Here is a 55,493-nt window from a genome sequence, read left to right as displayed (position 1 = left end):
GTTCCACTTTAGATATTTGTTTAAGATGAGATGTAACTCATTGAAATGTGTCATCATATTCGTCGTCAGAAAACAAGTATTATGCCATTATTTCAATGAGTTATCTTTTTTTGTCGTGTACAAAGAAAAAGATAAATAAAATTGAGCACTTAAGATTAAATTATGAATTATGAGCTAGATGCTTTTTTGACAATTGTCGTGGCGGTTTTGGTTTTATTTATCGGTTATTTCTTCGTACACAAAATTTCCATCCTGAAAAAATACAACATTCCTGAACCTGTAGCAGGCGGTTTGGTCGCTGCGATTATCACATTTATATTATTTAAAAACTTTAATATCACCGTAAATTTTGATGCCAAAATCCAGCAAATATTCATGCTGATGTTCTTTACATCGGTAGGCTTGAGCGCAAGTCTTGGAAAACTCAAAGAAGGCGGAAAGGCGCTGGTGCTGTTTTTAGGTTGTGTGATTGTATTTGTCATGCTGCAAAACATCGTTGGTATCAGTTTAGCCAAAATTTTAGGATTAGATCCGCTCATCGGTTTAATTACAGGTTCAGTCACATTAACTGGCGGTCACGGTACAGCAGGTGCATGGGGCACAGTCTTTGAACAAGATCATGGTATACAAGGCGCAGTCGTACTCGGTATGGCAAGTGCAACATTCGGCTTAGTCATTGGTGGCATGATGGGCGGGCCAGTGGCGAAATTCCTCATCCGCCGTTTTCAGTTGGCAGAAGAACTTGTACCGACAACAGGACGTAATGAAGCACCGCCTGCATCTGAAACGGCGCCTTTCGAATATCCTGAAAAAACTCGTTTAATTACCGCAGATGATGCCGTCAAAACGATGGGGATGTTTGCCATCTGTATCAGCTTTGCTTATTTCATGACAGAGTTTGCTCGTGGACAGTGGTTTGAATTACCTACCTTCGTTTGGGCTTTAGCGTGTGGTGTATTTTTAAGAAACACCCTTGAACTTGGCTTTAAAATTGAAATGTTTGATCGCTGTATCGATGTATTTGGTAACGCATCCTTGGCATTATTTTTATCCATGGCGCTGATGTCATTGCAGCTCTGGTTATTGGCAGATCTTGCAGGCCCGCTGGTGATTATTTTACTGGTACAAACCCTCGTTTTAGCACTGTATCTGTACTTTGTAACTTTTAAGATCATGGGAAAAAGCTATGACGCAGCCGTACTTTGTGCAGGGCAATGTGGTATAAATTTGGGTGCAACACCGACAGCGATTGCCAATATTCAGGCAGTGACTAATACCTATGGCTCATCACATAAAGCCTTTTTGATTATTCCTTTGACAGGGGCATTCTTTGTAGATATTGTCAATGCTGTGGTCATTCAGGCAACGATAGGCTTCTTTGGTTAATACTATATATAGCTTTAAAAAATGCTAAAGCATCTAGATAGAGTGCTTTAGCATTTCATTTTTCACCATCTTATTGATTAAGAATAATAAACAATGAAAGTTTTAAAATATCATTTACCTTACATCAAATTGTTCATGCTATTTGTATTAACAGCACTTCCATTTTCTATAACCTTTTCAGCCGAAATTGATGTCCAAAAGACCATCATTCAAGCGAAAAATAACGATAAACAGGCGCTGTATGATTTGGCTGTACTGAAACATATGGGGCTAGAAGGTGTGGAGATTAATCTGCCCGAAGCCATAGCGTTGTATAAAAGTGCTTCTGCCTTAGGGCACCGCTCTGCAAATCAAAATTTGGGATTGATATATTACAAAGGTGTCGGTGTAAAAGTAGATTATGTAGAAGCTGCAAAATGGTTTGAGATTGGTGCTGAAAGAAATTTAGAAGATTCAAAGCGTATGCTTTTGATCATGAATAAATATGAACTCATTCCAAGGAATGAGAAAAAATTGGAAAGTCTTTTAATTGAATTTGCAAATAAAGGCAAGCAAGAAGATATCGAACAATTGGCCGACTATTATTACTATACGAAGCAAAATATGCAGCTTGCTGAAAAGCCAACGATGTTGTTGGCTGAACAAGGCTTGGCTCAATATCAGTCCCGTTTGGGTATGATTTATTATCAAGGTATTGATGCAAAGCCTGATTATAAAAAGGCTTATCCGTGGTTTTTAAAGGCTGCGGAAGCAAATGATTTGAACGGAAAAATTAGCGTAGCAAGTTTTTATTTGGGTGGGCTAGGCGTGCAGCAAGATTTTGAAAAAGCTGCTGCATGGTTTAATTCGGCTTATCAGCAAGACCCTGTGAAAACATGTGAAATTCACAGTCTTGTTTTGTCAAAATTGAACAATGAAATACAACAATGTGAGCTAAGTAGAAAACAATAAAAAGCCCCATGGTTAGGGGTTAGTCGTATCACTCGCGTGATACTCATATAAGGCTCATCTCATACTGTGTATATTAAAGCATAAAATTGAAAAAAATGCTGAGTAAATTGACATTTCAAACTTGGTTGTTTTAGGAAAAAGCGATCGCTATACTTTGCCATGAACATTTGTTCAATTCACTATAACCATAAAGAACTATATTGATGAAAGAATATAAAGTTGTTATCTATCAAGAAGGCATGCTGGGATCTTTACTGCTTGGCTCTTCAAAAGTTGATCCTGTTAAATTCACCAATTTTTTAAATCAAAATGCGCAGCAAGGTTGGGCGGTGATTACGATGGAAAAAGATATCCGCCGTATGCTACTTTTTTGGAAGCGTGAAGCTTATGTAGTTGTTTTGGAGAGAGAAATATGAAATATGGTGTCTTTAGCGCACTTATTATTTCAGTTTTATGGGGGTTATTAGCCATCGCTCAGTTGTGGTTTGAGTTGCTCAGTGTCGAAGTATTTACCAAAATAACCGTCACTGTGGCGATTCTAGAAGCCATCATTATTATCGCAACATTGGTCATACGTGAGTATTTGACAGATAAAAAATTGAAAAAAGATGGCTTTATAGATTAGACCGCATAAATAGGGCGATTGAGTGCTGAACTCAATTGCCCTTAAATTTTAAAGTCATCTTATAGATTAAATCTATATTGGCTCATTACTCAATCATCATAAGGTCAGCACTGCTGGCAGATTTTAATTGTCGTAGCGCAAAAATGGAGCGGGTATGGCGTATACCTTTCATAGAATATAAATTTTTACGTAAAAAACGCTCATAGTGTTCAGCATTTTTAACCGCAACTTTCACTAAATAATCGTAATCGCCAGTGACTAAATGTGCCTCTACCACTTCTGGCATATTGGCTAAAGTTTCACTAAATTGATCTAAAATTTCATCATCGTGACGTTCTAATGTGATTTCAATAAAGAATAATTCATTGATCCCAATCGATTTTGGATTGATGTTGGCTGTATAACCATCGATAATTTTTAAATTTTCTAGACGTTTTAAGCGTGTCCAACATGGCGAAGAGGAGAGACCAACACGTTCAGAAAGCTGGGCTATGGTGAGTCGTCCATCTTCTCTTAATGCGGATAATATTAAGCGATCAATTCTGTCGAGGTTGTGTCGTGCTTCACTCATGCCAAAATAGAATATAATTGAGAAAAAATAGTTATATCATTTTTTGCAATGGTCGGCTGAAGAAAATAAGCACACTTGGACTTTCAGTGCAGATTTTAAAGATAGAAAAATAAAATATGTAAGGTGTTAGGTAGTGTGATTGAATCTAAAAGTAGAAAATCTTGTGCAGACCATAAAAAGACCACTCAGCCGGATTACTGACTGAGTGGCAAAAACTTAAGCGTGTAACTGTTGTTCAATGATCGGCCATAGGTTTTGATGTGACGATTTAAACATCAACATATGTCCGATGGCTTTATGACCTGTTTCTTTCGGTTTTAACTCAATCATTTGAGTCGAAGCATTCGGGTATAAGCGCAGCAAGTCTTTGACATTGGCTTCCGTGGCGATTTCGTCATCGGAGCTCCATACGGCAGTGATCGGACAGCTCACCTGTTGATGAAAATCATGCTGAACAGTTTTGCCTAAGGCATTGATGACATAACCGGGTTTGCTACAAAATTCAGCCCATTCACGAGCAACATCTTTTGGTAAATTTTCACCCATACCAATCGCATTGGTCGGACCATAGCCAATGGTATAGCGTGCAATCGGGAAGATCACATTAAACATCACCGGAGCTAAAAGCTTGGTGCGACCTTTAAGATCTTTGACATGTCCCGTAGAGCCAGAAACAGCAACCACTTTGGCAACTTTGTCATAATTTGGCACGATACCTAATAATTGTCCGCCTGCACTATGACCGAGTAATATGACTTTAGGCGCCTGCGTTTTACTGATCAAAGCGTCGATTGCTGCGGGGATATCAAGCTGCCCCCATTGCACAATACTTGCTGTCGATTGTTTTAAAGGGCTGTGTAGCGACTCACCAATACCACGAAAATCAAAAACTAAAACGTCATAGCCTTGTTGGCTCAACCATGTTGCATAACTATTATAAAATTGCTTGGTAATGCCTGTAGCTGGACAAATCAACACAGGTAAAGCCTGTTTGAGCTCTGTCTGGTGCGGATAAAAGCGCGCACTCAGTGAATAGCCGTCTTGGCAATGAATCGTGAGTTTTTCAGATGATGACATGATTCAAACTTCATGGGTGTGTTCCGATGTCACTAATTTACACAAGTTCCAAAAAGAAACCTGAAAAGAGTATGACTCTAAAGTCATGTCATAACAGGTTTGAAGTAAGTATTATTGGAGAAGAAATACAGATAAAAATAATGCGTGTAATTGAACAATGGATGTAAATTAAAAATGGACATGCTTCAACTTTCGAGTGCAGTAAAAATTGCGATAGTCTTTAGTGGGATTTATTTATGGGTAGGTATGCTCACGGGTGTGTGGAAATATGCACAAATAAGGCAGTCTGAACTGGCACGTGCGCATTATTATGTCGATATTGCACATCGGAGCAGTTTGTTATACGCCCCAGCAACGCTCATTTTGGCGGTATTAGCCTATTTTTCAGCACTTCCTCATGCGCTCAATTTACTCTTTGTAATCATCAATTTGTTCTTTTTTAGCTTTTCGATTTTAAGCTATGTACTGCATGGCTTTTTAGCTGATACCACCAATCAATTTAAAGTCCCGCACGTCTTAGGCAAATGGCATTTACCTAAATGGATGATGAGTATGGCAATGCTTGGATTGGTGATAGGCGAGTTAATTGCAACACTCGGATTGCTCTTCGGAGTCATCGTTAAATTTTGGTTTTAAACAAAGCAATATCAATCATAAATAGTACCAATTAGATTGGAGGCTAATCAGGAGATAAAAGCTTTTAAAGTGCAGGCGATTGTTCGGTAGAAGAATTTATATAAACAAAATTTTAAGTTAAATAGAATCGAAAATTCATGAGAAAAGGCTGATGATTTTCTGGTTATTTTAGGGATTATTTTTATTGTTATTTAAAATGGATTGAATGATCGAGAAGGTAGGGGTGGCATCTTTTCTTTTTTCAAGATGGATGATGCCTCATCCATCTTCTAACTTAAAATTCTGTTGATTTTTGCTTTCGATATTTGTGGTCAATGACTGCCCATAAATAAAAGGCTACAGAGACAATAAGCGCATAAGCAAAATATTCAGGTCTTAAATTTCCTTGTATTAAGCCTTGAATAAGTAGTGTCAGCATGAGAGCAATAGTGGTGCTTGTATAGGTCACCATGTTCTTATTTGCCTTCAGAGCGTTAATGAAGAATTGCTTTTTGAAATGTACTGATAACATCTCCACCCCTCCGTGTTGTTGTTTCGCCAAAACCCATGATTTTGGTCAGGTTTGAACTACTGTTGTACTTCGAAACTAGAAGTATTTCAATAGCAAATGTCATTATTTTGTCATAAAACTATGTTAGATCATCGTATAAGAATAATCATTTTATTCATATACTAAATATTATGAATCTAAAGGTGTTGACTGGTGAGTAAAATGGTCGATGCATAATATCTATGTATGAATAAGCAATATATATACCAACACGGGTATATCGGCTTTATGACACGAAACCGCCTAGCTTACAGTCTGAATCGGGCTTAATCATGGAGTTTGTGTACGGTGTATTTTGCAGAAAGTATTTGTATTTTAACTATTATTATATTTTGTAGCCAAAGGGCTGGCTTTTTTTCTCATCATGAAAATAAAACTTTATTTAAAAGTTCAATGACTTAGGATTATTGCGCTGTAGTAGGACAAATAAAAGTCAGTTTGGATAAAACTCGACAATTATTGGTCACAGGTAAAATCGTCATTCGGGTAAAACTCCGATTTTAGACAGGTCAAAAAAGGTTATTTTTTAACTTTGTCAATTACAGCAGCAATAATCAGCACAATCACAGAAGGGATCAGCCATGCTAAATTTTGTTGAGCAAGCGGTAGATTGGCAATAAAGCTTGGAAGCGCATCTTCGAAACCAGCTACTTTTAAACCATCAAAAATACCGAAAATAAACGCACATGCGGTAACAGGCGCAATAACTCTTGATGGTGAAATAAACCATTTAGAGCAGAAGCTAAGTAGGATAACTGCAATCGCAGGTGGATAAATCGCACTTAAAACAGGCACTGAAACAGCAATGAGTTTGGTTAAACCTAAGTTTGAAATAAGCAGTGAGAAGCCAACTAAAATGAACACAAAAACTTTATATGGAATTTTAGTCAATTCTGAGAAATATTCAGCACATGCGCAGGTCAAGCCTATCGCGGTCACCATACATGCAACAAAAATCATTGCAGATAGGAAATAAGCGCCCATATCACCAAAAGCATGTTGTACATATGCATGCAGGATCACTGCACCATTTGTTGCATTTGGAGCAATATCATGGCTGCCCATACCGAGTTTGAATAAGCTGATATAAACCAGTGTAAGTCCAATACCAGAAATAATACTGGCAATGACAGCATACTTGGTGACGAGCTTATTATCCGTTACGCCGCGTGAAGTAATGGCTTTTACGATCACGATACCAAAAACTAAAGCGCCTAAAGTATCCATGGTTAAATAACCATTGACCACACCTTCAGAAACTGGTGCAGTTACGTAGTTATCAATTGCAGGTGGAATCACACCGGCAGGGATAAAGAACGCAGAGATACCCAGTATAACGAGGCCTAAAATCTTGAGTGGTGAAAGGAAATAACCTACGGTATCTAAAATTTTATTTGGGTAAAGTGAAACAATCGTCACCAATGCAAAATAAATCACGCTATAAATCAGCAGACTGTTTGCACCGTTACCAAAATAAGAAGAGAAACCAATTTCATAAGAAACGGTAGCTGTACGAGGTGTTGCAAATAAAGGTCCAACAGCTAAGTAACACGCGACAGTAAGGATAATGCTGGCTGCTTTACCCAAAGGTGAACTTAAAACTTGAATAGAACCTTCAACACGCGACAAAGCAATAATCGTGATGACAGGTAGACCAACTGCGGTGATTAAGAAACCAAATGCAGCTAACCAAACATGTTCACCCGCTTGCTGTGCGACAATTGGTGGGAAAATAATGTTGCCTGCACCAATAAACAGTGCGAAGGTCATAAAACCTAAGGCAACAATATCCCGTGTACAAAGACTTGTCATAAAGGGGAGATGAACTGTGAAAAAAGGCAATTTTAGTGCAATTAAGCTCGTTTTTGGAGCAAAATTTATAAATCGTATAGATAGTTTTTATAATACGAATCATGAATATATTGACAGATAAAATAATGTTTTATTTATATTTATGATAAATAAAAGAAATTTATTGTATATAAATTTTTTATAGAAATATGTTTAGCGATTAAGATTTATCAGATATAAATCAATTGTTCTAATTTTCAGCACTAAATAGGATGCTATAAGCCGAATAAATGCAGAAATATTGGCTGAATAAAACAAAAAAAATCTAAAAGGTCTATAATTCGGTGTATTCAAATTTGAGGATATTCAGATGAAAGCTTCCAAAATCACGATTAAAACCGAGCAAGATATTGAAAAATTACGCATTTCAGGTCGTTTAGCTGCTCAGGTTTTAGAGATGATCGGGGAGTATGTCAAGCCGGGCGTGACCACTGAATATCTAGACGATATCTGTAATGATTTTATCGTCAACACACTTAAAGTGATTCCTGCCAACGTTGGCTACTATGGCTATACCAAAACCACCTGTATTTCACCGAATGAAGTGGTTTGTCATGGTATTCCTTCGAAAGAAACTGTATTGAAAGATGGTGACATTATCAATATTGATGTTGCCATCATTAAAGATGGTTATTTTGGTGATACCAGTCGTATGTACTATGTGGGTGAGGTTTCGCCTGCGGCTAAAAAGTTAGTGGAAACTACCTACGAAGCCATGGTTGCAGGAATTCATGCAGTTAAACCGGGAGCAACTTTGGGGGATGTAGGCTATGCCATTCAACAAGTTGCTCATCGTGAAGGCTACAGCATTGTACGTGAATACTGTGGTCACGGGATTGGTAAAGTTTATCATGAGCAACCAAGCGTTTTACACTATGGTCAACCGGGTCAAGGTGTCATTCTGAAAAAAGGCATGGTCTTTACCATTGAGCCGATGATCAACAGCGGTAAAGCGCGAACTAAAGAATTAAAAGACGGCTGGACAGTAATTACTGCAGACCGTTCTTTATCGGCACAGTGGGAACATATGGTGGTTGTGACCGATAGTGGTTTTGAGTTGCTATCTCCATGGCCAGAAGGTACAGGTACATATCCTGCAATCTAAGCTAAATCGCGAATTTAATCCTGAATCTGCTGTATCTAAAGGATTGAAGTTAAATTAAATTGTACAAGTGTATATTTTTTGACTTTAGTCTAATAAGTTGTAGTGTGTATGAGCGTTATAGGTTTTAAGACTAAGAGGTTTTCTCTATAGCTTAATTTATAAGGTTTTGCTTATAACTCTGAAAATCAGTTAGAGCTATTAACGATTTAATAAAGATGTATTTTATTTATATAATATGATTACAGATTCTGCTGTAGTTTCTGATTTTACTTAGTTTTTAAGTTTTCGCTTACCCATCACATGGGTAAGCTTTTTTTTGCCTAAAATTTAGCGTGTTCATGTTGGCTGAGTTTTTCAACTAAATAATCAATGAAAACACGTACAGCCGGTAATAAGCCACGACGAGATGGATATACAGCATGGAAAATACCATGTGCAGCTTTCCATTCAGGTAATACATGAACCAAAGCACCTGATTTCACATGATCGGACACAATACTGTCGGGTAATAACACCACGCCACAATCTTGGCAGGCTAGTGCAGCTAACATCGATAGGTCAGAGCCCATTACCGTTGGGTTGACTTTAATTTTTTTCTGATGCTGCTGTGCATCGGTCACAATAATATGTTGATCGAGATGCTCATCCGCCATACTTAAGATTTGATGTTGCGATAAATCTTCGGGCTGTTTGAGTTCACCAAATTTATTCAGATAGGCCTGACTGGCAAATAAGTGCTGCTCAATCGTTTCAAATTTACGAATAACTAAGTTCGGGTCATCGTCTAGATTTGAACGGACACGTAGCGCGAGATCGAAGCCTTCATTTATGATATCTACGCGGCGATTGGTCACCATCATTTGCACTTTAATTTCTGGATATTGCTTTAAAAATTCAGGCAATATTTTGGTCATTTCATTTTGCGCGATGGAAACAGGTAAGCTGACTTTAATTAAGCCGCGCGGCTGTGTACTTAGATGATCAACCAAATCGTGTGCGGCTTGAGCGGCATTCATCATGACTTGTGCGTGGCGGTAGATATTCATACCAATATCTGTAACAGCAAAATGTCGTGAACTACGTTGAATCAGGCGGACACCTAAACGTTCTTCTAAGTTATAGACCCGACGACTCAGTTTTGATTTTGGAATATCTGTTGCACGTTCTGCTGCACTAAAACCACCATGTTCGACCACTTGGGCAAAACAATAAAAATCATCTAGATCACTCAGCACTGTTCTTATTCCATATTTGCAACGATTTTGCTAATTAACTTGAATTGTTTCATGAAGTCAATCACGTTTTGTAGTTTTTCATGTGAGAAGTTTGAGCAAAATTGCCAAGACTAAAGTCGGGTTAACCTTGTAATCGTTTCACATTAGCATGACCAAACAATAAATGTGGTGTATACATCTTTTAAATAACCGAATTTGAAGGATGTGATTTGAGTGTCGTCCTGATATATTCAAATAAAAGACCATTATGAAAGAAATTCGACATTAAAGGACAATGTCATGGAATTAAGACATTTACGTTACTTTGTCGCCGTTGTAGAAGAACAGAGTTTTACGAAGGCTGCTGAAAAGCTATTTATTGCTCAACCTCCTCTAAGTCGTCAAATTCAAAATTTAGAAGAAGAGTTGGGTGCACAGCTTTTTGAGCGTGGCAGCCGTCCTTTAAGAACCACCACCATCGGCCGTTTCTTTTATCAGCAAGCCGTGAAATTACTTTCCAATGCAGAAGAAATTAAGCTCATTACGCAGCGGGCCAGTGCCACAGAACGGACTATTAATATTGGGTATGGCGGTTCGTTACTCTGTGGTTTGTTACCTCGCATTGTTTATTTGTTCCGCCAGCAATATCCACACTTAAATGTAAATTTAATTGAACTGAGTGCAGTTGATCAGATTCAGGCATTAAAAGAAGGTCGGGTTGATGCATGTTTTAGCCGAGTTCGTGTGTCGGATCAGGCGGTTAAACGTGTGCTATTGCGTGAAGAGCCGCTAATTGTTGCGGTGCATTCGAGCCATCCTTTATCTTCACAACAACAGATTGCATTAAATAATCTCAAAGATGAGCAGATTTTTATCTATCCAGCAACGGATGGTCAAAGTTATGCAACGCTGATCAAGTCTTTGTTTTTAGAATACGGTATGGAGCCGAAACGCTTTAACACTCAAGCTGATTTGCAGCAATCACTAGGCATGGTTGCCGCAGGTGAAGGCATTTGTATTGTTCCTGAATCTGTACAAATTATGCAGTTTAGGCATGTGAATTATGTGAAATTATCGGATAGTGCGGCCATTAGCCAAATTTACTTGATCGTGCGGAACGATGATGAAGGGGAATTGGCACGTCCTTTATTTGACTGTGTTTATCAAGTATATGATTTAGAAGCAATTGAATACGATCGTCGGGTTTTCTAGTGCTTATTTTAAAAAGTAATAATAACGTTAAATTTGAAATTCAATTTTGAAGCAAACGTTTAAGTAACACCTTTCTGCATAAAACATAGGCTCATTCTTGAAAGTATTGAGCCTATTTTTTTATTCAGTCTTATTAGACCGCTTGTTTTAAAAACTTGGTGACTTCACGGCTAAATTTGACCGGTTCACTGAGCAATGGCGTGTGCCCCGATTTCTTAAAAATGATTTGCTCTGCATTGGTTAGGCTGTCAGCAATAATTTTTTGACCTTGGGCAGGATAGAGGATCGATTTTGCACCTGTGAAAAAAGTTGTTGGTGCGGTGAGTGCTGCAATGGCTTCACGATAATCTTCAGTATGGTTCAAATAGTTTTGAATATACCAATATAAATAGGTCACACTTTGTGAGGGTAACATCAGCTTCTGTAAAGTTGGTTGTTGGTATGCAAAACGGAAAGCGGATAAAGCATAAGGATTGCTATTTTGTAAGTCTATGAATCTTAACCAAGCGTCGACCAGACCTTGACGGTCATGTTTATTCATCTGCTGTGCAAATGGCACGGAGAGGTTGGTTGAAAGTACCTTCGAGATGTCTTCTAAAATACTTAAAAACTCATTGTGGCGTTTGCCATATAAACCATATTGCCAATCTGCATCTACTCGTATTTTAGGGGTTTGATCGATGTGTAAATAGCGTTTAATTTTTTCAGCAAACTGACCGTATTTTAAACCGTGCATGGTGGTCGTTGCCCCCATGGAGTAGGCAATCACCGTGATTTTATCGTAACCAAGCTGGGAAACTAAGCTGTCAATATCTCGCCAATGGCTTGAAATGGTGTCCGTATTTGGAATTTGACAATGTTTAGAGCCGCCAAATCCACGCCAGTCTGGAATGATAAATTTAAAATGCTTTCGGTGTTGATATAGAAAAGGGTGCCATTGCCAACTTTGCATGCCCAGCCCTGATAAAACCAGGATGGGTTCTCCTTGACCATATTCACGAACATACAGTTGTTGTTGATCTAGCATTGTATAGTGTGGCATGCGGCTTCCTATTTATTTTTTGTTTTAGCGATTAAATTTATGCAACTGTGGAATGATGGTTTCAAGCCATTTGATCCAACCGATTTCCAAATCTATCCCAAGCTGTAAAATCATTTTATGAATGTACAAAGTACGGTCTTCATCATGCGCATGTGCAAAGTCTTTTGCAAAAATAGACTGGTACACTTTTAGTTTTTCTTTGTGAATTTCTAGGTGACGTTCTAATTCGGGTAATACGCCGTTTGTGCCCAGTTGAGCTTCAGCACGTAAACGAACCATTAACTCTTCACGTAACTGAGCCGGAGGGCTTTGCTCAACCATCCAATTGGCTAATTCAACACGTCCAAGCTGTTCAACTTGGTAGGTTTTTTTACGGGTTGTACTGTGGTCATCTTCAATGGTGCTGATCCAGCCTTTTTGCTGCATACCACTGAGTTCACGGTAGATTTGCTGATGTGTCGCATTCCAAAAAAAGCCCATAGAGCGGTCAAAACGGCGTGCAAGGTCAATTCCTGTACTAGGTTTTTCAAGTAAGCTCGTGAGTAAAACATGGGCTAAAGACATATATGGCTCAGTCAAAATAGTTTTGTACTTTTTATTATGCAACATGTTGCATAAAAATCAAATCTCGCATATAAATTAGTGCAACAAGTTGCAAAAATCTTGTATGCGTAGATGGAAATAGAAAGCTCGTATACAAGCGAAGATAAAAATAGCCAGCTTTTCAGCACGCTAAGGAGAAAAAATGTCAAATTATCCAAATTTATTGGCACCACTAGATTTAGGTTTTACAACGCTAAAGAACCGTGTATTGATGGGTTCTATGCATATCGGCCTTGAAGAAGCACCGGGTGGCTATGAACGCATGGCAGCTTTTTACGCTGAGCGTGCGAAAGGTGGTGTAGGTCTGATTGTAACTGGTGGTATTTCTCCCAATGATGATGGTGTGACATTTGCTGGTGGCTCAAAATTAGATTCTTTAGAAGAAGCAGAAAAACATAAAGTGATTACGCAGGCGGTACATGATGCTGGCGGTAAAATTGCGATGCAGATTTTGCATACAGGTCGCTACTCGTATCAAGCCAATAATGTTGCACCTTCATCAATTCAAGCACCAATTAACCCAGTAAAACCGCAAGCTTTAAGCACAGCAGACGTCGAACGCACGATCAATGATTTTGCCAAATGTGCTCAGTTAGCACAGACAGCGGGTTATGACGGTGTAGAAGTCATGGGGTCAGAAGGTTATTTAATTAATGAGTTTATTGCTGCACGTACCAACCACCGTGATGATGAATGGGGTGGCAGTTATGAAAACCGGATTCGTTTTCCAATCGAGATCGTGCGTCGTACGCGTGAATTAGTCGGTGAAAATTTTATTATTATTTACCGTCTTTCTATGCTGGATTTGGTTGAAGGTGGTTCGACTTTCGAAGAAGTTGTACAACTTGCAAAAGCCATTGAAAAAGCTGGTGCAACCATTATCAATACCGGTATTGGCTGGCACGAAGCACGTATTCCGACCATTGCAACCAAAGTGCCACGTGCTGCATTTACATGGGTGACCAAGAAATTAAAAGGTCTTGTGAATGTTCCTTTAATCACCTCAAACCGTATCAATACTCCTGAAATGGCTGAGCACGTACTTGCTTCGGGTGATGCAGATATGGTGTCCATGGCACGTCCAATGCTGGCTGACCCACGTTTTGTGGAAAAAGCAGAACAAGGTCGTAGTGATGAAATTAATACCTGTATCGGTTGTAACCAAGCCTGCCTAGATCATATTTTCTCGATGAAAATTGCAACATGTTTGGTTAACCCTCAAGCTTGCTATGAAACTGAACTGATTTTTAAAGAATCTGCACAGGTGAAAAATATTGCTGTGATTGGTGCGGGACCTGCAGGTTTAAGCTTTGCAACTTATGCTGCAGAGCGTGGTCATAACATAACTATTTTTGAAGCATCGAGCCAAATTGGTGGACAGTTTAATATTGCGAAAACGATTCCTGGTAAAGAAGAGTTTTATGAAACGCTGCGTTATTTCAAACGTAAAATAGAACTATTGCCTCAGATTAAATTGGTATTGAACCATACAGCAACGTATGAAGAATTAGCTCAGTCTGATTTTGATGACATCGTGGTGGCGACGGGTGTAACACCGCGTCAGTTAGATATAGATGGTATTGATCATCCAAAAGTATTGAGCTATTTACAGGTATTACGTGAACGTCAACCTGTTGGCAAACGTGTAGCAATCATTGGTGCAGGCGGTATTGGTTTCGATACGGCTGAATATTTAACGCATGAAGGTGAAAGCGGTAGCCTCAATCCTGAGAAATTTTATGATGAATGGGGTATTGATACCACTTATGCGCAAGTCGGTGGCTTGAAACATCCAGACGTCGAAGAATCGCCGCGTGAAGTGTATTTATTGCAACGTAAGGCTAAATCGGTCGGTGCTGGCTTAGGTAAAACCACGGGTTGGATTCACCGTACAGGTTTGAAACACCGCGATGTGAAAATGATTGCGGGTGCAAGCTACGATAAAATTGATGATCAAGGTTTGCATATTACCGTTGATGGTCAACCACGTATTTTAGATGTTGATCATGTGGTGATTTGTGCAGGTCAGGAATCCTATACCGCGATGTATGAACAGCTACAAGCAGATGGAAAAAATGTGCATCTGATTGGTGGTGCGAAAGAAGCAGGTGAGTTAGATGCTAAACGTGCCATTCGTCAAGGTGCAGATTTGGCTGCGGTGATTTAATCAGCCTCATACTTAACCACGACAACTACATTCAATTTAATATGCAGTTGTCGTGCTTCCTCTCCATTTTGAGAGGAGTTTGAGGATAGGGAAATGATTCATCAAAAAAAAGGACATAAACATGACTATTGAAATAACAAAAAAATCTGTTGCACGTTGGCACGAAATGCTCGACACACGGGATATGAATATTTTAAATGAACTCTTGGCAGAGGATGTGGTGTTTCGTTCACCTGTCGCGTTTAACCCATATCCAGGTAAGCCTGTAGTAACTTTTATTTTGACCAATGTGATTCAAATTTTTGAAAATTTTACCTATCACCGTGAGTTTTACTCAGAAGATGGTTTAAATGTGGTGCTTGAGTTTTCTGCCAATGTTGGCGAGAAAAAATTAAAAGGGATCGACATGATTCAGTTTAATGAACAAGGACAGATGATTGATTTTGAAGTCATGCTCCGTCCGAAAAGTGGCTTGGAAGCATTGGCGGCGAAAATGGGTGAGCGCATTATGCAATATCAGCCTTGAATCTGCTGTTTTTAAAATGCTCATCATAGAATGATAAAAAGCATGATGAATATTGTCATGCTTTTTGCTTATGAGGCTTAAACAAACAAATATTGCTAGTTAGATATGGTTTTGTAGATACGTTTTTTAATGGGCATTCTTAGTCAAAGTGAAAACATGGAAATGATTTGCTGTAGTGCGAAGCGAGGTGAAGGTAGGGTCAATGAATAATGTGATGCATAAAGGGCGTCAGGCTCTTTTAAATTTTGTAGATCATGCAATCGGTGCAGAATTACCACAGCTTTATTATCATCCTGAAGGGCAAATGAAACATGTGCTGCCGAAGTTAAAGCAACTACATGAAAAATATCGTCCTACGCCTTGGCTGTCGAATACTCATGCACATTTACTGTATTTTGATGTCATTAAAAAGCGCCAAGTGAAGCTTAAATACGACGCTATAGAGCAACTGACCATGGCTGATGGAGGGATTACAGCCATTGCATGGTTGGGCTTAGATTTACCTGCGGATGTGCCAACTGTGGTGCTCATGCATACGATTACGGGAACGCCTGAAAGTATGCGAGAAGTGGTTCGGGATCTTCATCTATATACAGGTTGGCGCATTGCACTGTGTTTAAGACGCGGTCATGCCAATTTGCCTATGCCAGTTGCCAAAATAAATTTATTTGGTTCAACCGATGACTTACGTGAACAGATTGCCTTTATTCAGCAGAAATTTCCCGCATCGAGTTTGTATGGCGTCGGTTCATCTGCAGGAACGGGGCTATTGGTCCGCTATTTAGGCGAGCAAGGTGAGGAAACACCACTTAAAGCGGCTTTTGCTTTATGTCCGGGTTATGATACTGAGCTTGGCTTTAAAAATGTACATCCTTTTTACAGTAAAATGATGACCAAGAAGCTCTTTCAGAAATTTGTAGAACCCTATTCTGCAACATGGTCAACAACACCATCTTTAATAGAAGTACTAAAAAGTAAAAATTTGGCGCAGTTTGAGCGTGCTTATTTCCAAATGGCTGGTTTTACTGATTATGAAAGTTATGCAAAATCTACCAATCCAATTTATGTATTTGAAAATCTTAAAATTCCATTGATGATTTTAAATGCCGAAGATGACCCTGTTTGCCACATTCAAAACTTTGAACCCTATAAAGAATTAATCCGTTCTTTGCCGAATGTTGTGGTGGTAACCACCAAAAAAGGCAGTCACTGTGGTTATTATGAAGGTTTAGTGGAAACCCATTCATGGGCAACCAAATTGATGGCAGATTTTTTAAAGTTATATGCGAACTAAAAAATAGCCTACTTTTAATAGGCTATTTTTTGTGAAATTATTCAGCTTGTGCGCAACATGCAGATGTTTGAGGTTTAATCTTCATTTGAATCAATACTAAAATCAACGCTATAGCGCTCAGTGTAGCGCCTGCATAAGACACCGCGGCATAGCTGAGGTTAAGATTTAGCACTGCGGCACCAGCAACAGCGCCCAAAGCATTTCCAAGATTAAATGCACCAATATTCACTGAAGAAGCGAGGCCTGGTGCATCGTGAGCGACTGTCATAACACGCATTTGTAAAGGTGGTACAACGGCAAAGGCTGCTGCTCCCCAGATGATTAATGCAATCGCCGCGCCAATGGTGGATGTTGCTAAAATTGGAAATAACAGCATCATCAGCATGAGTAAGACTAAAAAGCCAATCAAGGTTTTATCTAAGGATTGATCTGCAAACTTACCACCGAAATGGTTACCAATTGAAAATCCGATCCCGATTAAGACCAACATGAAAGTGATAAGCTCAGGGCTTGCATGGGTAAAGACTTTTAAGCTCGGTGCGATATAAGTATATAGCGCGAACATAGCTCCAGCACTCATGACTGTGGTCAGCAGTGCTAAAACAACAGGCATGCGTGTTAATACTTTTAACTCTGCTCGTACATCAGGTTTTTCGGTCTGTTGCTGATGGGGCAGTGCTTTCCATAATGCCAACATGGTGATAATGCCCAGTAAGGTAATGGCTGCAAAAGACATACGCCAACCGATATTTTGCCCCACCCATGTTGCGAGTGGCACGCCGCCAATATTGGCAATGGTCAAGCCCATAAACATCATAGCAACGGCACTGGCTTGTTTATCTTTTGGAACAACACTTGCTGCGACGACAGAGCCTAAGCCAAAAAAGGCGCCGTGGTTCAAACTCGTCACTAAACGCGCAGCCATTAAACCTAAATAATCTGGCGCAACTGTGGCAAGCAGATTGCCAAGGGTGAAAATTGTCATTAATAACATGAGTGATGTACGTTTTGGAAAACGTGCTAACCATAAGGTCATCAATGGGGCACCAATCATGACGCCAACGGCATAGGCACTAATCAGTAAGCCCGCTTGAGGAATGGACACCGATAAATCTGCTGCGATTTCAGGCAAAAAACCCATCGGTGAAAATTCTGTTGTGCCAATTGCAAAAGCACCTACGGCTAATGCAATTAATGGAAAATTGAATTTCATATTAAATATCCCACACTGGAGCAAGTTCAGGTGGGTTCACTTCGCGTGCATTTCTGTCTAGTGTGGCAATGGCCTGCATCTGTTCTGATGTTAAATGAATGTCTTGAGCTTTTAAGTTACTGGTTAAATGTTCACGTTGGGTTGACGATGGAATTACGGCATAACCCTTTTGCAGCGCCCAAGCGAGTGTCACTTGTGCAACTGAAGCTTGGTGTTGTGCTGCAATATCAGAAAGTATTGGGTCATTTAGCACTTTGCCATAAGCCAAGGTCATATAAGAGGTGACATCAATATTTTGCTGTTTTAAGTAAGTCGCAAGTCGTTCATTTTGAAGATAAGGACTCAGTTCAATTTGATTGGTTGCAATCTGCTCAGCACCTATACTGTCAATGGCTTGTTGAGTAAGCTCAATATTAAAATTAGATACACCAATATATTCAGTCAAACCTTGTTTTTTTGCCTCAAGTAAATGTCCCATTAATTCTGGAATATTGACTCCAAGTGCAGGTGCAGGCCAATGAATAAGTGTGAGGTTAACTGCATCCGTCCTCAATTTAATTAAACTGTCTTTTAGACTGGGTATCAGTTTGTCGGCAGCATAATTTTCAGTCCAAATTTTCGTGGTTAAAAAAATATCAGCTCGATTGACCTGACTTTCATGGAGTGCTTGGCCTACTTCTGCTTCATTAGCGTAAATTTGTGCGGTGTCTACAGCACGATATCCTACATCTAAGGCTGTTTTAACTGAATGAATGACAGTTTCACCTGCCAAACGGAAGGTACCGACACCAAATTGAGGAACAATCATCAGGAATTCTCTTTTTTGAATTGATGCTATTGTGCTGCTAATTTTAATGAAGAAAAATGCATGAGTTTGGAATATATTATTGATTAAAAATCACGAATTAGAATATGCAATGAAATCGACCATTGAGGAGCTGCAGGCTTTTACTGTTATTGTAGATAGCGGCTCTATTATTAAAGCAGCAGAAAGACTGGATCAAACAGCATCTGGTGTCAGCCGTGCATTACAGCGTCTGGAATCTAAATTAAATGTAACCCTGTTGGAACGAACTACCCGCAAAATTAAGCTGACGCAAGAGGGGCAATTATTTTTAGCTAAAACACGGCGGATATTGAATGATTTGAGTGAAGCGGAAGATTCTTTGCTGAAATTAGATGCAGATACTTCGGGGTTAGTGCGAGTCGATTCTGCGATTTCGTTTATTCTGCATATGATCGTTCCCTTGATTCCAGAATTTAATGCACGTTATCCACATATACAGATTGAATTGGTGAATCATGATCAAGTGATTGACTTATTAGAGCATAAAGCGGATGTCGCAATTCGCTTTGGAAAATTAAACGATTCAAGTTTGCATGCAAAACTCATCTATAAGAGTCGATTGTGTTTGGTGGCGAGTCCTGAATATCTTCAGCAGCATGGACGACCGCAAAATGCTGATGAGCTAACAGCACATGCTTTACTTGGATTTAGTCAAATTACCCATATGAATACTTGGCCGTTCCAAGTCGCAGGGAAGCCCCTGACGATCCGACCCAACATCAAGGCATCAAATGGTGAAACACTACGGGAGCTTGCGATTCATGGGATGGGCATCGCTTGTCTTTCGATTTTTATGTTAGAAAAAGATATTGCAGAAGGGCGATTGGTACAATTTTTAGACGATCAAATTGAACCGCATGAACAGCTTATTCATGCTGTCTATTATCAACAAGAGCATTTACCGAAACGTGTTCGTTTATTTATTGAATATTTAGCTGAAAAATTACAAGAATAGTTGTGAGAAAAAACAGTGCATCGTCGGGTACAGATTTTTATTTACATAGAAACAATAAAAAACCCGACTTTTGCCGGGTTTTTTTGATCATTTGTTTGATAAAACTTCGATCTTAGTTCTCTAAGGCTGGTGTTGCAGCAGCAATGGCAGCGGCAACGGCGTCATCTTCAGACTGTGCAGAACCAGAGTTTTGTTTAGGTTGAGCAGCTTGCGCAGGTTTTTCTGCTGCTTTAGGTGCTTCTGCTTTTGGAGCAGGAGCTTCTGCAGGAGGAGTAGGTTCACGACGAATTTCAGTTGTTGTATTCGGTGTTTCTTCACGAATCACTTCAACTTGCTGCTGAGTCGGTTCTTCAACAACTGGTTGTTCTTCAACTGGTTCTAATTGTGTAGGTACAGATACTGTTGGTTCAGATGCTGCAACTTCAACCTGTTCCTGTTCTTCTTCTTTTGGTGCTTCTTTTTTTACACATGCTGTAAGAAGTAGACCTGTTGCGATTGCACCGCAGATTAAAAGTTTCTTATTCATAATTACACAAAACAAAAAAGTGTGGATTGGATAACTGCATTATAACAGCAAATAAGAATATAGAAATGATAAGAACTTACTCTAAATTTTTATGATAATTGCTGTTACAATAGCCAATTGTTAATTGTTCTATGAATTGATGCGGAATGACTTTGCTTTCTTGGTACAGAGTAAAGTAAAATCGCACAACATTGTAGGCCAATTTAGGCTCCATTGTACGAGAAACTTAATGACCCATTTTATTTTCGTTACTGGTGGTGTTGTATCATCACTAGGTAAAGGTATTTCAGCTGCATCAGTGGCTGCGCTTTTAGAAGCCCGTGGTTTAAAAGTAACCATGGTAAAAATGGATCCATACATTAATGTCGATCCAGGGACTATGAGTCCATTCCAACACGGTGAAGTTTTTGTCACAGAGGATGGTGCTGAAACTGACTTAGACTTGGGTTATTACGAACGTTTCTTGCGTCGTGCGAAAATGACCAAACTGAACAACTTTACTTCAGGACGAGTGTACCAAGATGTCTTGAATAAAGAACGTCGTGGTGATTACCTCGGTGGTACAGTTCAAGTTATTCCACATATTACTGACAATATTAAAGAACGTGTTCTTCGCGCAGGTGAAGGCTATGACGTTGCGATCGTTGAGATCGGCGGTACAGTAGGTGACATTGAATCTCTCCCATTCATGGAATCTGTACGTCAACTTATGGTCGAACTAGGTCATAAGCGCACAATGTTAATGCACTTAACTTTACTCCCATATATTAAGTCAGCTGCTGAATTAAAAACTAAACCAACTCAACACTCTGTAAAAGAGCTTTTGTCGATTGGTATTCAACCAGACATCCTGATCTGCCGTACAGAGCATGATGTTGATGCTGACACTACACGTAAAATTGCGTTATTTACGAACGTTGAAGCACGTGCAGTTGTGGTATGTAAAGATGCGCGTTCGATTTACCAAATTCCACGTACTTTCTATGAACAAAACGTTGATGATTTAATCTGCGAACGTTTTGGTTATAACGATCTTCCAGAAGCTGATCTTACAGACTGGGATAACGTTGTAGATGCATTATTGAACCCTGAATACACAGTTCGTGTAGCGATGGTTGGTAAATACGTTGAACTTCCAGATGCATACAAATCTGTAAACGAAGCACTTTTACATGCGGGTATTCAAAACCGTGTGAAAGTTCAAATCGATTACGTCAATGCAGAAGAACTTGAAAGCCAAGATGTAAACGACGTATTAAAAGACGCGGATGCAATCTTAGTTCCAGGTGGTTTTGGTGAACGTGGTACAGAAGGCAAAATGAAAGCGATTCGTTTTGCACGTGAAAACGGTGTACCGTTCCTCGGCATCTGTTTAGGTATGCAGTTGGCTGTGATCGAATATGCGCGCAATGTTGCGGGTATTAGCGATGCAACTTCAACTGAATTTAACCGTTCTACAAAATCACCATTGATTGGTCTAATCACTGAATGGTTAGATGAGCGCGGCGAAGTTCAACAACGTAATGCAGATTCTGACTTAGGCGGCACAATGCGTCTGGGTGCTCAAAAATCTGAATTGGTTGCAGGAACAAAAACTGCACAAGTTTACGGTTCTGAAGAGATCGTTGAACGTCATCGTCATCGTTATGAAATGAACAACCGTTATATCCCAGTGCTTGAAGAAAAAGGCATGAAGATTTCAGGTTATTCTCCAGTACAGCGTCTTGTTGAAACTGTTGAAATTCCTGAACATCCTTGGTTTATTGCTGTACAATTCCATCCGGAATTTACAAGTTCACCACGTGATGGACACCCATTATTTGCTGGCTTTATTGATGCTGCTAAAAAACAGTATCAAAAAACCAAGTAATGGCATTGTAGGACTAAACTAGGAAGTTTAAATGTCACAATTAAAACCACAGGAAATTGTACGTTTAGGCGATATACAAATGGCAAATCATTTGCCATTTGTACTATTCGGCGGCATGAACGTACTTGAGTCAAAAGACCTTGCTTTTGAAATTGCTGAAACCTATGTGGATATCTGCAAACGCTTGGATATTCCATATGTGTTTAAAGCAAGTTTTGATAAAGCCAATCGTTCAAGCTTGAACTCTTTCCGTGGCCCAGGCCTGGAAAAAGGAATCGAGTGGTTAGCTGACATTAAAAAACACTTTAATGTGCCGATTATTACTGACGTACATGAACCATACCAAGCTGCGCCTGTTGCTGAAGTTGCGGATATTATCCAGCTTCCTGCATTTTTAAGCCGTCAGACTGACCTTGTTGAAGCGATGGCGAAAACTGATGCCATCATTAACATCAAAAAAGCACAGTTCCTCGCACCACACGAAATGCGTCATATTCTGCATAAGTGTTTGGAAGCAGGAAATGACAAACTGATTCTTTGTGAACGTGGTTCAGCATTTGGTTACAACAACTTAGTTGTCGATATGTTGGGCTTTGACATCATGAAAGAAATGAATGTCCCTGTGTTCTTTGATGTGACACATGCGCTTCAAACGCCGGGTGGTCGTGCGGATTCTGCGGGTGGTCGTCGTGCGCAAATCACGACACTGGCACGAGCAGGTATGGCGACTGGTTTAGCAGGTTTGTTCTTAGAAGCTCATCCAGATCCAGAAAATGCCAAATGTGACGGTCCATGTGCGCTACGCATGTCACAGTTGGAGCCTTTCTTGGCACAGTTAAAAGAACTCGATACCTTGGTTAAAGGTTTCGCAAAGTTAGACACACACTAATTCGATACACATTGATGCGTCACTTTTGACGCATCATTTTTATTAATCAACTGAGGAATTGTTCATGAGCCAAATCGTTGACATTCGTGCACGTGAAATTTTGGACTCTCGTGGTAACCCTACCATCGAAGCAGACGTAATCTTAGCCTCTGGCGTTGTAGGCCGTGCATGTGCACCATCTGGTGCTTCAACTGGTTCTCGTGAAGCTTTAGAACTTCGTGACGGCGACAAAGCTCGTTACTTAGGTAAAGGCGTTAAAACTGCGGTTAACAACGTTAACACAGTAATTCGTGATGCATTGTTGGGTAAATCAGTATTCGAACAAAAAGACATTGATAACACAATGATCGCGCTTGACGGTACTGAAAACAAAGAAAAATTAGGTGCGAACGCAACTTTAGCGGTATCGCTAGCTGCTGCACGCGCTGCTGCTGATGAAAAGAAAATCCCACTTTTCCAATACATCGCAGACCTTCGTAATAACAGCATTTTGACTATGCCTGTTCCAATGATGAACATCCTAAATGGTGGTTCACATGCAGACAACAACGTAGACATTCAAGAATTTATGATTGAGCCAGTTGGCTTCACTTCATTCTCTGAAGCTTTACGCGCTGGTGCTGAAATTTTCCATTCTTTAAAATCAGTTTTAAAGAAACAAGGTCTAAATACTGCAGTTGGTGATGAAGGTGGTTTTGCACCGAACCTTCGTTCTAACGAAGAAGCAATTACAGTAATTCTTGAAGCAATTGAAAAAACTGGCTACAAAGCAGGTTCTGACATTATGCTTGCGCTTGACTGTGCATCTTCAGAATTCTACAAAGATGGTCAATACATCCTTGCAGGTGAAGGCAATAAAGCATTCACTAGCAACCAATTTGCTGACTACCTTGCAGGTTTTGCAAAACAATACCCAATCATCTCAATTGAAGATGGTTTGGACGAGTCTGATTGGGAAGGCTGGTCTTACCTCACTTCAATCCTTGGCGACAAAATCCAATTGGTTGGTGATGACCTATTCGTTACGAATCCTAAGATTCTTCAACGTGGTATCAACGAAAAAGTGGGTAACTCGATCCTAATCAAGTACAACCAAATCGGTACGTTGACTGAAACTCTAGATGCAATCTACCTTGCGAAAGCAAATGGTTACACTACAGTAATTTCACACCGTTCTGGTGAAACTGAAGATTCAACTATTGCGGATCTTGCAGTAGGTACGGCAGCGGGTCAAATCAAAACTGGTTCACTTTGCCGTTCTGACCGTGTAGCGAAATATAACCAATTACTTCGTATTGAAGAATTGACTCAAGCTGCTTACCGCGGTAAAGCTGAGTTCAAAGGTTTGAACTAAGCAGATCATGCTATCTATGTTAAATGTATTTGACTCCAAAGCGAGTAAAGCATTGTTGGGCCTTGCGATCTTTTTGATCGCAGGGTTTCAATATTTATACTGGTTCGGTGAAGGTGGTTATCATCAACATCAACAACTGAGTCAGAAAATACAACAACAAGTCGAACTCAATGACGAATTAAAAGAACGAAATCGCGTGCTTGCCGCTGAAGTATACGATTTAAAAAATGGCGTTGAAGCTATTGAAGAGCATGCTCGTCTAGATTTAGGTTTAATTAAACCGCATGAAACTTTCGTACAGATGAGTACGATTAGTACTCAGTACAAACCAATTTATATTGATCCAAACGCAAAAGTAGACCTACGTACCAATGAGTCAGAACCAGCCGAACTTCCACCCGAACCTTAAATTGTGGGCTATTATTCCTGCTGCTGGTTCAGGAAGTCGATTTTCTAAAACTGAACTAAAACAATATCAAAACATTGCGGGTCTAACTGTGCTTGAACACACAGTTGCGCGTCTTAACCAATTACCTTTAACAGGCTATGTATTGGCTATAGGCGAGCTAGATAATGTTGCTCAGACTTTGGCACTCACTAATCAAGAGAAGGCACATTTTTGTTTAGGCGGTGCAGAGCGTGTGCATTCTGTACTCAATGCATTGCAATATCTTGCTAAGATTGCCAATGATGATGATTGGGTGTTTGTTCATGATGCAGCACGACCATGTGTCTCACAGTTGTGTTTAGAAAATTTAGTTCAATCGGCAGTAAATTCTGAGCAAAGTGCGATTCTCGCCATTCCCGTACGCGATACATTAAAACGAGTTGAAACGGCGCCACTTATATCAACAACGGTAGATCGTTCAACTTTATGGCAAGCGCAGACACCACAAATTGCCAAATTGGGTATGCTTAAAAATGCCATTGAACAAGCGCTTGCCGCTGGTGCGACCATCACAGATGAAGCTAGTGCCTTAGAATTTGTCGGTGAGCAAGTTAATGTCGTGCAAGGTCGTTCGGACAATATTAAAATTACCTATCCTGATGATTTAGAGTTGGCACGTTTAATTTTAGCGTCTCAAGTTAATAGATGATTATTTCAAGGAATATTTAAGGGACAGTGATTTTTACTGTCGCTTTAATCTATAATTCCCGCATCCTTTTTAGATCTGTTTCGCAATGATCCCTTCTCAACAGTATCGTTTTTTACGTCAGTCATTACGCGATGGCCGCAGTATAAAACACGATTCTTCTCGATGGGCTAAACTTCATTTAGACCCGTGGTTACTTTGCTTCTTGGTACTCAATGCAATATTGGGGCTGATGGTTGTCTATAGTGCGACCGCGGAAGATTCGGGAATGGTACTACGCCAAGCCACAAGTTTTGGTGTGGGCTTTATTGTGATGTTGATCTGCGCGCAAATTCCACCCAAAGTTTACCAATCTATGAGTCCGTACTTATATGCCATCGGTATATTTTTACTGTTGTTGGTTTTGGTCATTGGTGAAAAAAGGATGGGGGCGAAACGCTGGATTAGCTTGCCGGGTATCGGCAGTATGCAGCCGAGTGAGTTTATGAAATTTGCCATGCCACTCATGATGGCGTGGTATTTTGCGCGAAAACCTTTTCCACCGAAATTTTTACAAATTGTCGGTGCATTAATTTTATTATTGATTCCATTTGCATTGGTCGCTTTACAGCCTGATTTGAATATTGGTTTGATTATTCCAGGTATTTTTGTTTTATTTTTAAGTGGAATGTCTTGGCGTTTAATTGCAGCTGCTTTAACCGCCTTTGCTATTGCAGCACCTGTACTCTGGATGTTCTTTTTGCAGGAATATCAGAAAAAACGTGTACTGACCTTATTTGACCCTGAGTCTGACGCACTTGGTGCAGGTTGGAATATTATTCAGTCTAAAATTGCCATTGGTTCAGGCGGTTTAATGGGTAAGGGGTATACCGAAGGGACGCAGTCGCACTTGGGCTATCTGCCAGAGCATCATACTGACTTTATCATGTCGACCTATGCTGAAGAGTTTGGCTTTATTGGTGTATTTCTTTTATTTAGTTTATTTACAGCAATTATTGTTCGCTGTTTGATTATTGGACTAAATTGCTTCCATAATTTTGGACGACTCTATGCAGGAGCGATAGGATTAACTTTCTTCTTTTTTGTATTTTTAAACTCGGGTATGGTCAGTGGGATTTTACCGGTAACAGGTGATCCACTACCGTTGATGAGTTATGGTGGTACAGCCGTAATTGCGATGCTCGCAGGAATGGGAATTGTGATGTCGATTCATACGCATCGCTAAGCATTAATGTAAACGGAATAATCAAGCCGGACCAATGTCCGGCTTTTTTTATGCGCTGGACGTACGGGAAAATGCTGTAGCAGAATGTATTGAGCAGTCCGTCAGGCCGTAAATCAATGTTTCTGTGCAGATGATTGGCAGGTCGAATGCCTTGGTTGTAGTTGTTTAAGCTATGGCGGACTGGCCGGCCAGCGCTCATAAGCGCCCGCAAGTATAATCTGTCAGTATCTGGGCAGGCGCCGGCTAAGCGGATAAAAACAGCCGGCTTCATGCCGGCTTTGGGTTTAGTTGAATAGCTGATTGATTTTTCTGGCTATTTCTTTGTTGTAAATTCGATAGTCGCTGATGGCATAGGGGCTGAACAGGGCATATTTGCAGCTGGTGCTGGAACCGTTTTTGGCGGCAGCGGTGCGGCAGTTCAAGATGGAAAAGACCTTCGCGTCAGCCGATTTAAGCTCAAATGAGCTTAAGTAAATTTTTTCATTGGCAATATCCTGAGTAGTAACGGTATAGCCATTTTTTACTAGCACATTGCTGAGGCTGGAAATCGTGCGTTTGCTGCTGACTGTCAGCGCATCTTCATAGCCGAAGGTTTTAATCAGGGTTGCAGTGTTCAGCTGCTCGGCATTTTTAAATAATTCCGGCGCTGCGTTTTTGATAAAGAAGCCGAAGTCTTCTGTGCTGATATCGGCCGTAATAGGCTTGAAGGTCATGCGTACGCCATCACTCAGCCTGTCGTATGCGACGCGCATCTGTATATCTGCGCAGGAACTGGAGTCGTTGGCGCTGCGGCGGTGATCAGCGCTGACCGTATTGCAGACTTTTATTTTAACCCGGTCTTGCGCCAAGCGCCGGAATTGCGCGTCATAAATATGATGCACACTCCAGTAACGGTCTTGTTTTAACTGGTTAAAGAACGGGGCATTGCTGATCAGCCCTTTGTTTAAATCCAATTCATTATAAGCCGAGAGCGGTACTGTCAGGGAAAAACTGTTCAGTTCTGGATTGAGCTGGATATGCTGGGTTTTAGGCCCGAAGCCGCCTAGCACATTTTGATAGAGGCTGCCGCGTTCCCCTGTGACTTGGCAGCCGGATAGCCCGGCTGCTGCGGCAAGAAACAATAATGTTTTTTGCATATTTTGATTTTTTCTATAGATAACGATTATTCGAAATTGAAGCTGACGTCAGAAGCCGTGTTTGGAGACGGATGCTGGAAAATACGCTCGTTCTGATGGTCAAAGTAAACTTTCCAGCTGTTTTTGATATTTTTGCACTGGAATAAGCCGTAGTATTTTTGCAGATTCGGTGTAGACAGCACCTCAGAGCCTTTATAAGGAATCAGCGGTGATGGATGGCTTTTAATTTGTACAAATTCACCGCCGTCACGCGCACAATAGGTGTTTGCGCGTTCCCACATAATGGTGCCTGCACCGTAAGATACGTTATTCATGGTGATGGTGCGCGGATTTTTATACTTGGCTTGGAAAAATTCCTGCACCGTCGGATACTGTTCAAAATCCTTATCTGTCAGCTGCCCCAAGGTATTCCATTTATCAATAGCTTTTGACAGCCATCCTTTTTTTGCTTCTTCTGCAGATGTGTAAGTACTGGCAATAATGCATGCTGCAGCTAAAAAGGTTTTAGTTTTCATTATATAACTCCAATTCAGGTGCAGAGCATGCTAAAGGCCATGCAGCGGCGATGCAACTTTGCGGGCGCTAATATGTATAATCAAATGTTAGAAAATGTTTAATTTTTAATGAAAATTTATAATATTTTGTTTTATTAATCTGCATTGAAAAATCAGCGCTTTAAGGCAAACATAAAAAAAGCCCTCAATTGAGGGCTTTATTTAGATATTAATTAGTGTAGGAGCCATGTGTAGTAGCCCCACAACATAAGTGGCCAAGCGAGGACGGGGCTAAAAAGCCATTTCCAGAACCAATGGTGTGGTGTAAAACCCACACCATGCACAAAACCACCTGAAATACCTATCATGATGAACATCAGCGCTCGATGGCTATATCCACCATTGTCATCCAGCATGGCAGCGGGATGTACAAGTAACACGGCTGCCAAAGGAAAAGCTAACAGGCAGGAAATGACCATTGTAAATTTATTTGGCTTCTTTTCTACAAGTGATTTTTCTACAGCAGCATCAGTCATTTGTTATTCCTCATCTAGATCTTGATGATGTTCGATATAAAGCGCACTAAGTACACCTGCAAAACATGCCATCAAAATACCGAGAATCCAAGCAAAATACCACATCGTCTTTTCTCCTTAGACACAGCCTTAGTATAGGCTGTGTGAATTCTCTTCAATATGTTTGTTAGTAACCACGCCCCACATTTTGTAGTAACACCAAGTTGTGTAGCACAGGATAAGTGGGACAAAAATACATGCTGCAACTGTCATCACAGTTAGGGTATTTTTACTTGATACCGCATCCCACATAGTCAAACTTACAGTTGGGTTGATGCTCGATGGCATAAGGAAAGGGAACAATGCAAAACCAGCAGTTAAGATTGCACCAATGACTGCCAAGCTTGAACCAAGGAAGCTGAAACCTGCTTTACCTTTACCTGCGGCAAGGATGATGATCAGCGCACCTAAAATAGCCATGATTGGCGCAATCATAGTAATTGGATAAGTACTGTAATTGTTCATCCAACCTGGGTTGGCATTGGTGATCACTTCTTTAGCTAATGGGTTTGCAACGCCATTAGTGTCAAACGGTTGAGCTAATGTGTAGCCTTGGATATTACCGAAGTATAACCATGCGCCTGCCAGTAAGAAGCAAACTAAGAATACGATACCCATAAGCTGAGTTGCTTTTGCAGAGCGTGCGCGTAGATCGCCGTCTGTACGAAGCATGAGCCATGCACCACCGTGAGCGCAAAGCATAGATAAACTCACGATACCGCAAACTAAAGCGAATGGGTTAAGCAGTGCAAAGAAGCTCCCTGTATAAGTCGAGCGAACAGTTTCGTCCATAGTGAATGGAACACCAAGGAACATATTACCAAACGCAACACCAAATACGAGGGCAGGAACGGCACCACCAATTGCTAAACCCCAGTCCCAAGAATTACGCCACTTGGTATTTTCAAGTTTAGAACGGTAGTCAAAACCGACTGGACGTAAGAAGAGAGCGAAGAGTACCAGTAACAGCGCCCAATACATGCCTGAGAATGCAGTTGCATATACCATTGGCCATGCTGCAAACAGTGCACCACCGGCAGTAATAAACCATACTTGGTTACCGTCCCAGTGTGGGGCAATCGTATTGATTGCCGCACGACGTTCTTCGTCTTTTTTACCTACGAATGGCATGATCGCCATTGAGCCCATATCGAAGCCATCGGTGAGGGCGAAGCCGATCAGTAGGACACCGACTAAAACCCACCAAATGATTTTGAGTAATTCATATTCGATCATGCTTGAGCCTCCTCATTTGCCTTTTTTGCAGCTTCAAGTTTCTCGAAGTGGTATTTACCAGTATGTAGAGAACTTGGGCCAAGGCGTGAGAATTTAATCATTAAGTACATTTCAATGATCAGCAGTACAGTGTAGAACGCTGCCAATGCAAGGATAGAACCCCATACATCACCTGTACTTAAGCTAGAAGCTGAAAGATGTGTAGGTAGAACTTCACCGATAGTCCATGGTTGACGACCAACTTCGGCAACATACCAACCTGTTTGTGCAGCAATCCAAGGTAATGGCAGAGCAAACAAAGCAAATTTTAATAACCAAGGTTTGTTTTCTGCATTACGTTTACCGACAGCAAAGGTAGCAAGTACGAACAGAAGGAGCATTAAGAAACCAGAAGCAACCATTGCACGGAATGCCCAGAACAAGCTTGGAACATGTGGAATAGTGTCTTTTGCAGCTGCTTTGATTTGTTCGTCAGAAGCATCGACAACTTTGTCTGTGTATTTTTTCAGAAGCAGACCATAACCCAAGTCTTTTTGAGACTCAGCAAATGCTGCTTTAAGTTCAGGAGAAGTGTCGCCTGCACGAAGTTGTTCTAACTGTGAGTAAGCCACCATACCGTTACGAATACGCGCTTCGTGTTGTACGATCAGGTCTTTAATACCTGTCACTTCTTTGTCAGTTGAACGTGTTGCAATAATCCCCATGACATAAGGAATTTTGATCGCGTAGTCAGTAGACATGGTTTCTTTATTTGGAATACCAAACAAAGTAAATGGCGCTGGAGCTGGGTGAGTGTCCCATTCAGCTTCAATTGCAGCAAGTTTAGTTTTTTGTACATCACCAATTTCATAACCAGATTCATCACCTAGTAAGATCACTGAAAGTGTAGAAGCTAAACCAAAGATAGCAGCGATAGCGAATGAACGACGCGCAAATGGCAAGTCACGCTTTTTCAATAAGTAGTAACTTGAAATTGCCAGTACGAAAATAGCACCAGTCACATAACCTGCAGATACGGTATGTACGAATTTAACCTGAGCCACAGGGTTGAAAATCAATGCACCGAAGTCCACCATTTCCATACGCATAGTTTCATAGTTAAATGCGGAACCGACAGGGTTTTGCATCCAACCATTGGCCACTAAAATCCATAGTGCGGACATGTTCGAGCCAAGTGCAACCAACCAAGTGACAGCCAAATGCTGAACTTTAGATAGGCGATCCCAGCCGAAGAAGAATAAACCAATAAATGTTGATTCAAGGAAGAATGCCATCAGACCTTCAATGGCTAATGGTGCACCGAAAATATCACCGACATAGTGTGAGTAATACGCCCAGTTAGTACCGAACTGAAACTCCATGGTCAAACCAGTAGTAACACCTAAAGCGAAGTTAATACCGAAGAGTTTTCCCCAGAATTTAGTCATGTCTTTATAAATTTCTTTGCCAGAAATCACATAGGTGGTTTCCATAATGGCAAGAATAAAAGCCAGACCTAAAGTCAGTGGAACAAAAATAAAGTGATACATCGCGGTCATTGCAAATTGGAACCGCGAAAGATCGACCACGCTTTCAGAAATCATCAACGTGTCTCCTTGATTTGGGAAGGACTGCCAGCAATATGCTCGGCAACTTGATTGTCAAAGTTTTTAGGGATAGTAGGGGCGTCGAACCAGATGTTCTTAATGATCATTAAAATAATCACTTTAATTATTAGTATTGCGGTTATTTCTCTGACCACACGACGATTTAAATCTTTGAATTTTAAGCTCATGGGGATAAGCCTATTCTTTAAACTTGTACTATATTATTAACAAATATATACAAAAAGCAAATAGGTTGAACAGTTAAAATAAAAATATATTATTAAGTAATTTAAATACAATTACTTATATTGCTTATTAGTTAAAAAATAAACTAATTTTTTATTTTAAATACTTGACTAAAACACTTGTGTTTACATATTTTAAATCCGACTAAAACGCTTATATTTATATTTTAAATTCTGACTAATTTACTATATTTACTATATTTACTAAAAGTTACATTGTTAATAATGAGAATCTTTATTGAATGAATAAGATTTTTATTTGTTATGTTTAAGTTTTGCTAAAAAAATGGGCTATTGATGTAGTGCTGTTAAACGATCTCTATATGGTTAATGTTAAAGAGGCTGGACTAAGTTTTTTAAATACTTTTTAAATATTTGATACATGATGAACTTAGCTTATTTTAGTCCTGAAACATTTCTTTTGAGTAAAAAAGACATACCGGAGTATGTCTTTTGGGGGAGATATTGCAGCTTAGAAGTCGTAACGTAGACCAAGAGAAAGTGCAGTTGCATTTTCATCACCGATCCCTGAAATACCGTTACCGAAGCTACGACCTTCTTTCCAAGGGTTGAGTTTAGAGTTTTTGTCGTTAAGCACAGTTGCTAGGTTGCCATATACGCGTAAAGTGCTATCTAACTTATGTTCTACACCCACACCGATCAAGCTTGCATTGGCATCATCAGCATCGACGTCACGGTAGAAGTATTCACCGCGTACTGAGGTTTTAGGCGTTACTTTATATTCGCCAGCTACACCAAAAACTTGAGTATCTGGGTTGGCTGTATCGTTGTCGTGTTTCGCAATTTGGTATAAAGCACCCAAGTTAAATTCTTCAGTTAACTTATATGCACCAGCAATACGGAAGGCATCACGACTTGCGCCACCTGCTGCGTTTGCTGCATTTTCATCATACTTTTCGTAAGCTGCTGCAAAATCAATAGGACCTTCTTTATAAGTTAGAGCAAGGTCATAGGCTTTGTTATCATCTTTGCCTTCGCCATCTGCTTCACGGTCAATTTGTGTACCTGAATGCATCGACATTGCAGCTAATACATTGAAACCACCGCCAAATTTTGGCGATTTATATTCAATGGTGTTTTCATTACGTTCATCAAATTTTAAGTTGCCTACACGTGTTACGTTACGAACGTCACCAACCATGTCACCGAAGAAGTTCACAGGGCTACGTGCGACTTTAAACGGGCTGTCAAAACGACCTACACGTGCTTGTCCATAAGTCGAACTTTTTAAACCCACGAATGTGTCACGTGTTGAAAAATCTACGCCTTTGCTGTCTTGGCTACCGCTTGCAAAGTTTACTTCTTGCTCAATTTGAGCGAATACGTTGAGGTCATCATTAATTTTTTGATCTACTTTGAAGCCTAAGCGTGAAGCGTTAGAAGAAAGACCAACTTCGTTGTAATCTTTACCATCATCTAGATAGTCAAGAGAGACATGTGCACGGCCATAAATTTTTACATCAGCAGCAGATGCCATCATTGGTGTAAGAATTGTTGCCCCGATTGCTAATGCACATAGAGTTTTTTTCATTTGAAGCTCCAGAAGACTTTTCCAGTCATATCAATATGTTTTATCAGTAGCTTGGCTAGAAGTAATTTCGCTATCTAATGGCGCTAAGTATTCATTACAAATAAGACAGTTCTATTAAGGAAATATTTCAAAACGGTGAAAGGTGATTTTTGGTTTAAATTGTATTTTTATTTATAAAGATTGATATTTATTAAATACTTATGGTTATTTTTAAATATTAAATTTTGCAGTTAAAATGACTTGGCACAATATTCTAAACATAAAAAAATGGAGCCGAAGCTCCATTGATCATCACTTTAAACTCAATTGGACTTAAAGTGCTGCTTTGATTTTTTCGCCAATAGCTTTAATTTTTTCCATGTCGCCCATTTGTGCGGCATGTTTACCTAATTCATGGACTGAAGTCGGAATTAGGTGGAAATGCACGTGCGGAACAGTTTGACCCGCAGCAGCACCAGACAACTGCATCAATACGATACCTTTCACGTCTAAGGCTTTCTCCATTGCTTTCGCAACTTTTTGGACAATCTGAATGGTATAAGCAGCCGCTTCAGGATCTAAATCAAGTAGCGTAATAGCAGGGGTTTTAGGAATTACGAGCGTATGACCTTCGGCCTGTGGCATGACATCCATAAAAGCGAGTACTTGATCATCTTCATAGACTTTAAACGCGGGAAGTTCTCCACGTAAAATCCGAGCAAAAATATTTTGATCATCATAAGTCATTGCTAAATTCCTTGAGCGAATTGAATCGTAATTATTTACAGTTCAATTCTTTCTGACGATCTTTGATCGCGTCAAGTCGTTGTTGCTCTTTTTCTGAAAATTTAGGCTTAGTTGTGTAGCAATTGTCATTGCCAAACTTCGCTTTAGCGTCAGGATCTTTAAAGCAGAACCCTTTCGATGCATAAATCACGTCATGGTCATTTTTCAACTTTTGGCATTCTTGCTCAGATGCTAAAACAGCAGTAGAAGCCCCGATTAAAGTTACAGCACCTAGCAAAGTTGCGAGGGTAAATTTGTTCATGCGAGTTTCCTCTGTCATTTGTAACAATGTGTGTTATGACACTAGAGTACAATATGATGGTTATTTATCGTTATTCAATGGCGAGTTATTACTCAATTGTAATTTTACTCCATTTTTCATACATAATCATAGCGCTTGAAAAATCACTGTTTTCTTCAGCTTGATCGCTTGCTGCTTGGATTAAGTTTTGCGTCAAAGACAGCACAGGCGCTGAAAGTTTTGCTTGTCGCACCAGATCAACAGCAATTCCCGTATCTTTTGCAAGTAATGGAAGTGCAAAGGTTAATGGGAAGCTACGATTCAGTACGCGCTGCGGTAAAACCGTTTCGGTCACATTACTTTTACCACTCGACGCATTTATACAATCGAGTGCTTCATGTAAGTCTACGCCATGCGCTTTTAAGGTGGTGAATCCTTCAGCAACTGCACAAAGATTTACAGCCATTAACATGTTGTTTACAGCTTTGACGGCAAATCCCGCACCCGGTTCACCTACATGTTTAATCAGTTTGCCAAATGTTTTGATCGCAGGTAATGCACGTTCAAAGGCTGCTTTGTCACCACCAATCATGACAGTTAGTGTTCCAGTTTCAGCGCCAATGGTTTGTCCACTCACTGGGGCGTCTAAGAATGCAACATTTTGTTGCTTTAAGGCAGTAGCGAGTTTTTTTGCAGATTCTGGCACACCGCTGGTACAGTCGACCCAAATCGAGCCTGATTTCAGCGTTACACTCGCAATTAAATTTTCAACATCTTGGCTGATGGGTAGGCAAGAAAAAATAATGTCCGCTTGTACTGCTTGTTCTAAAGCAACCGCTTGCGTACCAAATTCAGCAGCATGTTGCTCTGCCTTGGTAAAGTTTCGATTCCAGACATAAACCGTGTCGAACTGTTTTGGTAGGTGCGCTGCCATACGGGAACCCATTGCGCCCAATCCAATAAATGCAACTGACTGAATCATCTTTACTTTACCCTCTAAATTTTTATTTCAATAAACTGGATCTTTGTGTAAGCCACTGGGTCAAAGTTGGCCAAAATTGATTGGCACTTTTTTGACTCGACATCAGGCCGAGGTGACCACCGGGAATGAGAGTAAACGTGACATCTTGACTACTTGTCAATTCGCCTAAAGGACTTGCTGCATCTGCCGTAACGATTTGATCGGTAGAACCCGCGCCAATTAACAATGAACAGTGGATATTTTTTAATTGAATAACTTTATCTTTCAATTGAATAATGCCGTTTTTAAGCGGATTTTGTAGCCAAACATTGAACACCATGTCTTGGTTAATGCCACCCGGATAGTCAATCATGTGATTGAGAAAATCGCCCATGGTTGCATGTTCATACAGGTCATGCAGATTATCTAAGTTAGATAAAAATTGTTTTTGGCTTTTGAACCAACCCATTGGATCAACGATTTTAAAACCAATTGCATTGAGTACGCCCGGTGTATGGATAAAATGTTTAGGAATTTTCCCTGTGTAGACCTTTTCTTGTAAATTCTTACTACGTGAAAGCAAGCGATTGGTTTTTTGAAATAACTTTCCGATACGACCTGAAGCATAGCTATCAATCGGTGCGCCCATCACCATGAGATTTTTAACATGTTCAGGTTGATGTAATGCGGTATACAGCGTGACAAAGACTCCAGCCATGCTCCAACCGTGTAGCGAGATGTATTGACTATCTGCATGCTCACAAATTTGATCAATACAATGTGGAATCACATCATCAATAAACGATAGAAAATTTAAGAATCGATCTTGATAGTTCAACTTTCCCCATTCCAACAAATAGACATCAAAGCCACTGTGTTGAAAATGTTTCACCAATGAGCGATATGGATACAAATCATAAATTGCCATATTGATGGCCAGTGGTGCAACAAACACTAAGGGTTCTTTGTATTTACGATCAGGCGAAGCGTAATACCGAACTTTTGCATGTTTATATTCAGTAATTACTTCATAGGGTGTTGATTGAGAAAGGACCAGCGATTTTGCATTAAACACACGTGTAGACAGGTGTTTAATTTTCTTTTGCTGCGCCAGAAATTTCTGTTTGAAAGGATGCATAACTGTCAATTGCCTAAGTCCTTGTAGGATTGGTCGAAGTCTAAGCGATAATTTCGTATTTTACCTTGACCTTAAATAGCTTAGACGCTCAAAATATTGGCAATTCTTCACAAAGGCAGTTCTTCGCGACTGAGTAATACAGATGAGCCAACAAGACGACATCGAATACCAATTAGAGACTTTAGCGATTCGTACAGGTCATACTCGTACTTTTGAGGGTGAACATAGTGAGCCAATTTTCCTGACTTCATCATTTGTTTGTGAAAGTGCAGCAGATGCCGCAGCAAAATTTTCAGGTCAAATTGAAGGCAATACCTATTCACGTTATACCAATCCAACTGTACAAGCGTTCGAAAAACGTTTAGCTGTTTTGGATGGTGCTGAAGCCGCAGTTGCGACAAGTTCGGGTATGGCAGGCGTACACGCGATCACTTTGGCATATTTGAAAGCTGGCGATCATGTGGTGTGTTCACGTGCTGTCTTTGGTTCGATCATTTCTCTGTTTGAAAAATATGTCATCAAATTTGGTGTTGACGTTACTTTTGTTGATTTGGAAGATTTAGATGCTTGGAAACAAGCGATTCGCCCAACTACACGCCTCTTGTTTATTGAAACACCGTCAAACCCATTAGCTCAAGTAGGGGATTTACAAGCCATTGCTGATATTGCACATGCGCATGGGGCATTATTTGCAGTCGATAATACTTTCTGTACACCAGTGTTACAGCAACCGATTAAATTTGGTGCGGACCTCGTGATCTACTCATCAACAAAATATATTGATGGTCAAGGTCGTGCGCTCGGTGGTGCAGTTGTCGGTAGTGCAAAATTGATGGAAGAGATTACAGGTGTTATTCGTACACTGGGTAACTCGATGAGTCCATTCAATGCATGGATCTTCCTGAAAGGCCTAGAAACTTTAAGCTTACGTATGAAAGCTCACTGTGCAAGTGCTCAGACTTTAGCTGAATGGTTGGATGCACACCCGAAAGTTGAAAAAGTGTACTATGCTGGACTTCCAAATCACGAAGGTCATGAGTTGGCGAAAAAGCAACAAAAAGGCTTTGGCGGAGTTGTGTCGTTTGTTGCCAAAGGCGAACGTGAAGGTGCTTGGACCGTGATTGATAATACCAAGTTCCTTTCTATTACAAGTAACTTGGGTGATGTAAAATCAACAATTACCCATCCTGCAACGACTTCTCATGGCAGAATGTCTGCAGAAGCGAAAAAAGCAGCAGGGATTAGCGAAGGTTTAATTCGCGTATCTGTTGGTTTAGAAGATATTAATGATATTATTCGCGATCTTTCACGCGGTTTAGATCTTATCTAAAGTGAATTCATCAGTTTTGTTCGGAGATTTTTATGAACATTAATATGCTCATGCAGCAAGCTCAACGCATGCAAAAAGAAGTTGAGAGCAACATAAAAAAAGCCAAGGAAGAGCTTGCACAAGTTGAAGTTCACGCTGAAGCAGGTGGTGGTCTGGTTAAAGTTACTATGACTGCGCGTCATGTGGTGAAACGTATTGAAATCAATCCTGAACTACTTCAAGATGATGCAGATATGATTGAAGACTTAATTGCAGCGGCAATGAATGATGCTTCACGTCAAGCTGAAGTGATTTCAGAAGAAAAACTGAAATCTGCAAACTCGGGTATGGGGCTTCCACCAGGCCTTTCAGGTTTATTCTAAGGAATACGTTGAATGTTTAGTGATCGTTTTGATCAACTTGTACAGGCATTGCGTATTTTGCCAAGCGTTGGGCCAAAGTCGGCTCAACGTATGGCACTGCACTTAATCATGAAAAATAGGGAGGGTGCTGTTGGTTTGGCACATGCATTGACTGAAGCAACCAACTATATTCATGAATGTTCCATTTGCCATTCATTGACTGAAGATGAGGTATGCAACATATGCGTCTCGTCAGAGCGTGATGATCAACTGCTTTGTGTGGTTGAATCTCCTGCAGATGTCATGGCAATCGAGCAAAGTGGCAGTTTTAGAGGGAAATATCATGTATTGGGTGGGCATTTGTCGCCACTCGATGGTATTGGCCCCGACGAAATTGGTATCCCATATTTAATTCAACGATTAAGTGATGGTAAAGTGCAGGAAGTGATCTTGGCGACCAATGCAACGGTAGAAGGTCAAGCGACAGCACATTATTTGGTTGAAGCGACCAAGCATTTACCAATACAAATGACCCGTATTGCACAGGGTGTACCACAGGGTGGTGAGCTTGAATATGTGGATAGTCATACCTTAAGTCAGGCCGTGCATAACCGAATGCGAATGAAGTAACTATAGAGCGAAACTCGTTTCGCTTTGTATAATTTTCACTTAATTATTTATACTTAATAACGATTAAAGTTTTTGTTTACAATGAATAAAAAAGCCAATTAAAGGAAATAAGTCACTAAAATAACGTTTTCCTTATAGATAAATAATATATATCAGTTAATATAAGCTCATAGAGCATCTAAATTTAGACTCAGCAACTTATGTATCAATTCATTCAAAATCAGCCAGATTTAAATTCTGTTTTAAATCTTATGGACCAAAGCTCGATTTACGGACTCGACACCGAGTTTATAAAAGTAGATACCCTGTGGCCCAAACTTGGACTTTTCCAAATTAATGTACAAAATCAGGTGTATTTACTTGATGGTACAACCCTCGATTTAACCCAATTCTGGCAAAAATTATTTGCGGCTCAGCAAAACATTTTTCATGCTTGTAGTGAAGATATCGACCTGATTTATCACTATGCACAGCATAAGTCTTTAGAAAATGTCTTTGATACCCAAGTTGGGATGTCATTTTTAGGGCATGGCTTACAAGTCAGCTATCAAAATGCCTTAAAAACTATGCTCGATGTAGATATAGATAAAGATCAGACACGTTCAGATTGGTTGGCTCGTCCACTCAGTGCCGAGCAATTGAACTATGCAGCGAATGATGTACATTATTTAATGAATTTAAGCCATACGATTCAGAATGAATTGGCTGCGAAAAGTTTATTAAATTGTGTGCTTGAGGACTGCAAAAATTTAACTTATGAAATTGGCACTGAAACGCCGATCCATATGCTGTATCACGATATTGGTAATTATCGACATTCACGTCGTCAGCTCATGCAAATTCAGCAATTGGCCGTTTGGCGTGAGCAAATGGTGAAAGCCTTAAATCAGCCACGTAGCTTTATTCTTAAAAACTCAACCATCATTGATATGGTAGAAAAAAATCCAAAAAATAATTTTCAATTGAGTGCGGTGAAAGACATTCGTCCGAACATTGTGCGTGAGCATGGTAAAATTATTTTAGATTTGTTGAAGTTTTTACCAGAACAAGCTGAATGGCCGCTGCGTATGGCACGTCCAATTCGTCATTCGTCTCAGGATATTGGTTCGCGCGTCGATACAGTCATTCAGCGTGCAGTACAAGAAACCTCTGTGCTTAAAGAAGTTTTAATGCGTAAAAAATGGTTAAATGCTTTGTATCAGCATGTGGTTTTTCATAATGATGAACAAGATTTACCGAGCTATTTGTTGGGCTGGCGCTATGATTTGCTGACGAAGCCTTTAATTGAAGTACTGCATGCCGATGAAAGCTATCTTTCTGGTCAAATGAAAGTGATGGAATAAGTTCTGATTGATTAAAGAACTATCACTTATACAAATTCACGACTGATGCGTTAATAAACACTAATGTATCAGTCTTTTTTTTGATGTATCCTTTGCCTTGCGTTTAATGAGTATTGATTCAATTATGTACTGTTCTATCTACAAATCGAGCAAAAAAGATGAAATGTATCTTTATATTGCACGTCCTGAAGTTAATGAAAACGAAACTGAAGCGACAGATCCGCTTGCAGTAATGCCTGATGCTTTACGTACAGCATTTGGTCGTGCCACATTTGTCATGGATCTAGAACTTAGTGAATCACGCAAACTTGCACGTGTGAATGTATTGCATGTACTAGATTCAATTGAAACAAAAGGGTTCTTTATTCAAATGCCTCCAGAAGGTTTAATTGACCCAAATGCAGTTGAGCCAGAAGGCTTGCGCGGCGCTTAAGTTAATTCAGGAGTTGTGAAAATGAATGGTGTAGTATCGGTATTGGACTCAATTCCTGAAAGCAGTATTGCAATTACGGTTTACTTAGGTGGGGCTGTAATTGCTTTGTTGTGTTGGTATGGGCTGATGAAGCGCTTACCCAAAATGATCGGTGCCATTGGTTGGCTTATCGTATTTGCTATTTTATTAACACCAACCGTTTCTGAAGGTTCAAATGCAGCGATCGCACCTGCGATTTTTGGTTTGATTTTTGGTGTATTAACAAAAGATCAGCCATTGGTATGGTTGAATCTATCGCTGATTCTCTTTGTGGTGGGTATTGGTTTAGTCCTTGGATATTTTTGGACAAAATACAATGCAGCGAAACCACAGCACGTTGTAAACAAAAAAATTTCACCGCTTTAAATAAAAAAATAAGGTTATGTCATGTCTGTTGAAACTCAACAATTTACTGGTACAGATCAATATATTGCGACCGATAGCTTAAAACTTGCAGTAAAAGCTGCACGTTCATTGCAAAAGCCACTTTTGGTTAAAGGTGAGCCGGGGACAGGTAAAACACTTTTAGCCGAACAAGTGGCTGAAAGTTTAGGCCTTAAGCTCATTACGTGGCATATCAAATCGACGACCAAGGCTCAACAAGGTTTGTACGAGTACGACGCCGTATCTCGTCTGCGTGATAGTCAGTTGGGCGATGACCGTGTTTATGACATCAAAAACTATATTAAGCCGGGTAAACTTTGGGAAGCGTTTACCAGTGAAGAACGTTGTGTACTTCTAATTGACGAAATTGATAAAGCAGATATCGAATTCCCTAATGATTTGCTACACGAACTCGATAAAATGTCATTCTTTGTGTACGAGACAGGTGAAACGATTACGGCAACACAACGTCCAATCGTGATCATTACTTCAAATAATGAAAAAGAACTTCCAGATGCCTTTTTGCGTCGTTGTTTCTTCCATTATATTGAATTCCCTGATGAAGCAACCATGCGTGAAATCATCGATGTGCATTTTGAAAATATTTCAAATACCTTGGTTTCTGAAGCACTGCAAATTTTCTTTAAATTACGTCAAGTTCCGGGTTTAAAGAAACCGCCTTCAACTTCTGAGTTGATTGATTGGTTGAGTTTGCTGATGGCGGATGATATGCCAGAAGATATTTTACGCAATACAGATAAATCAAAATCAATTCCACCGCTTTATGGTGCCTTGATTAAGAACGAACAAGATGTGCAATTGCTTGAACGTCTAGCATTTATGTCACGTCGTTAATTGCTATTAATTTTATCAAAGATTTAAAAGCCGGTTATCCGGCTTTTATTTTGAGCATTAAAAAATATAAAGGTGAATTATGCAGACAAGCGCATACGTATCAGGTGTACATATAGCTGTACCTAGGAGATTTAAGTCAACTGTGCTCTTGTTGGCTGCGAGCTTGTATTTATCTAGTTATAGCTATGCGATGGATGATGCTCAGTTTGAACAGCAGCATCAACAGCTACTCCAAGATGCGTATTGGGCGCAAGTTGCAGAACATCAGCTTGAAGAAAAACTCATCGATCAATCAGGTCATCTTGTAGCTCAAACGACCATTCAACAAAAGGCCTGTGCTGCAACTGTACTCGAGCTGAAATACTATGATTTTGTGATCTTGAATCTAAATGACTTTAACCGCTATAGAAACCATCAAGATTTTCATAAAATCGTATCCATTGAAAAGTTGCAGCAGGATCGTCTCGATGTTCAGCGCAAATATGAAACTCTTAAAAAATCACTTAAAGAAAGAAATGCGACTTGCGAATAAATCATGCCGTTTGTGTTTCTTTGGGTAGGTAGGGCAACGTATATGAACACACAGTAAAAGCTTTTGGCTTTACTTGTAGGGATCAATTTTTCATAATGGTGGATGTAAAGGCAAGACTCAGTTGCAGATGAAATAACAAGATCACATGCATTCACACTGGATTTGACCTCCTGATATTTAATTTTTATTGGATTTTATTCGCCTATGTTTGTGCGATTGTTTTATACCCTTCGAAAATACGGTGTTCCTGTTTCAACTCGTGAATTGATTGACTTGAACCAAGCAGTGGCAGCAGGGCTGGTCTTTGCAGATCAAAATGAATTTTATCAGCTTGCAAAAACCGTCATGGTCAAAGATGAACGTTACTTTGATAAGTTCGACCGTGCAATGAAGGACTATTTTGACGGTATTGCTACCTTTGATTTAGACGAGCTATTAAATCAGGTACATAAACTGCCAAAGGATTGGTTTGACCTTGAGCTCATCGAAAAGCATCTAACACCAGAACAACGAGAAGAATTAAAAAAAGCTGGTTCCTTAGAAGAACTGATGAAAATGCTCGAAGAGCGTTTGCGCGAGCAGCATAAAAAGCATCAGGGTGGTAATCGGATGATTGGGACGGGTGGTACGTCCCCGTTTGGTGCCTATGGCGACCATCCTGAAGGCGTGCGTATTGGTGGGCCTGGTCGTAAACGATCTGCGGTGAAAGTGTGGGAACAACGTCAATACCGAAACCTAGATGATGAGCAGATTCTCGGCAGTCGTCAGATGCAGATGGCTTTGCGTCGTTTGCGTAAATTTGCCCGTCAAGGTGCAGCAGAAGAGCTGGATATCGACGGAACCATTCGTGAAACTGCCAAACAGGGTATTTTGGATGTGCAGTTGGTTCCAGAACGACGTAACCGTATTAAAGTCTTGATGCTTTTTGATGTTGGGGGCTCGATGGATTCACATATTGCCCAATGTGAGAAGCTCTTTACCGCTGCAAAAACTGAATTTAAAACCTTAGAGTATTTCTATTTTCATAACTGTTTATATGACTATGTGTGGAAAGACAATATTCGCCGTTCAAGCACGCGTATGAATACATGGGATCTATTCAACACCTATGGTCGAGATTACCGTGTCATCGTGGTCGGTGATGCGAGTATGGCACCGTATGAGTTGAACTCGGCAGGTGGTTCTGTGGAGTATATGAATGATGAAGCGGGTCAGGTGTGGTTACAGCGCTTACGCAATCATTTTGATAAAACAGCATGGTTAAACCCAGAAGAAGAAAGTTATTGGCATTACACCCAAACCATTGCTGCGATTAAACAAATTTTTGAAGAACATATGTTCCCGATGACCCTAAAAGGTGTGGAAGATATGACGAAATATTTAGCGCGCTAAAGCGTTAAAAACGATACTTTTTCTTATCAATGATGTTTATATTACTTACTCCAATTTTGCATTGTTTCTTATTTTCAAAATTGGATAGTATTTAAAAGTCTTTGTTTTGCATACAACATGAAGGAAATATGATGGATCATCAAATTAATGGTATCGCATTACCTAATGAAGAAGGTTTCTTCGGTGAATACGGTGGGCAGTTCATTCCACCAGATTTAAAACAGGCAATGGATGACATTAATGTTGCTTATGAGCAAATTCGTCATACAGAAGAATTTCAAAATGAATTGAAAGAGTTGTTTGCACACTATGTTGGACGTCCAAGCCCATTGTTTTATGCGAAGCGCTTGTCTGACAAATTAGGTGGTGCACAAATCTACCTCAAGCGTGAAGACCTCAACCATACTGGCGCGCATAAAATTAACCACTGCCTTGGCGAAGCCTTATTAGCAAAATACATGGGTAAAACCAAAGTGATTGCTGAAACCGGCGCAGGTCAGCATGGTGTAGCATTGGCAACGGCTTGTGCCTTAGTGGGCATTCCATGTGAAATTCACATGGGGCAAGTGGATATTGAAAAAGAACATCCAAACGTGGTGAAAATGAAGATTTTAGGTGCCAACCTTATCTCTGTTACACGTGGTACAGCTACGCTTAAAGATGCAGTAGATAGCGCTTTTGAAGAATATTTAAAAGATCCAACCAATTTTATTTATGCGATTGGTTCAGTGGTTGGCCCACATCCATTCCCGAAAATGGTTCGTGACTTCCAGTCAATTATTGGAGATGAAATTAAAGTTCAAGCCAATGATCGATTTGGTGCAAATCCTGACTATGTGGTTGCATGTGTGGGCGGTGGTTCAAATGCTGTCGGTGCATTTACAGCATTCCTCAATGACACCGATGTAAAACTTGTGGGTGTAGAACCTGCAGGTCATGGCTTAGATACCAATATGCACTCTGCGACGTTAACATTGGGTAAGCCAAGTCAAATTCATGGCATGGCATGTTATGTCCTTGAAGATGAACAGGGTGAGCCTTTGCCAGTGCATTCAATTGCATCAGGTTTGGACTATCCAGGAGTGGGGCCACAACATAGTTTGTTAAAAGACCTAGGCCGTGTTGAATATACAACAGCGACAGACCAAGAATGTTTAGATGCCTTCATGACGCTCTCACGTGTGGAAGGTATTGTTCCTGCACTAGAAAGTTCACATGCGGTTGCTTGGGCAATTCGTGAAGCGCCAAATCTTGCCAAAGATGTGAAGATTGTCGTTAACGTTTCAGGCCGTGGCGATAAAGACTCAGACTATGTGGCTGAAAAATTAGGTTTAAATTAATTACTGCCATTAAAAAAGACTAAGTTGCTCATCATCTGTTGATGATGCAAAAATCTTTTGCAGTTGTATAGCCCGATCTATATTCGAAGTATCCCAGTTTTTACTGGGATATTTTTTTTGACATAATTTTTATAAAAAGTGTGGTTAACGCTTGATGTAATTGGAATTAACTCAGGATGTAGTGCATAAATAATTGCTTTTGCATCTAAAATTTCAGCGATAGACGAAGCAATCTCCAAATTAATCGTACGTCGGTGGTATTCCAGCAGCTCATCATTCTTCATCGAAAACATTAAGCGTTATAGTTCTAAAATGATGGCATCTAGTTGGTCTAATTTATCTAAAGCGGGTTTCAACATAAGAAAGGAAATTGAGAAAAGTAATTAATTTGTAATGTGTATGTCATTACAAACTGTGAGTTATATAAAATTATTGATATTTAGAATTCCCCCTTAAAGTTTATCAAGGGGGATTTTTGAGTTTAGCCTGAAATATATTGTTGAAGTTGTTCGATCAGTTTTCGTTGATCATCCATTGCTGCTTTTACAAGGTCACCGATGGAGATTAAGCCAGTCAATTTCTGTTCCTCAACGACAGGTAAATGACGTAAATGGCGATCTGTCATGAGTTCTAAACATTCTTCGACAGTCGCTGCACTTGTGACAGTGATAACACTTCCCGTCATAATCTCGCTGACAGAGGTATCGAAAGAAGTTCTTTCCATCAGAGCGATTTTACGTGTGTAGTCACGCTCAGACAAAATACCAACGACTGTGCCTTCATGGGTCACAACGAGGGCACCAATGCCTTTTTGTGCCATCAGGGAAATGGCTTCGAGTACAGTCGCATCTGGAGTGATGGTGTAGATTTCTTGATAAGCTTTGTCTTTAAGTACTTGGGCAACTGTAGTCATATTTTCATTCCTTTATAGTAGTTTTTGTTTAATTTAAATTAGCGCGAAATTTGAAAAAAGCAAATACTTTTCAGTGCATGTTGGGGTCAAACATGCACTGAGGGTTTTATGCCATTTGAATCTTATTTTGGTTAAAAAAGAATAAACGCATTTGCGAGGTTGTGAGCTTGAGACGGATGTGGCTAGAGCTATGCAACGCAGGGATAACTTTAAGGCGTGTCAATGTCGGTAATAGCGATGCCTCAAAATCCTCTGGTGTAATGCGTCGTGGAGTGTAGTTGGGCCAATGCTTTTTGGCATATTTATGCGCTTGAATGCCATTTAGCCAAAACGGGAAGATAATATGATCTTGATCGCTGGTCATTGCCCAACCTTGTTGGTGGTAGAGACCCCAAAGGACTCCACAGTACATCATGGTTTTTAAAATACTAATTTTGAAAAATAAATCTTTTGGAATAGGTTTATATTGCTTTAATTTAGACATCATATGCAGCGTGTTGTTGATGTTGCTCCTATTGTAGGAAATTCTTATGAAAAAGCTGTGTAAGCTTTGAACTTGATTGTAAGAATTTATGTAGTTAAAAGTTGAAGGGTGTAAAAAACGCCACCTTAGTGACGTTTTGTTATGCTTGCAAAGTGGCCATGTTCTGCCAATATTGCGCTTTGAGTGAGTCACGTTCTACGCGGAAGCCTTGATAATAAAGTTCAGCCAAAAATAACGCTGCTTTACCATGTCCAGCACGAGCTGCATCTTCCAATTCGTGAACTGCATCGCTGAAGTTCATTTGAGACTGAATTGTGTTCACCGCATTTGCGTATACATGTTCGAGTTCATGTTGAGAGAATTGTTGAATCATATTTAACTCCTTATTCTAATTATGATCATTAAGGGCCCATTCTTTAGCCCTATTAACTAATATAACTAAGTATTGTTAAACTAATATTACAATTATCTTGAATTGTCAACTATTCACGTAAATATTTCTAATTTTCTATAGTTTACATGATTAAACAATGAACAATTGTTTTCATGAGTAAAATACTAACATAAGAAGTTGTAGATAATAAGGAGAAGTAAAATGACAAAAGTTTTAGACGGTTTAACTTTAGATTATCCTCCGACATTAGCGCAAATTGTGGAATTGGCACATCTACATCGTCGCAATCTTGATGACGCAATTTTTCATCAGGAGATTCATTTAGGGGATTTTGGTTTAGCACAGCGCAAACGTGTATATGATTTCACACGGGATTTAGATAAGGGACAGCGCTTAGAATTTTACAATGCATATAATGGCGAATTACTCAAAATCGCCGATGATGATGATTTACATCCTGCGCATGCAGAAGGTGGAATGAGTATTTTTGCAGTATTTATCGTTTTGGCGATTATTGCATTAATTCTTTATTTTGCGGTGATACGTACCATTATTCATTAAATTGTTTAGCTAACTCACAGACTGAAACGGTGGACTGATTCAGTTTTAAGCGCTGTGACTTGAACTTCTTGAACGTCAGCCATACACTACTTTGAACCTGAGGTAGTGTATGACTATTGATTTAGAAAAAATTATTCAATTCAAATCTAAAATACAGCTAGAGCAAATTTATAATATCTTTGTTTCAGTCATGATCGTGGTGATTTTGGTATTGGCTGTAATTGCCTTATATCGTCCTATTTCTGTACAGCAATACCAAAACGTGTCACGACTTGCGTTGCAGCAAAGTTATCCTGAAACACAGGAAATGGCGATGCTGCTGAGACAGCAAGATCGCATTCGTGTGGGTGCTTATCTTAAATTGATGCATGCTTATCAGATGGAGTCTGTGCGGGCACATCAACTTCCGGCTTTGGCAGAGGAACAGCTTTAGTTGCAGGGATTATCTTGGTTGGAGCTGCTTGTATATTCTTCTCCAATATCTGCTGTACTTCATTTTTATCTAAGGTTTTGCTCACCACAATCACAGTCATATTTTCAGGGTGCATGTAAGTACGAACCGCATTTTGTACATCAGTTACAGTTATTTTTTCCAATAATTTAGGGTACTGTGTCAAATAATCTGGGTCTTGATGATAAAAGCCCAATAGACCAAGCTGTGCATTGATCGTTGCATTACTGCTGTAATTATTTGGAAAAGCACGCAGCATGCCTGCTTTGGTTTCTTCCGTTTGTCTTTGATCAATAGGCATTTTGACAAAATCATTAAAAGCCTTATGTGCCACTTGAATACTATCTATCAGCTGATCTTGACGTGTTCCATAGCTAAAACTAAAGATACCGGGTGCTTGGCTAAAGCTAAATGCACTATAGGCACCATAAGTATAGCCACGTTTAACGCGAAGCTCTTGCATGAGGACCGAGTTAAAACCTCCACCACCAAACATTCGATTAGCTACTTCTAGGGCTAATCGATCTTTGTTATCACGTGTCGTTCCTAAATGTCCAAACATGACGTTGGCTTGGGTGGAATTGTAGGGAAGATGGATGATATCAAACCCTTGTTTTTCTTCTGGTTGTGCAAGTGCCTTAGCTTTTTCACCTTGGTTTAAGTTTCCGGAAATACGTTCTGCAAGGTTTTGTGCTTCTTTTTTGCTGAGTTTGCCTGTAATGGCAATATTCATGTTTTGAGCAACTAAAAATTGATTACGAAACTTCTTTAAAATGTCAGGGGTGATTTTTTTGATACTGCCATTGGTTCCAGTAATCGGTTCTGCATATGGGTGTGTGCCGTATACAGCCCGATAGAAACGAATATTCATTAAGCGACTTGGGCTTTCTTGGAGTTGTTTCTGACCAGTTTGGTTATTGCTGAGTGCTAAGTTGAGACTGGAGTTTTTAAAAGTCGCATTTTTAATCACATCCATCATCATACTTAAAGCAGGTTCTAATTTTTTAGGGTCTGACAATACGCGTAGCCGAACGACAAACATATCTCGATGTGCTTGTACGCTAAATTGAGCACCTGTTTGGTCAAAAACCGAGGCAATTTGCGTTGCATTGTATTTTTCTGTGCCTTCATCGATTAAACGTGCAGCCATGTTGGCAACACCATACAAGCCTTTTCCGACTTCTTCATCACGAGCAGAACCCGCATTAAAGGTCAGTTGAATATCCACCATAGGTAGATCTTGTGATTCAACAAATAGACTATTCACGCCATTTCGGTTTTTCAGCACTTGAACCAGCGGAGCACGGTAGTCTTTATCAATCTGTAAATTCTTTAAACTTTGCAGCATTGGGATAGATTGTAATTGGCTCGGATTATCGTTGAGGTCGGGAACATTTTCCGTATAAGTTTCTGCATGGAGGAGTGAGCCAAACGCAGTGAGTAAGCTTAGAGATAAAATTTTCGTAATAGTCATCACTAATCCTTACAAGACGCTTTCTGTGTTTTGGGTTGAGTTAGTCTGTTGCTCTGGAGTAACAACTTCCGTTTGAGCTGGTTTTGTAGTTTGATCTGCTTTATTTGAGGTTGTTGGAACCTCCGTCTGTTCTGGAAGCAGATACATGGTGCTTAAATTTTCTCGGACAAAATACGCATTTGCGACACGTTGAATATCTTGTGCGCTGACGTTTTCATATAGTTTTGGTAATTCGTCCATTAGCCTGAAACTGAGCCCATTGACTTCTAAGTTACCGATCGTCTTGGCTTGGCTGCTGATGTCATCTTGGTTATAGACTAAATTGGAGACAAAACGTGTGGTGATACGTTCAACTTCAGGTGTTTTGACTAATTCTGTTTTTAAAGTGTCGATTTCATCTTGTATCGCTTTTTGCGCTTGTTCCATTTTGACGCCATCGGCAGGGAGTGCTGAAATGGTAAACAAACTGTCTCCACGATTGTATGGATCATAAGAAACACTTACAGCAGTAAGTAATTTTCTATCGCGTACCAGTTTGTCTTGTAGGCGCGATGAAATACCACTATCTAAAATGTTGCGAATAATATTGAGAGCATATGCATCTTGTGGGTTTTTTGCAGTAGCCAGTGAGCGTACATTCCACGCCATATACAAATTAGGCACTTGTACGGGTAAATTTAGTTCCATATGACGATAGCCCACACGTTCGAATTCCATCACATCATTACGATCAGGTGTTTTGCGTGATGGAATATCACCAAAGTATTTTTGAACTTGACGAATGGCTGCTTCGGCATCGACATCACCGACAATCACCAAAATGGCGTTATTCGGGGTATACCAATCTTTATACCATTGCTTTAAATCTGCCAATTTGATGTTTTGCAGATTTTTCATGTGTCCAATGACGGGTTGACGATAGTGACTGGTTGGATAAGAGATCCATTTGAAACGTTCATAAGCCAAAGAACGAGGATTGTCATCTGTGCGCTGTCTGCGTTCTTCCATAACCACTTTAATTTCAGGGTCGAAATCTTGTTGTTGTAATCGTAAATTACTCATACGATCCGCTTCGAGCTCCAGCGCCATAGGAAAATAGGCTTTTGGATACAACTGATAATAATTGGTGTAATTGGTAAAGGTTGCAGCGTTGATGCTGCCGCCATAGATACGGCTGAGACGTGTAAATTCATCATTAGGAACTTTAGTGGTTCCTTTAAACATCATATGTTCGAGCGCGTGGGAGATCCCTAATAGATTGCCCGACTCATCACTACTGCCAACACGATACCAAATATGAGTCATTACCATCGGCGCACGGTGGTCTTCACGAATAATGACCTTTAAACCATTTTTAAGCGTGGTTTCAAAGGTGCTACGCGTTAATTGGGTACGTGTGTCTGCATGTAGATGAGTTGCTGACCAAAGGCAACTGCTAATGACACAGATAGGAAGCGCAGAGCGAAATAAAGTTTTAAAAAGACAAGGAGAAAATCTGTTTTTATGGGACACAAAGGAATCCATTAAAATGCATTTTATAGCTATCTAGTTTTCCTAAAGTTAATTTTGATTGCAAGTTCAACATGTTGTTTTTTAGTGTGCTTCGCTCTGACAGGCGTGTATCGACTCAATTTAAGATAACTTATGATAGAATCGGTTTTTTTAACGCAGTGCTTTTCAAGGATTCGGCATGCAACAGCAATCTCATGGGCAGAATAAATTTTTGATTGATGCTGATATCGGTGATGACGATGTCACGCTACCGAGTTTACCTGCGGTAAATGTGCCGATTATCGAGACACCGAAAGTACAGCAAGACGTTGCTGCACCATTACAAGAAACAGAGTCAGAAACTGAAGACTCGAAGGCGAAAGGCGGCTTCTTTAGTCGAATGAAAGAAGGTCTAGCAAAGTCACGTAAGAACTTGGCAGACGGCATGGTGAATATCCTGATCGGTGGGAAGGAAATTGACGATGAGCTTTTAGAGGAAGTTGAAGAGCAACTTTTGGTTGCTGATATTGGTGTCGATGCAACCAAAACGATTATTGCGAATTTAACTGAACGTACTGAACGTGGCGATTTAATCTATTCACATTCTTTATATAAAGCGCTTCAAGAAGAACTTGTGGCATTACTTGCACCACGTGTTAAACCGCTACATATCGACAGCAATAAAAATCCGTATGTGATTTTGGTTGTTGGTGTAAATGGTGTGGGTAAAACCACCACGATTGGTAAATTAGCAAAACGCTTACAAGGTGAAGGTAAAAAAGTAATGTTGGCTGCTGGTGATACATTCCGTGCAGCAGCAACAGAGCAATTACAAATTTGGGGCGAACGCAATAATATTGCAGTTGTGGCGCAAGGTCATGGTGCAGATTCTGCTTCAGTTATTTTTGATGCATTCGAAAGTGCTCGTGCAAAAGGCGTAGACGTGCTGATTGCAGACACCGCAGGTCGTTTACACAACAAAGGACACCTCATGCAAGAGTTGTCTAAAGTAAAACGTGTAATGCAAAAAATTGACGCTACAGCTCCACATGAAGTGATGTTGGTGGTTGATGCAGGTACAGGTCAAAATGCCATTAACCAAGTTGAAATGTTTGACGAGGCAGTAGGGCTTACAGGTCTAACCATTACTAAACTGGATGGTACTGCGAAAGGTGGTGTGTTATTTAATATTGCAAGCCGTACCCATGTGCCAATTCGTTTTATTGGTGTAGGTGAGAAAATTGATGACTTGCGTCCATTCTCAGCAAAATCATTTGTCGCAGCATTATTTGAAACTGATAAATAAATTGCGTTAAATGTCACATAAACTCCGCAAAATGCGGAGTTTTTTGTTTTTGAGCTTATTGATTGATTTAAAAAGCAACATGTGAATAAATCATAGTCAAAATTTAGCCTGATATACCCTTAGAATAAGTAAGGAATTGTTGTTTATATATAAAAATTGCTTTGGGGTGTTTAGGGTGGCGTTACTCGATAAAATTGGTCATGTATTGACTGCGGATATCACTAAAGATTTTAAATTAAAAAAGAAAAATACCGACCAAGAAATAGAAGCGTCCTTTGTTGATCAATTAAAGAAACGTCGCAGTATTTACGAGCTTGGAAAGAAGGTGCATTACAGTCAGGCTTATTTGGCGGAACTGATTCAAGAATCCGTAAGAAGTTGTCCATCTGCATATAATTCGCAAAGCACACGTATTGTAGTTTTATTTGGCGAATCTCATCAAAAATTTTGGGACATTGTAAAAGACGTACAACGCAAGAATGTTGCGAGTTATATTTTTGAAGGTGTGGCGCTCAAAATAGATCAGTGTGCAGCTGGCCTGGGAACTGTACTTTTCTATGAAGATCAAGTTGTGATTCAACAATTACAAAAGAAAGTGCCATTAAGTGCAGAAGATTTTCCAGTGTGGTCGGAGCAAACGTCTGGCATGGCGCAATTCGCAGTATGGACTTCGATCGCAGATGCAGGTTTAGGCGCATGTTTACAACACTATAATCCACACATTGATTATGCCGTTGCCGAACACTTTGATATTTCAAAACAATGGCTGCTTCGTGCGCAGTTAGTCTTTGGTTCAATTGAAGGCCAAGCGCCTGAACGCTTAGAGCCAGAAGATCAAGATCAGTTTAGAATTTATGAGTAATTTCTATGTTCTGTATGTTGCTTTGATTTCTGCCGTACTAAAGACAGTGAAACCAAAATCTGAATGTAAGTGGGTTGTAGGTATTTAGATGCTTGCAACTGATTGTTCTAGAAATAAGACACAATGTTGTAAATATAGTCATGCGACTGTTAAAAACATCACCTATTATAAATCTCAACTTAGTAAGCTAATTGAAAATAAAAAGAGGTCTTGTAATGTCATTTTTGAATCAAATCGAACAACGTCGCACAATCTATTCTATTGGTAATAACGTGAGTTTATCGCAAGATGAAATTGAGCAAACCATTAAAAATGCTGTACGTTTAAGTCCATCATCATTTAACTCTCAAACGTCTCGTGTCGTTATTCTGTTTGGTGATGCACATCAAAAATTCTGGAATATCGTACGTGAAACTTTACGTAAAATTGTACCTGCAGATGCATTTGAAGGAACCAATGGCAAGATTAATAGTTTTGCAGCAGGTTATGGTACAGCATTATTTTATGAAGATCAGGCTGTAGTAAAAGCTCTCCAAGAACAATTTGCACTATATGCAGATAATTTCCCAGTATGGTCTGAACATTCAACGGCAATTGCTCAATTTGCTACTTGGACGGCTTTGGCTGAAAAAAATATCGGTGCATCATTGCAACATTACAATCCAATTGTTGATGCTGAAACAGCTGCGGCATTTGATGTGCCAGATCAATGGAAACTACGTGCACAGCTTGTTTTTGGTTCGATTGAAGCGCCTGCAGGTGAAAAAACCTTTATTGCAGATGAAGAACGATTCAAAACTTTCAAGTAATGATGGTGTGATGAATTAAAAAAGGATGCTTTAAGCATCCTTTTTTTATATGCAAAATTCTTGAATGAATATCTAAATAATGTCTTGAAACTAAATATACAGTGATTGTTAGATGTCATAAGATTGTCACATATGCATTGCATAGTGCAATCGAAACTAAATAATTGATAAAGAGTGATAATGATGACTTTAAGATTAACTGTTGCAGCTACAGCGCTGATGTTAAGTAGTGCAGGATTTGCAGCTGTAACTTTGACTGTTCCGGAAGAAATCAAAATAGTTGCAGTTAATGATCAAGAAGTTACAGGTGGTTTATTTCGATCTACAGAGAAATATAAGCTAGATGCAGGTGAAAACGTATTAACTGTACGTTATAGCGAATTTTTTCAACATGCTGATAATTCGCACGATATATTAAAATCAGGAGTTGCTGCTATTCGCACTCCAGCACTGATTGATGGTCAAGAGTACCGTTTAGGTCTAGTCAATGCACCAAGAGATTTTGATGCTGCGCAAAAATATAAAGACCAACCAATATTTGGGTTGTATGACAAATCTAATCAATTACTTGTGCAGCAAGCTGGGGCAAAGAAAGAACAAAAATCGATTTTCTCCAATGGTGTATTGGGTAATGCCGTAGATTTTACGAAGAAAGAAGCTGTGCCAGAAAATCAACCGGCACCTGTTTATGCACAATCCGTAACAGTAAAGCCAACGAACGTAGCCGTTCCTGTAGCTGCTCCAAAAAATATAGCTGTTCATCAAAATGGAGTAGATCAACAATTAATTCAGCTTTGGCAGAAGGCTAGTAAAGCTGAACGACAAAAATTCATGAGTTGGTTGGCTGAGCAAGCAAACTAAAGTCACTTTCGTAACTTCTTTAGTTTTATTCAAGTCAGTGCTATTCGAAAAGTCCGTTGAATTACGGGCTTTTTAGTTTGAAGAATATAAAAATCACCAATAATTATAAAATTCGTCTTTCATAAAGCGGAATATGTAGATATATTGATCTTTAAATAAGCAATAAATTGCTTTTAGTTTAAAAAATATACACTCAGGCGCAATATCATAGAAATTTCTGTGATAGGGGCTTGTGTTTGTTTTTGAAACTCTATAGAATACGCTGCATACCAACGCAGACAGTGATAAACATAAGGTTTTGAGTTGTTTGATGTTGTTCTCTTATTTGCTGACGAAGCATTAAGAAGATCATTAAGAGATTATGAAGAACAACTTGTGTGGATTTTTACTGATTGATTGATCGAAATTATTTTCATTGATTGATGGTAAAAATTACTCGAAGTTTATTTGAGCAAATTTTTGTCAGTAATTGATGAGCCAAGATTGGTACACTATATGTACTATTGATTTTAAACTGAAGAGTTTGATCATGGCTCAGATTGAACGCTGGCGGCAG

At 39.7% G+C, this 55,493-nt stretch carries 59 protein-coding genes and 1 pseudogene; 33 read left to right on the top strand and 27 right to left on the bottom strand.

Annotated elements, in window-relative coordinates:
* Positions 1-162 precede the first annotated feature (162 nt).
* The 4 genes from gltS (at position 163) to FTT98_RS10355 (ending at position 2,962) form a co-directional block, all read left to right on the top strand.
* On the top strand, positions 163-1,386 hold the full coding sequence (gene gltS / locus FTT98_RS10370) for a sodium/glutamate symporter (protein ID WP_180177353.1): 1,224 nt from the start codon (positions 163-165) through the stop codon (positions 1,384-1,386).
* A 93-nt stretch (positions 1,387-1,479) separates the two neighbouring features.
* Complete coding sequence (locus tag FTT98_RS10365) at positions 1,480-2,337, top strand: tetratricopeptide repeat protein (RefSeq protein WP_180177352.1); 858 nt, start codon at positions 1,480-1,482, stop codon at positions 2,335-2,337.
* A 203-nt stretch (positions 2,338-2,540) separates the two neighbouring features.
* A complete protein-coding gene (locus FTT98_RS10360; RefSeq protein WP_168378641.1) occupies positions 2,541-2,753 on the top strand; it encodes a DUF4177 domain-containing protein in 213 nt (70 codons plus the stop codon).
* The gene (locus FTT98_RS10355) at positions 2,750-2,962 is read left to right on the top strand and encodes a hypothetical protein (protein ID WP_168378640.1); all 213 of its coding nucleotides are present in this window, start codon (positions 2,750-2,752) and stop codon (positions 2,960-2,962) included. Before FTT98_RS10360 ends, FTT98_RS10355 begins: the two co-directional genes overlap by 4 nt.
* An 85-nt stretch (positions 2,963-3,047) precedes the next feature.
* Here FTT98_RS10355 and FTT98_RS10350 read toward each other — a convergent pair whose 3' ends face one another.
* Both FTT98_RS10350 and FTT98_RS10345 read right to left on the bottom strand, forming a co-directional pair.
* Complete coding sequence (locus FTT98_RS10350; protein WP_078188537.1) at positions 3,048-3,533, bottom strand: Lrp/AsnC family transcriptional regulator; 486 nt, start codon at positions 3,531-3,533, stop codon at positions 3,048-3,050.
* 216 nt (positions 3,534-3,749) lie between these two features.
* A complete protein-coding gene (locus FTT98_RS10345) occupies positions 3,750-4,610 on the bottom strand; it encodes an alpha/beta fold hydrolase (RefSeq protein ID WP_180007848.1) in 861 nt (286 codons plus the stop codon).
* A gap of 174 nt (positions 4,611-4,784) precedes the next feature.
* On the opposite strand from FTT98_RS10345, the gene FTT98_RS10340 reads away from it, so the two are divergent.
* A complete protein-coding gene (locus FTT98_RS10340) occupies positions 4,785-5,246 on the top strand; it encodes a hypothetical protein (protein WP_180055914.1) in 462 nt (153 codons plus the stop codon).
* 274 nt (positions 5,247-5,520) lie between these two features.
* Here FTT98_RS10340 and FTT98_RS10335 read toward each other — a convergent pair whose 3' ends face one another.
* Together FTT98_RS10335 and brnQ are read right to left on the bottom strand one after the other, a co-directional pair.
* Complete coding sequence (locus tag FTT98_RS10335) at positions 5,521-5,757, bottom strand: hypothetical protein (RefSeq protein WP_078188534.1); 237 nt, start codon at positions 5,755-5,757, stop codon at positions 5,521-5,523.
* A gap of 558 nt (positions 5,758-6,315) precedes the next feature.
* A complete protein-coding gene (gene brnQ, locus FTT98_RS10330) occupies positions 6,316-7,608 on the bottom strand; it encodes a branched-chain amino acid transport system II carrier protein (RefSeq protein ID WP_180177351.1) in 1,293 nt (430 codons plus the stop codon).
* A gap of 349 nt (positions 7,609-7,957) precedes the next feature.
* On the opposite strand from brnQ, the gene map reads away from it, so the two are divergent.
* Positions 7,958-8,752 carry a type I methionyl aminopeptidase gene (gene map, locus FTT98_RS10325; protein WP_168378636.1) on the top strand — a complete coding sequence of 265 codons (795 nt, stop codon included), beginning with the start codon at positions 7,958-7,960 and terminating at the stop codon, positions 8,750-8,752.
* A gap of 320 nt (positions 8,753-9,072) precedes the next feature.
* Here map and FTT98_RS10320 read toward each other — a convergent pair whose 3' ends face one another.
* Complete coding sequence (locus tag FTT98_RS10320) at positions 9,073-9,987, bottom strand: LysR substrate-binding domain-containing protein (RefSeq protein WP_180055915.1); 915 nt, start codon at positions 9,985-9,987, stop codon at positions 9,073-9,075.
* Positions 9,988-10,266: 279 nt separating this feature from the next.
* On the opposite strand from FTT98_RS10320, the gene FTT98_RS10315 reads away from it, so the two are divergent.
* Positions 10,267-11,178, top strand: coding sequence for a LysR family transcriptional regulator (locus FTT98_RS10315; protein ID WP_078188530.1), 912 nt, complete (start codon positions 10,267-10,269; stop codon positions 11,176-11,178).
* A gap of 133 nt (positions 11,179-11,311) precedes the next feature.
* On the opposite strand, the gene FTT98_RS10310 is transcribed toward FTT98_RS10315, so the two are convergent.
* Positions 11,312-12,220 carry an alpha/beta fold hydrolase gene (locus FTT98_RS10310; protein WP_180177350.1) on the bottom strand — a complete coding sequence of 303 codons (909 nt, stop codon included), beginning with the start codon at positions 12,218-12,220 and terminating at the stop codon, positions 11,312-11,314.
* A 24-nt stretch (positions 12,221-12,244) separates the two neighbouring features.
* A complete protein-coding gene (locus FTT98_RS10305) occupies positions 12,245-12,784 on the bottom strand; it encodes a PadR family transcriptional regulator (RefSeq protein ID WP_180005106.1) in 540 nt (179 codons plus the stop codon).
* 181 nt (positions 12,785-12,965) lie between these two features.
* On the opposite strand from FTT98_RS10305, the gene FTT98_RS10300 reads away from it, so the two are divergent.
* The 3 genes from FTT98_RS10300 to FTT98_RS10290 all read left to right on the top strand — a co-directional run bounded on the left by FTT98_RS10300 (position 12,966) and on the right by FTT98_RS10290 (position 16,810).
* Positions 12,966-14,990, top strand: a complete 2,025-nt coding sequence (locus FTT98_RS10300; protein ID WP_180177349.1) for an NADPH-dependent 2,4-dienoyl-CoA reductase — start codon at positions 12,966-12,968, stop codon at positions 14,988-14,990.
* A gap of 121 nt (positions 14,991-15,111) precedes the next feature.
* The gene (locus FTT98_RS10295; RefSeq protein ID WP_078189187.1) at positions 15,112-15,516 is read left to right on the top strand and encodes a nuclear transport factor 2 family protein; all 405 of its coding nucleotides are present in this window, start codon (positions 15,112-15,114) and stop codon (positions 15,514-15,516) included.
* A 202-nt stretch (positions 15,517-15,718) separates the two neighbouring features.
* Complete coding sequence (locus FTT98_RS10290) at positions 15,719-16,810, top strand: YheT family hydrolase (protein WP_180177348.1); 1,092 nt, start codon at positions 15,719-15,721, stop codon at positions 16,808-16,810.
* A gap of 37 nt (positions 16,811-16,847) precedes the next feature.
* Here the strand turns inward: FTT98_RS10290 and FTT98_RS10285 are convergent, their stop codons facing one another.
* On the bottom strand, positions 16,848-18,023 hold the full coding sequence (locus FTT98_RS10285; protein WP_180177347.1) for an MFS transporter: 1,176 nt from the start codon (positions 18,021-18,023) through the stop codon (positions 16,848-16,850).
* A 1-nt stretch (position 18,024) separates the two neighbouring features.
* Entirely contained in the window at positions 18,025-18,831 is an 807-nt protein-coding gene (gene dkgB, locus FTT98_RS10280; protein ID WP_180177346.1) for a 2,5-didehydrogluconate reductase DkgB, read from the bottom strand.
* Positions 18,832-18,940: 109 nt separating this feature from the next.
* Here dkgB and FTT98_RS10275 point away from each other — a divergent pair, with 109 nt between their 5' ends.
* Positions 18,941-19,825, top strand: coding sequence for a LysR family transcriptional regulator (locus FTT98_RS10275; protein ID WP_180005111.1), 885 nt, complete (start codon positions 18,941-18,943; stop codon positions 19,823-19,825).
* A 112-nt stretch (positions 19,826-19,937) separates the two neighbouring features.
* Here FTT98_RS10275 and FTT98_RS10270 read toward each other — a convergent pair whose 3' ends face one another.
* Positions 19,938-20,351, bottom strand: a complete 414-nt coding sequence (locus tag FTT98_RS10270) for an internalin (RefSeq protein ID WP_180005101.1) — start codon at positions 20,349-20,351, stop codon at positions 19,938-19,940.
* Positions 20,352-20,580: 229 nt separating this feature from the next.
* Here FTT98_RS10270 and FTT98_RS10265 point away from each other — a divergent pair, with 229 nt between their 5' ends.
* The 6 genes from FTT98_RS10265 (at position 20,581) to rodA (ending at position 26,783) form a co-directional block, all read left to right on the top strand.
* Positions 20,581-22,221, top strand: a complete 1,641-nt coding sequence (locus tag FTT98_RS10265) for a CTP synthase (RefSeq protein WP_180059724.1) — start codon at positions 20,581-20,583, stop codon at positions 22,219-22,221.
* Between the two features lie 31 nt (positions 22,222-22,252).
* Positions 22,253-23,110: a 3-deoxy-8-phosphooctulonate synthase gene (kdsA, locus tag FTT98_RS10260; RefSeq protein ID WP_078188522.1), complete on the top strand. Its 858-nt coding sequence runs from the start codon at positions 22,253-22,255 to the stop codon at positions 23,108-23,110.
* A 64-nt stretch (positions 23,111-23,174) separates the two neighbouring features.
* Entirely contained in the window at positions 23,175-24,464 is a 1,290-nt protein-coding gene (gene eno / locus FTT98_RS10255; RefSeq protein WP_180177345.1) for a phosphopyruvate hydratase, read from the top strand.
* A gap of 16 nt (positions 24,465-24,480) precedes the next feature.
* A complete protein-coding gene (locus FTT98_RS10250) occupies positions 24,481-24,873 on the top strand; it encodes a septum formation initiator family protein (protein WP_078188520.1) in 393 nt (130 codons plus the stop codon).
* Positions 24,836-25,561 carry a 2-C-methyl-D-erythritol 4-phosphate cytidylyltransferase gene (gene ispD / locus FTT98_RS10245; protein ID WP_180177344.1) on the top strand — a complete coding sequence of 242 codons (726 nt, stop codon included), beginning with the start codon at positions 24,836-24,838 and terminating at the stop codon, positions 25,559-25,561. Before FTT98_RS10250 ends, ispD begins: the two co-directional genes overlap by 38 nt.
* Before the next feature lie 85 nt (positions 25,562-25,646).
* The gene (gene rodA / locus FTT98_RS10240; protein WP_111884954.1) at positions 25,647-26,783 is read left to right on the top strand and encodes a rod shape-determining protein RodA; all 1,137 of its coding nucleotides are present in this window, start codon (positions 25,647-25,649) and stop codon (positions 26,781-26,783) included.
* A 284-nt stretch (positions 26,784-27,067) separates the two neighbouring features.
* On the opposite strand, the gene FTT98_RS10235 is transcribed toward rodA, so the two are convergent.
* From FTT98_RS10235 to FTT98_RS10180, 12 genes are all read right to left on the bottom strand, one after another.
* Positions 27,068-27,919 (bottom strand): hypothetical protein, encoded by an 852-nt coding sequence (locus tag FTT98_RS10235; RefSeq protein ID WP_180022129.1) that lies wholly within the window; start codon positions 27,917-27,919, stop codon positions 27,068-27,070.
* Positions 27,920-27,945: 26 nt separating this feature from the next.
* The gene (locus tag FTT98_RS10230) at positions 27,946-28,434 is read right to left on the bottom strand and encodes a hypothetical protein (RefSeq protein ID WP_180059728.1); all 489 of its coding nucleotides are present in this window, start codon (positions 28,432-28,434) and stop codon (positions 27,946-27,948) included.
* Between the two features lie 212 nt (positions 28,435-28,646).
* Positions 28,647-28,949 carry a cyd operon YbgE family protein gene (locus FTT98_RS10225; RefSeq protein ID WP_180059729.1) on the bottom strand — a complete coding sequence of 101 codons (303 nt, stop codon included), beginning with the start codon at positions 28,947-28,949 and terminating at the stop codon, positions 28,647-28,649.
* A gap of 3 nt (positions 28,950-28,952) precedes the next feature.
* Positions 28,953-29,054 (bottom strand): cytochrome bd-I oxidase subunit CydX, encoded by a 102-nt coding sequence (gene cydX / locus FTT98_RS10220; protein ID WP_002120988.1) that lies wholly within the window; start codon positions 29,052-29,054, stop codon positions 28,953-28,955.
* A gap of 24 nt (positions 29,055-29,078) precedes the next feature.
* Positions 29,079-30,224 carry a cytochrome d ubiquinol oxidase subunit II gene (cydB, locus tag FTT98_RS10215; RefSeq protein ID WP_168378622.1) on the bottom strand — a complete coding sequence of 382 codons (1,146 nt, stop codon included), beginning with the start codon at positions 30,222-30,224 and terminating at the stop codon, positions 29,079-29,081.
* Complete coding sequence (locus tag FTT98_RS10210; RefSeq protein WP_078188514.1) at positions 30,221-31,807, bottom strand: cytochrome ubiquinol oxidase subunit I; 1,587 nt, start codon at positions 31,805-31,807, stop codon at positions 30,221-30,223. Before FTT98_RS10210 ends, cydB begins: the two co-directional genes overlap by 4 nt.
* A complete protein-coding gene (gene cydP / locus FTT98_RS10205) occupies positions 31,807-31,998 on the bottom strand; it encodes a cytochrome oxidase putative small subunit CydP (protein WP_078188513.1) in 192 nt (63 codons plus the stop codon). The genes FTT98_RS10210 and cydP overlap by 1 nt, the downstream gene beginning before the upstream one ends.
* Before the next feature lie 529 nt (positions 31,999-32,527).
* Positions 32,528-33,607 (bottom strand): porin, encoded by a 1,080-nt coding sequence (locus FTT98_RS10200; RefSeq protein ID WP_180177343.1) that lies wholly within the window; start codon positions 33,605-33,607, stop codon positions 32,528-32,530.
* A gap of 312 nt (positions 33,608-33,919) precedes the next feature.
* Complete coding sequence (locus FTT98_RS10195) at positions 33,920-34,333, bottom strand: HIT family protein (protein ID WP_180005095.1); 414 nt, start codon at positions 34,331-34,333, stop codon at positions 33,920-33,922.
* A gap of 31 nt (positions 34,334-34,364) precedes the next feature.
* Positions 34,365-34,634 (bottom strand): YARHG domain-containing protein, encoded by a 270-nt coding sequence (locus tag FTT98_RS10190; protein WP_078188510.1) that lies wholly within the window; start codon positions 34,632-34,634, stop codon positions 34,365-34,367.
* An 88-nt stretch (positions 34,635-34,722) separates the two neighbouring features.
* Complete coding sequence (locus FTT98_RS10185; RefSeq protein WP_180177342.1) at positions 34,723-35,595, bottom strand: NAD(P)-dependent oxidoreductase; 873 nt, start codon at positions 35,593-35,595, stop codon at positions 34,723-34,725.
* 22 nt (positions 35,596-35,617) lie between these two features.
* On the bottom strand, positions 35,618-36,712 hold the full coding sequence (locus FTT98_RS10180) for an alpha/beta fold hydrolase (protein ID WP_180011252.1): 1,095 nt from the start codon (positions 36,710-36,712) through the stop codon (positions 35,618-35,620).
* Between the two features lie 142 nt (positions 36,713-36,854).
* Here FTT98_RS10180 and FTT98_RS10175 point away from each other — a divergent pair, with 142 nt between their 5' ends.
* The 10 genes from FTT98_RS10175 (at position 36,855) to trpB (ending at position 45,331) form a co-directional block, all read left to right on the top strand.
* Positions 36,855-38,042: an O-succinylhomoserine sulfhydrylase gene (locus FTT98_RS10175; RefSeq protein ID WP_180040989.1), complete on the top strand. Its 1,188-nt coding sequence runs from the start codon at positions 36,855-36,857 to the stop codon at positions 38,040-38,042.
* Positions 38,043-38,074: 32 nt separating this feature from the next.
* Complete coding sequence (locus FTT98_RS10170; RefSeq protein WP_078188506.1) at positions 38,075-38,404, top strand: YbaB/EbfC family nucleoid-associated protein; 330 nt, start codon at positions 38,075-38,077, stop codon at positions 38,402-38,404.
* 12 nt (positions 38,405-38,416) lie between these two features.
* Positions 38,417-39,013, top strand: coding sequence for a recombination mediator RecR (gene recR, locus FTT98_RS10165; protein WP_078188505.1), 597 nt, complete (start codon positions 38,417-38,419; stop codon positions 39,011-39,013).
* Between the two features lie 200 nt (positions 39,014-39,213).
* Positions 39,214-40,356, top strand: coding sequence for an HRDC domain-containing protein (locus tag FTT98_RS10160; protein ID WP_180177341.1), 1,143 nt, complete (start codon positions 39,214-39,216; stop codon positions 40,354-40,356).
* A 124-nt stretch (positions 40,357-40,480) separates the two neighbouring features.
* Positions 40,481-40,789: a YcgL domain-containing protein gene (locus tag FTT98_RS10155; protein ID WP_078188503.1), complete on the top strand. Its 309-nt coding sequence runs from the start codon at positions 40,481-40,483 to the stop codon at positions 40,787-40,789.
* Between the two features lie 21 nt (positions 40,790-40,810).
* Positions 40,811-41,194, top strand: a complete 384-nt coding sequence (locus tag FTT98_RS10150) for a hypothetical protein (protein ID WP_180177340.1) — start codon at positions 40,811-40,813, stop codon at positions 41,192-41,194.
* A 21-nt stretch (positions 41,195-41,215) separates the two neighbouring features.
* Positions 41,216-42,067, top strand: coding sequence for a MoxR family ATPase (locus FTT98_RS10145; protein WP_078188501.1), 852 nt, complete (start codon positions 41,216-41,218; stop codon positions 42,065-42,067).
* Between the two features lie 79 nt (positions 42,068-42,146).
* Positions 42,147-42,599 (top strand): hypothetical protein, encoded by a 453-nt coding sequence (locus tag FTT98_RS10140; protein WP_180177339.1) that lies wholly within the window; start codon positions 42,147-42,149, stop codon positions 42,597-42,599.
* 204 nt (positions 42,600-42,803) lie between these two features.
* A complete protein-coding gene (locus FTT98_RS10135; RefSeq protein ID WP_180177338.1) occupies positions 42,804-43,991 on the top strand; it encodes a VWA domain-containing protein in 1,188 nt (395 codons plus the stop codon).
* Positions 43,992-44,122: 131 nt separating this feature from the next.
* Positions 44,123-45,331: a tryptophan synthase subunit beta gene (gene trpB / locus FTT98_RS10130; RefSeq protein WP_180074047.1), complete on the top strand. Its 1,209-nt coding sequence runs from the start codon at positions 44,123-44,125 to the stop codon at positions 45,329-45,331.
* 481 nt (positions 45,332-45,812) lie between these two features.
* Here the strand turns inward: trpB and FTT98_RS10125 are convergent, their stop codons facing one another.
* The 3 genes from FTT98_RS10125 to FTT98_RS10115 all read right to left on the bottom strand — a co-directional run bounded on the left by FTT98_RS10125 (position 45,813) and on the right by FTT98_RS10115 (position 47,101).
* Positions 45,813-46,244, bottom strand: a complete 432-nt coding sequence (locus FTT98_RS10125; protein WP_078193901.1) for a CBS domain-containing protein — start codon at positions 46,242-46,244, stop codon at positions 45,813-45,815.
* Between the two features lie 106 nt (positions 46,245-46,350).
* Positions 46,351-46,728, bottom strand: a complete 378-nt coding sequence (locus tag FTT98_RS10120; protein WP_180065594.1) for a DUF2750 domain-containing protein — start codon at positions 46,726-46,728, stop codon at positions 46,351-46,353.
* A gap of 139 nt (positions 46,729-46,867) precedes the next feature.
* Complete coding sequence (locus FTT98_RS10115) at positions 46,868-47,101, bottom strand: hypothetical protein (RefSeq protein WP_078188494.1); 234 nt, start codon at positions 47,099-47,101, stop codon at positions 46,868-46,870.
* Between the two features lie 222 nt (positions 47,102-47,323).
* Here FTT98_RS10115 and FTT98_RS10110 point away from each other — a divergent pair, with 222 nt between their 5' ends.
* The gene (locus FTT98_RS10110; protein WP_078188493.1) at positions 47,324-47,683 is read left to right on the top strand and encodes a hypothetical protein; all 360 of its coding nucleotides are present in this window, start codon (positions 47,324-47,326) and stop codon (positions 47,681-47,683) included.
* 109 nt (positions 47,684-47,792) lie between these two features.
* On the top strand, positions 47,793-48,116 hold the full coding sequence (locus FTT98_RS10105) for a hypothetical protein (RefSeq protein ID WP_078193898.1): 324 nt from the start codon (positions 47,793-47,795) through the stop codon (positions 48,114-48,116).
* Here FTT98_RS10105 and FTT98_RS10100 read toward each other — a convergent pair.
* Complete coding sequence (locus FTT98_RS10100) at positions 48,040-49,611, bottom strand: insulinase family protein (RefSeq protein ID WP_373685135.1); 1,572 nt, start codon at positions 49,609-49,611, stop codon at positions 48,040-48,042. The two genes, FTT98_RS10105 and FTT98_RS10100, sit on opposite strands and share 77 nt — an antisense overlap.
* Positions 49,612-49,734: 123 nt before the next feature.
* Positions 49,735-51,048: pseudogene (locus FTT98_RS10095) on the bottom strand (M16 family metallopeptidase); the annotation flags it as partial.
* A gap of 250 nt (positions 51,049-51,298) precedes the next feature.
* On the opposite strand from FTT98_RS10095, the gene ftsY reads away from it, so the two are divergent.
* The 4 genes from ftsY to FTT98_RS10075 all read left to right on the top strand — a co-directional run bounded on the left by ftsY (position 51,299) and on the right by FTT98_RS10075 (position 54,937).
* Complete coding sequence (gene ftsY / locus FTT98_RS10090; RefSeq protein WP_168379661.1) at positions 51,299-52,405, top strand: signal recognition particle-docking protein FtsY; 1,107 nt, start codon at positions 51,299-51,301, stop codon at positions 52,403-52,405.
* Between the two features lie 175 nt (positions 52,406-52,580).
* Complete coding sequence (locus FTT98_RS10085; RefSeq protein WP_180060175.1) at positions 52,581-53,267, top strand: nitroreductase family protein; 687 nt, start codon at positions 52,581-52,583, stop codon at positions 53,265-53,267.
* A gap of 215 nt (positions 53,268-53,482) precedes the next feature.
* Positions 53,483-54,076: a nitroreductase family protein gene (locus FTT98_RS10080; protein WP_180177335.1), complete on the top strand. Its 594-nt coding sequence runs from the start codon at positions 53,483-53,485 to the stop codon at positions 54,074-54,076.
* 183 nt (positions 54,077-54,259) lie between these two features.
* On the top strand, positions 54,260-54,937 hold the full coding sequence (locus tag FTT98_RS10075; protein ID WP_180177354.1) for a DUF2057 domain-containing protein: 678 nt from the start codon (positions 54,260-54,262) through the stop codon (positions 54,935-54,937).
* Positions 54,938-55,493 lie beyond the last annotated feature (556 nt).

The sequence above is a fragment of the Acinetobacter sp. YH12039 genome, assembly GCF_013420015.1.
Lineage (GTDB): Bacteria > Pseudomonadota > Gammaproteobacteria > Pseudomonadales > Moraxellaceae > Acinetobacter > Acinetobacter amyesii.
This window is presented reverse-complemented; position numbering and strand designations above follow the sequence as displayed.

Bases quoted from the DNA above. Each gene is read 5' to 3' on its own strand.
- eno (WP_180177345.1), top strand. From the start codon at position 23,175: ATGAGCCAAATCGTTGACATTCGTGCACGTGAAATTTTGGACTCTCGT.
- cydX (WP_002120988.1), bottom strand. From the start codon at position 29,054: ATGTGGTATTTTGCTTGGATTCTCGGTATTTTGATGGCATGTTTTGCA.
- FTT98_RS10160 (WP_180177341.1), top strand. From the start codon at position 39,214: ATGTATCAATTCATTCAAAATCAGCCAGATTTAAATTCTGTTTTAAAT.
- FTT98_RS10080 (WP_180177335.1), top strand. From the start codon at position 53,483: ATGTCATTTTTGAATCAAATCGAACAACGTCGCACAATCTATTCTATT.
- FTT98_RS10185 (WP_180177342.1), bottom strand. From the start codon at position 35,595: ATGATTCAGTCAGTTGCATTTATTGGATTGGGCGCAATGGGTTCCCGT.
- FTT98_RS10235 (WP_180022129.1), bottom strand. From the start codon at position 27,919: ATGCAAAAAACATTATTGTTTCTTGCCGCAGCAGCCGGGCTATCCGGC.
- brnQ (WP_180177351.1), bottom strand. From the start codon at position 7,608: ATGACAAGTCTTTGTACACGGGATATTGTTGCCTTAGGTTTTATGACC.
- dkgB (WP_180177346.1), bottom strand. From the start codon at position 18,831: ATGATTGTTCCTCAATTTGGTGTCGGTACCTTCCGTTTGGCAGGTGAA.
- cydB (WP_168378622.1), bottom strand. From the start codon at position 30,224: ATGATCGAATATGAATTACTCAAAATCATTTGGTGGGTTTTAGTCGGT.
- FTT98_RS10195 (WP_180005095.1), bottom strand. From the start codon at position 34,333: ATGACTTATGATGATCAAAATATTTTTGCTCGGATTTTACGTGGAGAA.
- FTT98_RS10295 (WP_078189187.1), top strand. From the start codon at position 15,112: ATGACTATTGAAATAACAAAAAAATCTGTTGCACGTTGGCACGAAATG.
- map (WP_168378636.1), top strand. From the start codon at position 7,958: ATGAAAGCTTCCAAAATCACGATTAAAACCGAGCAAGATATTGAAAAA.
- FTT98_RS10350 (WP_078188537.1), bottom strand. From the start codon at position 3,533: ATGAGTGAAGCACGACACAACCTCGACAGAATTGATCGCTTAATATTA.
- gltS (WP_180177353.1), top strand. From the start codon at position 163: ATGAATTATGAGCTAGATGCTTTTTTGACAATTGTCGTGGCGGTTTTG.
- FTT98_RS10120 (WP_180065594.1), bottom strand. From the start codon at position 46,728: ATGTCTAAATTAAAGCAATATAAACCTATTCCAAAAGATTTATTTTTC.
- kdsA (WP_078188522.1), top strand. From the start codon at position 22,253: ATGTCACAATTAAAACCACAGGAAATTGTACGTTTAGGCGATATACAA.
- FTT98_RS10190 (WP_078188510.1), bottom strand. From the start codon at position 34,634: ATGAACAAATTTACCCTCGCAACTTTGCTAGGTGCTGTAACTTTAATC.
- FTT98_RS10270 (WP_180005101.1), bottom strand. From the start codon at position 20,351: ATGAATAAGAAACTTTTAATCTGCGGTGCAATCGCAACAGGTCTACTT.
- FTT98_RS10315 (WP_078188530.1), top strand. From the start codon at position 10,267: ATGGAATTAAGACATTTACGTTACTTTGTCGCCGTTGTAGAAGAACAG.
- FTT98_RS10150 (WP_180177340.1), top strand. From the start codon at position 40,811: ATGAATGGTGTAGTATCGGTATTGGACTCAATTCCTGAAAGCAGTATT.
- FTT98_RS10345 (WP_180007848.1), bottom strand. From the start codon at position 4,610: ATGTCATCATCTGAAAAACTCACGATTCATTGCCAAGACGGCTATTCA.
- FTT98_RS10140 (WP_180177339.1), top strand. From the start codon at position 42,147: ATGCAGACAAGCGCATACGTATCAGGTGTACATATAGCTGTACCTAGG.
- FTT98_RS10300 (WP_180177349.1), top strand. From the start codon at position 12,966: ATGTCAAATTATCCAAATTTATTGGCACCACTAGATTTAGGTTTTACA.
- FTT98_RS10110 (WP_078188493.1), top strand. From the start codon at position 47,324: ATGACAAAAGTTTTAGACGGTTTAACTTTAGATTATCCTCCGACATTA.
- FTT98_RS10125 (WP_078193901.1), bottom strand. From the start codon at position 46,244: ATGACTACAGTTGCCCAAGTACTTAAAGACAAAGCTTATCAAGAAATC.
- FTT98_RS10145 (WP_078188501.1), top strand. From the start codon at position 41,216: ATGTCTGTTGAAACTCAACAATTTACTGGTACAGATCAATATATTGCG.
- FTT98_RS10275 (WP_180005111.1), top strand. From the start codon at position 18,941: ATGAAATCGACCATTGAGGAGCTGCAGGCTTTTACTGTTATTGTAGAT.
- rodA (WP_111884954.1), top strand. From the start codon at position 25,647: ATGATCCCTTCTCAACAGTATCGTTTTTTACGTCAGTCATTACGCGAT.
- FTT98_RS10175 (WP_180040989.1), top strand. From the start codon at position 36,855: ATGAGCCAACAAGACGACATCGAATACCAATTAGAGACTTTAGCGATT.
- FTT98_RS10180 (WP_180011252.1), bottom strand. From the start codon at position 36,712: ATGCATCCTTTCAAACAGAAATTTCTGGCGCAGCAAAAGAAAATTAAA.
- ftsY (WP_168379661.1), top strand. From the start codon at position 51,299: ATGCAACAGCAATCTCATGGGCAGAATAAATTTTTGATTGATGCTGAT.
- FTT98_RS10170 (WP_078188506.1), top strand. From the start codon at position 38,075: ATGAACATTAATATGCTCATGCAGCAAGCTCAACGCATGCAAAAAGAA.
- FTT98_RS10210 (WP_078188514.1), bottom strand. From the start codon at position 31,807: ATGATTTCTGAAAGCGTGGTCGATCTTTCGCGGTTCCAATTTGCAATG.
- FTT98_RS10360 (WP_168378641.1), top strand. From the start codon at position 2,541: ATGAAAGAATATAAAGTTGTTATCTATCAAGAAGGCATGCTGGGATCT.
- FTT98_RS10115 (WP_078188494.1), bottom strand. From the start codon at position 47,101: ATGATTCAACAATTCTCTCAACATGAACTCGAACATGTATACGCAAAT.
- FTT98_RS10285 (WP_180177347.1), bottom strand. From the start codon at position 18,023: ATGAAATTCAATTTTCCATTAATTGCATTAGCCGTAGGTGCTTTTGCA.
- cydP (WP_078188513.1), bottom strand. From the start codon at position 31,998: ATGAGCTTAAAATTCAAAGATTTAAATCGTCGTGTGGTCAGAGAAATA.
- ispD (WP_180177344.1), top strand. From the start codon at position 24,836: ATGAGTCAGAACCAGCCGAACTTCCACCCGAACCTTAAATTGTGGGCT.
- FTT98_RS10135 (WP_180177338.1), top strand. From the start codon at position 42,804: ATGTTTGTGCGATTGTTTTATACCCTTCGAAAATACGGTGTTCCTGTT.
- FTT98_RS10310 (WP_180177350.1), bottom strand. From the start codon at position 12,220: ATGCCACACTATACAATGCTAGATCAACAACAACTGTATGTTCGTGAA.
- FTT98_RS10340 (WP_180055914.1), top strand. From the start codon at position 4,785: ATGGACATGCTTCAACTTTCGAGTGCAGTAAAAATTGCGATAGTCTTT.
- FTT98_RS10365 (WP_180177352.1), top strand. From the start codon at position 1,480: ATGAAAGTTTTAAAATATCATTTACCTTACATCAAATTGTTCATGCTA.
- FTT98_RS10105 (WP_078193898.1), top strand. From the start codon at position 47,793: ATGACTATTGATTTAGAAAAAATTATTCAATTCAAATCTAAAATACAG.
- FTT98_RS10305 (WP_180005106.1), bottom strand. From the start codon at position 12,784: ATGTCTTTAGCCCATGTTTTACTCACGAGCTTACTTGAAAAACCTAGT.
- FTT98_RS10250 (WP_078188520.1), top strand. From the start codon at position 24,481: ATGTTAAATGTATTTGACTCCAAAGCGAGTAAAGCATTGTTGGGCCTT.
- FTT98_RS10335 (WP_078188534.1), bottom strand. From the start codon at position 5,757: ATGTTATCAGTACATTTCAAAAAGCAATTCTTCATTAACGCTCTGAAG.
- FTT98_RS10225 (WP_180059729.1), bottom strand. From the start codon at position 28,949: ATGACTGATGCTGCTGTAGAAAAATCACTTGTAGAAAAGAAGCCAAAT.
- FTT98_RS10075 (WP_180177354.1), top strand. From the start codon at position 54,260: ATGACTTTAAGATTAACTGTTGCAGCTACAGCGCTGATGTTAAGTAGT.
- FTT98_RS10290 (WP_180177348.1), top strand. From the start codon at position 15,719: ATGAATAATGTGATGCATAAAGGGCGTCAGGCTCTTTTAAATTTTGTA.
- FTT98_RS10230 (WP_180059728.1), bottom strand. From the start codon at position 28,434: ATGAAAACTAAAACCTTTTTAGCTGCAGCATGCATTATTGCCAGTACT.
- recR (WP_078188505.1), top strand. From the start codon at position 38,417: ATGTTTAGTGATCGTTTTGATCAACTTGTACAGGCATTGCGTATTTTG.
- trpB (WP_180074047.1), top strand. From the start codon at position 44,123: ATGGATCATCAAATTAATGGTATCGCATTACCTAATGAAGAAGGTTTC.
- FTT98_RS10200 (WP_180177343.1), bottom strand. From the start codon at position 33,607: ATGAAAAAAACTCTATGTGCATTAGCAATCGGGGCAACAATTCTTACA.
- FTT98_RS10265 (WP_180059724.1), top strand. From the start codon at position 20,581: ATGACCCATTTTATTTTCGTTACTGGTGGTGTTGTATCATCACTAGGT.
- FTT98_RS10155 (WP_078188503.1), top strand. From the start codon at position 40,481: ATGTACTGTTCTATCTACAAATCGAGCAAAAAAGATGAAATGTATCTT.
- FTT98_RS10355 (WP_168378640.1), top strand. From the start codon at position 2,750: ATGAAATATGGTGTCTTTAGCGCACTTATTATTTCAGTTTTATGGGGG.